Annotated in this window: 52 protein-coding genes and 1 other RNA gene; 31 read left to right on the top strand and 22 right to left on the bottom strand. The window is 33.0% G+C overall.

Annotated elements, in window-relative coordinates; all coding sequences use genetic code 11:
• Positions 1-77: 77 nt before the first annotated feature.
• The 9 genes from ACQQ6V_RS13285 to ACQQ6V_RS13245 all read left to right on the top strand — a co-directional run bounded on the left by ACQQ6V_RS13285 (position 78) and on the right by ACQQ6V_RS13245 (position 9,366).
• A complete protein-coding gene (locus ACQQ6V_RS13285; protein ID WP_448845989.1) occupies positions 78-617 on the top strand; it encodes a YceD family protein in 540 nt (179 codons plus the stop codon).
• Positions 618-663: 46 nt separating this feature from the next.
• Positions 664-867: a 50S ribosomal protein L32 gene (gene rpmF, locus ACQQ6V_RS13280; RefSeq protein ID WP_448845988.1), complete on the top strand. Its 204-nt coding sequence runs from the start codon at positions 664-666 to the stop codon at positions 865-867.
• Positions 868-974: 107 nt separating this feature from the next.
• The gene (accB, locus tag ACQQ6V_RS13275; RefSeq protein WP_448845987.1) at positions 975-1,445 is read left to right on the top strand and encodes an acetyl-CoA carboxylase biotin carboxyl carrier protein; all 471 of its coding nucleotides are present in this window, start codon (positions 975-977) and stop codon (positions 1,443-1,445) included.
• Positions 1,446-1,535: 90 nt separating this feature from the next.
• Positions 1,536-2,894 (top strand): acetyl-CoA carboxylase biotin carboxylase subunit, encoded by a 1,359-nt coding sequence (gene accC, locus ACQQ6V_RS13270; protein ID WP_448845986.1) that lies wholly within the window; start codon positions 1,536-1,538, stop codon positions 2,892-2,894.
• Positions 2,895-2,995: 101 nt separating this feature from the next.
• A complete protein-coding gene (gene rocD / locus ACQQ6V_RS13265; RefSeq protein ID WP_448845985.1) occupies positions 2,996-4,243 on the top strand; it encodes an ornithine--oxo-acid transaminase in 1,248 nt (415 codons plus the stop codon).
• 26 nt (positions 4,244-4,269) lie between these two features.
• Positions 4,270-5,055: a glycosyltransferase family 2 protein gene (locus ACQQ6V_RS13260; protein WP_448845984.1), complete on the top strand. Its 786-nt coding sequence runs from the start codon at positions 4,270-4,272 to the stop codon at positions 5,053-5,055.
• 107 nt (positions 5,056-5,162) lie between these two features.
• Positions 5,163-6,377, top strand: coding sequence for a glycosyltransferase family 61 protein (locus ACQQ6V_RS13255; RefSeq protein ID WP_448845983.1), 1,215 nt, complete (start codon positions 5,163-5,165; stop codon positions 6,375-6,377).
• A gap of 253 nt (positions 6,378-6,630) precedes the next feature.
• On the top strand, positions 6,631-7,419 hold the full coding sequence (locus tag ACQQ6V_RS13250; RefSeq protein WP_448845982.1) for a choice-of-anchor J domain-containing protein: 789 nt from the start codon (positions 6,631-6,633) through the stop codon (positions 7,417-7,419).
• A 15-nt stretch (positions 7,420-7,434) separates the two neighbouring features.
• A complete protein-coding gene (locus ACQQ6V_RS13245) occupies positions 7,435-9,366 on the top strand; it encodes a hypothetical protein (protein WP_448845981.1) in 1,932 nt (643 codons plus the stop codon).
• A 13-nt stretch (positions 9,367-9,379) separates the two neighbouring features.
• Here the strand turns inward: ACQQ6V_RS13245 and ACQQ6V_RS13240 are convergent, their stop codons facing one another.
• The 3 genes from ACQQ6V_RS13240 to ACQQ6V_RS13230 form a co-directional block, all read right to left on the bottom strand.
• Positions 9,380-11,740: a TonB-dependent receptor domain-containing protein gene (locus ACQQ6V_RS13240; protein ID WP_448845980.1), complete on the bottom strand. Its 2,361-nt coding sequence runs from the start codon at positions 11,738-11,740 to the stop codon at positions 9,380-9,382.
• Positions 11,741-11,944: 204 nt separating this feature from the next.
• Entirely contained in the window at positions 11,945-13,963 is a 2,019-nt protein-coding gene (locus ACQQ6V_RS13235) for a M3 family metallopeptidase (protein ID WP_448845979.1), read from the bottom strand.
• 146 nt (positions 13,964-14,109) lie between these two features.
• Positions 14,110-14,466 (bottom strand): DUF805 domain-containing protein, encoded by a 357-nt coding sequence (locus ACQQ6V_RS13230; protein WP_448845978.1) that lies wholly within the window; start codon positions 14,464-14,466, stop codon positions 14,110-14,112.
• A 105-nt stretch (positions 14,467-14,571) separates the two neighbouring features.
• Between ACQQ6V_RS13230 and ACQQ6V_RS13225 the strand changes: the two genes are divergently transcribed.
• The 4 genes from ACQQ6V_RS13225 to rimM all read left to right on the top strand — a co-directional run bounded on the left by ACQQ6V_RS13225 (position 14,572) and on the right by rimM (position 16,813).
• A complete protein-coding gene (locus ACQQ6V_RS13225; RefSeq protein ID WP_448845977.1) occupies positions 14,572-15,021 on the top strand; it encodes a hypothetical protein in 450 nt (149 codons plus the stop codon).
• A 43-nt stretch (positions 15,022-15,064) separates the two neighbouring features.
• Positions 15,065-15,577 (top strand): nitroreductase family protein, encoded by a 513-nt coding sequence (locus tag ACQQ6V_RS13220; RefSeq protein WP_448845976.1) that lies wholly within the window; start codon positions 15,065-15,067, stop codon positions 15,575-15,577.
• A gap of 116 nt (positions 15,578-15,693) precedes the next feature.
• The gene (locus tag ACQQ6V_RS13215) at positions 15,694-16,257 is read left to right on the top strand and encodes a 30S ribosomal protein S16 (RefSeq protein WP_448845975.1); all 564 of its coding nucleotides are present in this window, start codon (positions 15,694-15,696) and stop codon (positions 16,255-16,257) included.
• Between the two features lie 13 nt (positions 16,258-16,270).
• Positions 16,271-16,813: a ribosome maturation factor RimM gene (gene rimM, locus ACQQ6V_RS13210; RefSeq protein WP_448846210.1), complete on the top strand. Its 543-nt coding sequence runs from the start codon at positions 16,271-16,273 to the stop codon at positions 16,811-16,813.
• A 3-nt stretch (positions 16,814-16,816) separates the two neighbouring features.
• Here rimM and ACQQ6V_RS13205 read toward each other — a convergent pair whose 3' ends face one another.
• The 3 genes from ACQQ6V_RS13205 to ACQQ6V_RS13195 all read right to left on the bottom strand — a co-directional run bounded on the left by ACQQ6V_RS13205 (position 16,817) and on the right by ACQQ6V_RS13195 (position 20,352).
• Positions 16,817-18,463 carry a serine hydrolase domain-containing protein gene (locus tag ACQQ6V_RS13205; RefSeq protein ID WP_448845974.1) on the bottom strand — a complete coding sequence of 549 codons (1,647 nt, stop codon included), beginning with the start codon at positions 18,461-18,463 and terminating at the stop codon, positions 16,817-16,819.
• A gap of 157 nt (positions 18,464-18,620) precedes the next feature.
• The gene (locus ACQQ6V_RS13200) at positions 18,621-19,424 is read right to left on the bottom strand and encodes a helix-turn-helix domain-containing protein (protein WP_448845973.1); all 804 of its coding nucleotides are present in this window, start codon (positions 19,422-19,424) and stop codon (positions 18,621-18,623) included.
• Position 19,425: 1 nt separating this feature from the next.
• Positions 19,426-20,352 carry a helix-turn-helix domain-containing protein gene (locus ACQQ6V_RS13195; protein ID WP_448845972.1) on the bottom strand — a complete coding sequence of 309 codons (927 nt, stop codon included), beginning with the start codon at positions 20,350-20,352 and terminating at the stop codon, positions 19,426-19,428.
• Positions 20,353-20,454: 102 nt separating this feature from the next.
• On the opposite strand from ACQQ6V_RS13195, the gene ACQQ6V_RS13190 reads away from it, so the two are divergent.
• From ACQQ6V_RS13190 to asnS, 4 genes are read left to right on the top strand one after another with little or no spacing between them, the layout of a single operon-like run.
• Positions 20,455-21,132 carry an LA_2272 family surface repeat-containing protein gene (locus tag ACQQ6V_RS13190; protein WP_448845971.1) on the top strand — a complete coding sequence of 226 codons (678 nt, stop codon included), beginning with the start codon at positions 20,455-20,457 and terminating at the stop codon, positions 21,130-21,132.
• Between the two features lie 3 nt (positions 21,133-21,135).
• Positions 21,136-21,753: a hypothetical protein gene (locus ACQQ6V_RS13185; RefSeq protein ID WP_448845970.1), complete on the top strand. Its 618-nt coding sequence runs from the start codon at positions 21,136-21,138 to the stop codon at positions 21,751-21,753.
• Positions 21,754-21,764: 11 nt separating this feature from the next.
• A complete protein-coding gene (locus tag ACQQ6V_RS13180) occupies positions 21,765-22,367 on the top strand; it encodes a CDP-alcohol phosphatidyltransferase family protein (protein WP_448845969.1) in 603 nt (200 codons plus the stop codon).
• A gap of 52 nt (positions 22,368-22,419) precedes the next feature.
• Complete coding sequence (gene asnS / locus ACQQ6V_RS13175) at positions 22,420-23,868, top strand: asparagine--tRNA ligase (RefSeq protein ID WP_448845968.1); 1,449 nt, start codon at positions 22,420-22,422, stop codon at positions 23,866-23,868.
• Between the two features lie 57 nt (positions 23,869-23,925).
• Here the strand turns inward: asnS and ACQQ6V_RS13170 are convergent, their stop codons facing one another.
• Entirely contained in the window at positions 23,926-25,032 is a 1,107-nt protein-coding gene (locus ACQQ6V_RS13170) for a hypothetical protein (RefSeq protein WP_448845967.1), read from the bottom strand.
• 188 nt (positions 25,033-25,220) lie between these two features.
• On the opposite strand from ACQQ6V_RS13170, the gene rpoN reads away from it, so the two are divergent.
• The 3 genes from rpoN (at position 25,221) to ACQQ6V_RS13155 (ending at position 28,936) form a co-directional block, all read left to right on the top strand.
• Complete coding sequence (gene rpoN, locus ACQQ6V_RS13165) at positions 25,221-26,684, top strand: RNA polymerase factor sigma-54 (protein ID WP_448845966.1); 1,464 nt, start codon at positions 25,221-25,223, stop codon at positions 26,682-26,684.
• 109 nt (positions 26,685-26,793) lie between these two features.
• Complete coding sequence (locus tag ACQQ6V_RS13160) at positions 26,794-27,360, top strand: serine protease (protein WP_448845965.1); 567 nt, start codon at positions 26,794-26,796, stop codon at positions 27,358-27,360.
• 13 nt (positions 27,361-27,373) lie between these two features.
• Positions 27,374-28,936 (top strand): flotillin family protein, encoded by a 1,563-nt coding sequence (locus ACQQ6V_RS13155; RefSeq protein WP_448845964.1) that lies wholly within the window; start codon positions 27,374-27,376, stop codon positions 28,934-28,936.
• A 150-nt stretch (positions 28,937-29,086) separates the two neighbouring features.
• Here ACQQ6V_RS13155 and ACQQ6V_RS13150 read toward each other — a convergent pair whose 3' ends face one another.
• From ACQQ6V_RS13150 to ppk1, 3 genes are all read right to left on the bottom strand, one after another.
• Positions 29,087-30,106: an LLM class flavin-dependent oxidoreductase gene (locus ACQQ6V_RS13150; RefSeq protein WP_448845963.1), complete on the bottom strand. Its 1,020-nt coding sequence runs from the start codon at positions 30,104-30,106 to the stop codon at positions 29,087-29,089.
• A gap of 118 nt (positions 30,107-30,224) precedes the next feature.
• Positions 30,225-31,112, bottom strand: coding sequence for a Ppx/GppA phosphatase family protein (locus tag ACQQ6V_RS13145; RefSeq protein ID WP_448845962.1), 888 nt, complete (start codon positions 31,110-31,112; stop codon positions 30,225-30,227).
• A gap of 24 nt (positions 31,113-31,136) precedes the next feature.
• Positions 31,137-33,200, bottom strand: coding sequence for a polyphosphate kinase 1 (gene ppk1 / locus ACQQ6V_RS13140; protein WP_448846209.1), 2,064 nt, complete (start codon positions 33,198-33,200; stop codon positions 31,137-31,139).
• Positions 33,201-33,447: 247 nt separating this feature from the next.
• Between ppk1 and ACQQ6V_RS13135 the strand changes: the two genes are divergently transcribed.
• The 3 genes from ACQQ6V_RS13135 (at position 33,448) to ACQQ6V_RS13125 (ending at position 38,026) form a co-directional block, all read left to right on the top strand.
• Positions 33,448-34,701, top strand: a complete 1,254-nt coding sequence (locus ACQQ6V_RS13135; RefSeq protein WP_448845961.1) for a T9SS type A sorting domain-containing protein — start codon at positions 33,448-33,450, stop codon at positions 34,699-34,701.
• A gap of 189 nt (positions 34,702-34,890) precedes the next feature.
• Complete coding sequence (gene dnaK / locus ACQQ6V_RS13130; protein ID WP_448845960.1) at positions 34,891-36,777, top strand: molecular chaperone DnaK; 1,887 nt, start codon at positions 34,891-34,893, stop codon at positions 36,775-36,777.
• A 343-nt stretch (positions 36,778-37,120) separates the two neighbouring features.
• Entirely contained in the window at positions 37,121-38,026 is a 906-nt protein-coding gene (locus ACQQ6V_RS13125; protein WP_448845959.1) for a glycosyltransferase family 2 protein, read from the top strand.
• Positions 38,027-38,109: 83 nt separating this feature from the next.
• Here ACQQ6V_RS13125 and ACQQ6V_RS13120 read toward each other — a convergent pair whose 3' ends face one another.
• Positions 38,110-39,048, bottom strand: coding sequence for a glycosyl transferase family 90 (locus tag ACQQ6V_RS13120; RefSeq protein WP_448845958.1), 939 nt, complete (start codon positions 39,046-39,048; stop codon positions 38,110-38,112).
• 69 nt (positions 39,049-39,117) lie between these two features.
• Between ACQQ6V_RS13120 and gltX the strand changes: the two genes are divergently transcribed.
• On the top strand, positions 39,118-40,635 hold the full coding sequence (gene gltX / locus ACQQ6V_RS13115) for a glutamate--tRNA ligase (RefSeq protein ID WP_448845957.1): 1,518 nt from the start codon (positions 39,118-39,120) through the stop codon (positions 40,633-40,635).
• 71 nt (positions 40,636-40,706) lie between these two features.
• Complete coding sequence (locus ACQQ6V_RS13110) at positions 40,707-41,663, top strand: acetyl-CoA carboxylase carboxyltransferase subunit alpha (RefSeq protein ID WP_448845956.1); 957 nt, start codon at positions 40,707-40,709, stop codon at positions 41,661-41,663.
• Between the two features lie 53 nt (positions 41,664-41,716).
• Here ACQQ6V_RS13110 and ACQQ6V_RS13105 read toward each other — a convergent pair whose 3' ends face one another.
• Positions 41,717-42,262, bottom strand: coding sequence for a DUF6759 domain-containing protein (locus tag ACQQ6V_RS13105; protein WP_448845955.1), 546 nt, complete (start codon positions 42,260-42,262; stop codon positions 41,717-41,719).
• Between the two features lie 131 nt (positions 42,263-42,393).
• Between ACQQ6V_RS13105 and tsf the strand changes: the two genes are divergently transcribed.
• The 6 genes from tsf (at position 42,394) to ACQQ6V_RS13075 (ending at position 48,669) form a co-directional block, all read left to right on the top strand.
• Positions 42,394-43,218: a translation elongation factor Ts gene (tsf, locus tag ACQQ6V_RS13100; RefSeq protein ID WP_448845954.1), complete on the top strand. Its 825-nt coding sequence runs from the start codon at positions 42,394-42,396 to the stop codon at positions 43,216-43,218.
• 214 nt (positions 43,219-43,432) lie between these two features.
• Positions 43,433-44,269: a DUF4822 domain-containing protein gene (locus ACQQ6V_RS13095; RefSeq protein ID WP_448845953.1), complete on the top strand. Its 837-nt coding sequence runs from the start codon at positions 43,433-43,435 to the stop codon at positions 44,267-44,269.
• Positions 44,270-44,490: 221 nt separating this feature from the next.
• Positions 44,491-45,822 carry an amidohydrolase gene (locus ACQQ6V_RS13090; protein WP_448845952.1) on the top strand — a complete coding sequence of 444 codons (1,332 nt, stop codon included), beginning with the start codon at positions 44,491-44,493 and terminating at the stop codon, positions 45,820-45,822.
• 16 nt (positions 45,823-45,838) lie between these two features.
• Positions 45,839-46,504, top strand: a complete 666-nt coding sequence (locus ACQQ6V_RS13085; RefSeq protein WP_448845951.1) for an ankyrin repeat domain-containing protein — start codon at positions 45,839-45,841, stop codon at positions 46,502-46,504.
• Positions 46,505-46,576: 72 nt separating this feature from the next.
• Positions 46,577-47,422: a helix-turn-helix domain-containing protein gene (locus ACQQ6V_RS13080; RefSeq protein WP_448845950.1), complete on the top strand. Its 846-nt coding sequence runs from the start codon at positions 46,577-46,579 to the stop codon at positions 47,420-47,422.
• A gap of 149 nt (positions 47,423-47,571) precedes the next feature.
• The gene (locus ACQQ6V_RS13075) at positions 47,572-48,669 is read left to right on the top strand and encodes a serine hydrolase domain-containing protein (protein ID WP_448845949.1); all 1,098 of its coding nucleotides are present in this window, start codon (positions 47,572-47,574) and stop codon (positions 48,667-48,669) included.
• Positions 48,670-48,773: 104 nt separating this feature from the next.
• Here ACQQ6V_RS13075 and ACQQ6V_RS13070 read toward each other — a convergent pair whose 3' ends face one another.
• From ACQQ6V_RS13070 to rnpB, 10 genes are all read right to left on the bottom strand, one after another.
• Positions 48,774-49,547 (bottom strand): hypothetical protein, encoded by a 774-nt coding sequence (locus ACQQ6V_RS13070; protein WP_448845948.1) that lies wholly within the window; start codon positions 49,545-49,547, stop codon positions 48,774-48,776.
• 2 nt (positions 49,548-49,549) lie between these two features.
• Complete coding sequence (locus tag ACQQ6V_RS13065) at positions 49,550-50,422, bottom strand: hypothetical protein (RefSeq protein ID WP_448845947.1); 873 nt, start codon at positions 50,420-50,422, stop codon at positions 49,550-49,552.
• Positions 50,423-50,436: 14 nt separating this feature from the next.
• Positions 50,437-51,237, bottom strand: a complete 801-nt coding sequence (locus ACQQ6V_RS13060) for a hypothetical protein (protein ID WP_448845946.1) — start codon at positions 51,235-51,237, stop codon at positions 50,437-50,439.
• 331 nt (positions 51,238-51,568) lie between these two features.
• Positions 51,569-52,336 carry a hypothetical protein gene (locus tag ACQQ6V_RS13055; protein ID WP_448845945.1) on the bottom strand — a complete coding sequence of 256 codons (768 nt, stop codon included), beginning with the start codon at positions 52,334-52,336 and terminating at the stop codon, positions 51,569-51,571.
• A 3-nt stretch (positions 52,337-52,339) separates the two neighbouring features.
• Positions 52,340-53,215 carry a hypothetical protein gene (locus tag ACQQ6V_RS13050; protein WP_448845944.1) on the bottom strand — a complete coding sequence of 292 codons (876 nt, stop codon included), beginning with the start codon at positions 53,213-53,215 and terminating at the stop codon, positions 52,340-52,342.
• Positions 53,216-53,222: 7 nt separating this feature from the next.
• On the bottom strand, positions 53,223-54,023 hold the full coding sequence (locus ACQQ6V_RS13045) for a hypothetical protein (RefSeq protein WP_448845943.1): 801 nt from the start codon (positions 54,021-54,023) through the stop codon (positions 53,223-53,225).
• A 556-nt stretch (positions 54,024-54,579) separates the two neighbouring features.
• Positions 54,580-55,389, bottom strand: coding sequence for a hypothetical protein (locus ACQQ6V_RS13040; RefSeq protein ID WP_448845942.1), 810 nt, complete (start codon positions 55,387-55,389; stop codon positions 54,580-54,582).
• A gap of 2 nt (positions 55,390-55,391) precedes the next feature.
• Entirely contained in the window at positions 55,392-56,201 is an 810-nt protein-coding gene (locus ACQQ6V_RS13035; protein ID WP_448845941.1) for a hypothetical protein, read from the bottom strand.
• Between the two features lies 1 nt (position 56,202).
• Complete coding sequence (locus tag ACQQ6V_RS13030; protein WP_448845940.1) at positions 56,203-57,036, bottom strand: hypothetical protein; 834 nt, start codon at positions 57,034-57,036, stop codon at positions 56,203-56,205.
• A gap of 317 nt (positions 57,037-57,353) precedes the next feature.
• An RNA gene (gene rnpB, locus ACQQ6V_RS13025) (RNase P RNA component class A) lies at positions 57,354-57,665 on the bottom strand.
• Between the last annotated feature and the right edge of the window lie 6 nt (positions 57,666-57,671).

Genomic DNA, 57,671 nt, shown 5'->3' with positions numbered 1-57,671 from the left:
AATAACTTTAAATCAAACTAAAACAAAATTTATTTTGTTATTTGAAAAAATTAAATTATTTTTGCAAACCGAATTTTATGGACAAATTACAAAACTATAACGTTGCTTTTACAGGACTTAAAGTTGGCAAGCATCAGTTTAAATTTAAAATAAATCAGGCGTTCTTTGACTTATTTGGGACAGAACAAGAGTTTTTCAATCCTGAGATTAACATTGACGTTTTACTAGACAAGCATTCTACATTTTTAGAATTTTGGATAGAAATTAACGGTACAGTACAATTAATCTGTGATATCAGCAATGATGAATTTTCTCATCCTGTTGAAAACGAAATGAAAATCCTTGTAAAACAAGGCGAAGAATACGACGATAGTAATGAAGAAGTTATTACAATTCCGCATACCGATAGCGATTTCAACATCGCACAATTGGCATACGAACTAGTAACACTAAGCATTCCTATGAAAAAATTATCGCCCAATTTAGGAGATGACAATGATTATCAAAAAATCATAGATCAATACAGTCCCAAAATAAAAGAAGACAAAGAGGAAAACCAAGCCGAAGAAATAGATCCACGCTGGGAAGCCTTAAAGAAATTAAAAGATAATAATTAAGCATAACAATAATTCTTAATAGAATTTAAAAAAAACATTACGAGTAATGGCACATCCTAAGAGAAGACAATCGTCTACAAGAAGAGATAAGAGAAGAACGCATTACAAAGCTGTCGCTCCTCAATTAGCAAAAGATACTACAACAGGTGAGTTACACCTTTTCCACAGAGCGCATTGGCACGAAGGAAAACTATATTACAGAGGTAAAGTAGTATTAGAAAAAACAGTAGAAGTAACTGAAGAAAACTAAGATTTTCATTATAGAAATCTTATTCTAAACATAAAAAACCACTTGGATTTAATCAATTTGAGTGGTTTTTTATTATCTTTGACTCTCAAAAATAATTTCACATTTTTATGGATATTAAAGACATTCAAAATCTTATACGATTTGTAGCTAAAGCAGGTGTTTCTGAAGTAAAATATAAAAATAAAGATTTCGAAATCTTTATTAAAACTCCACTTGGAGGAGAACCAGTAAGCTACGTATCACAACCTGTCGCTTACCAAGCGCCTGTGGTTAACGCTGGTAGCGCACCAGTTGCAACGTCTACTAACGAATCTGCAAGCGAATCTGACGACAGCAAATATATTACAATCAAGTCTCCAATGATCGGTACTTTCTACAGAAAGCCATCTCCGGACAAAGACGTTTTTGTAAATGTTGGCGACAGCGTTACTTCTGACAAAGTAGTTTGTGTGATAGAAGCCATGAAGCTTTTTAACCAAATTGAATCAGAAGTTAGCGGTAAAATCGTTAAAATTTTAGTTGACGATGCTACTCCGGTAGAATATGACCAACCTCTATTTTTAGTAGACCCTTCATAGTAATTTTAGATTATAAATTATAGATTTTAGATGTTTATACATTTGAAATAATTTAAAATTCAAAATTTAAAATTTAAAATTTCTAAAAAGATGTTCAAAAAAATATTAATCGCCAATCGTGGAGAGATTGCCATGAGAATTTTGCGTACTGCAAAAGAAATGGGAATCAAAACTGTAGCGGTCTACTCCACTGCAGATAAAGACAGTCTTCACGTAAGATTTGCAGACGAAGCTGTATGTATTGGTCCAGCAATGAGTAAGGATTCTTATCTTAAAATCCCTAACATTATTGCTGCAGCAGAAATTACCAATGCAGATGCTATACATCCTGGTTATGGTTTCCTTTCTGAGAATGCCAATTTTTCTAGAATTTGTGCTAAAAATGGCATCAAATTTATTGGTGCTACACCAGAGCAAATAGAAAAAATGGGAGACAAAGCAACCGCCAAAGCTACCATGAAAGAAGCTGGTATACCTTGTGTACCTGGATCTGACGGATTAATAGCATCTTATGAAGATGCCGTTAAAATTGCTAAAGAAACAGGTTATCCTGTAATGATAAAAGCAACCGCTGGTGGTGGAGGTAAAGGTATGCGTGCCGTTTGGAGAGAAGAAGACCTGAAAGAACTTTGGGAATCTGCAATCCAAGAAGCTGTAGCAGCCTTCGGTAACGGTGGTATGTACATGGAAAAGCTGATAGAAGAGCCTCGTCATATCGAGATCCAGGTTGCTGGAGATCAATACGGGAAAGCTTGTCACCTATCAGAAAGAGATTGCTCTATCCAACGTCGTAACCAAAAGTTAATAGAAGAGACGCCATCTCCTTTTATGACAGATGAACTTCGTGAAAAAATGGGTAATGCTGCCGTTAAAGCTGCAGAGTATATCGGTTACGAAGGTGTTGGTACTATTGAGTTTTTGGTAGACAAACATAGAAATTTCTATTTCATGGAAATGAATACCCGTATCCAAGTAGAACATCCAATTACAGAGCAAGTTATTGATTATGACTTAATCCGTGAGCAGATTCTATTGGCTGCAGGAACACCAATCTCTGGTGCTAATCATTATCCAAAACTACACTCTATAGAATGTCGTATTAATGCAGAAGATCCTTTTGCAGACTTCCGACCTTCTCCAGGAAAGATTAAAGAGCTTAACATCCCTGGTGGTCATGGGATCCGTGTAGATACACACGTCTATTCTGGATATACTATCCCATCTAATTATGACTCTATGATTGCAAAACTAATCACTACAGCACAGACTCGTGATGAAGCTATTGCAAAAATGAGACGCGCTTTGGAAGAATTTTACATCGAAGGTGTAAAAACTACGATACCTTTCCACAGACAATTATTAGAAAATGAAGATTTCTTGGCTGGTAATTATACTACCAAGTTTATGGAAGACTTTGTCATGGACAAGAATTTCGATAATAATATCTAAAAAAATTCATAATAGCAGATATAAACGCCTAACTTTAAAAGTTAGGCGTTTTTGTTAGGTATAGCAAACTTTAATTTATTAATTTTGTTAAAAATCAAAATATGCAACAGAACCAATCTTCCCAATATTTCATCGACTTAGAAAATCAATATGGTGCGCACAATTACCATCCACTTCCTGTGGTTTTGGACAAAGGCGAAGGTGTTTTTGTTTGGGATGTTGAAGGTGAAAAATATTATGACTTTTTATCAGCATATTCTGCAGTTAACCAAGGACACTCTCACCCGAAGATTGTTGATGCTTTAGTAGAACAAGCTAAAAAACTGGCTTTAACGTCTAGAGCATTCTACAACTCTAAGTTAGGGGAATACGAAGAAAAAATCACAAAGCTTTTTGGTTTTGACAAAGTGCTCCCAATGAATTCTGGTGCAGAAGCTGTAGAAACTGCAGTTAAATTAGCAAGAAAATGGAGCTACGAAGTAAAAGGCATCGCAGAAAATGCAGCCAAAATAATTGTTTGCGAGAATAATTTCCACGGAAGAACAACTACAATTGTATCTTTTTCTAATGATCCTGACGCTAATCAAAATTATGGCCCATTCACGCCAGGATTTATCAAGATTCCTTATAATGACATCAATGCATTAGAGGAAATATTAAAAGCTGATGCTCAGAATATTGCAGCCTTTTTAGCAGAACCTATCCAAGGTGAAGCTGGTGTCTATGTTCCTAACGATGGTTATCTAAAACAAGCTTCAGAACTTTGTAAACAATATAATGTATTATTTATCGCAGACGAAGTACAGACCGGGATTGCAAGAACAGGACAATTAATTGCCTGTCATCATGAAGATGTACAACCTGATATTTTGATATTAGGAAAAGCATTATCTGGCGGTATGTATCCTGTATCTGCCGTGTTAGCTAATGATACAATCATGAATGTTATAAAGCCTGGGCAACATGGTTCTACCTTTGGAGGAAATCCAATTGCTTGTGCCGTTGCAATAGCCGCATTAGATGTTGTTGAAGAAGAAAAACTATCAGAAAGAGCACAAGAATTAGGAGAACTTTTCCGTAGTGAAATCGAAAAATTAATTCAAAAAACTGATTTAATTTCTGGTGTAAGAGGCAAAGGCTTGCTTAATGCCATCTTAATTAATGATACTCCAGAAAGTTCTACCGCTTGGGATCTTTGTATGGCATTGAAAGATAATGGTCTTCTAGCCAAACCAACTCATGGTAATATCATAAGATTAGCACCACCTTTGGTGATTACTGAAGAGCAATTATTGGATTGTGTGAAAATTATTGAGAAAACTATTTTAAACTATACTTCATCAAAATAATATAAAATTTATTAACGTACTAATAAATGAAAGTTGCCCTTTTAATATCCACATACAATTGGCCAAAGGCTCTAAATCTTGTATTAGAATCCATTCAAAAGCAAATTATAATACCTGATGATATACTAATTGCTGATGATGGATCTGGTGAAGAAACTCAAGAATTAATCAAGAAATGGCAAAAAGAATCTAAGCTAAATATTATACATCTTTGGCAAGAAGATGATGGTTTTAGAAAAACGCTTATACATAATAAAGCCGTTGCAAAGACTGATGCAGATTATATAATTCAGATTGATGGTGATATATTACTTAATAAATATTTTGTAAAAGATCATATTTCTGAGGCTCAAAAAGGCTTCTTTATAAGTGGTAGCAGAGGATTGATTAATGAAAATATCACTGAAAAATTATTAAACTCTACAGACTTCTGTGAATCTTTAGCTAAAGAAAATATTAAAAATAAATTTAACGTCGTTAGATTTCCTCTTGCAGCGCCATTAGTTTGTAAGAAAAAGCAAGCTTCCAGAAAAGTTAAAGGCTGTAATTTTTCTTTTTGGAGAGAAGATTTCATCAATGTTAATGGCTACAATAATGATTTATCAGGATGGGGACACGAGGATATTGAGCTCGCAGCTCGATTTATTAATTACGGTTTATTACAAAAAAAGGTAAAATTAAAAGCAGTCTGTTATCATCTCCATCACAAACTTAATGATCGAAAAGATGAGGAAAGCAACTTCTCTTCTTATCAAAAAGTCGTTGATGAAAAGATTGTAAAATGCAATAATGGTTACGCCCAAAGCTTATAATATTACAAGCTTAAAAAATTAACAATCGCCTTTTTATCCTTCAATAATTATAGCAATAACCTATATAAAAAGGATAATACAATTATACTTTGTAATTACAGAAGAAAATGAGTAAGCATGATATAGATAAAATACAAAATATTCTTGTATCTAAGAGAATTAAGTATAAATTGATTTCTACTTTTCTACGTCTGAAGGCTTTGGTTGTGGATTTTACGCCATTAGATGAGATTACTTCCGATTATTGCTTAGAAAAATCTGAAATAGACAATCCTAAAGAAATCTTTTCTTTTCTCCCAAAAGAGATTGGAAAATCAGCTGTATCATATCAACACACAAGACCTGCTGTATTTCTTTATAAGTTGCACAATGTATTGGTACCAGGAGATTCTTCTTTTTTTTTAACTAAAAATAAAGATCGAATTTTTTATGAAAAAGTACACGATGATGATAGACCAATTTATAAATATGACCATAAAAATATCATCTTCCATTCTGATAAGCTAGCAAAGATTAAAAATTTCCCCGTCAAAAAACATAACTACGAAGCAATTTATTTTGGCGGTACCTTTTCTTCTAATTATTATCATTTCATCATTGATATATTACCTAAAGTCAGCTACTTACAACACATCCATAGTCACAAAAAGCTGACAATAATATTAGATATCTCAGCTAAAAACAACCCGAACTTTAATGCTTTAGTACAATTTTTCTTTAAAGACTATAAGATAGAATATATTGATAATAATTTCTATCACGAGTTTGAAAAAATATGGTATATCACAAGCCAAAACTCAACAATCCCGAATATCATAGATGGCTCTTTCTACGAATCTCGCTTTACAAAACTAGATCCAGAATCTATCTCATTTTTACAAAATATTGTTGCAACTAATTATAATGAAACGCTTGTCAACGTAATGCCTATTTCCAAAGTATTTATGGCTAGAAAGTCTGAGTTAAGAAAATACAATGAAATAGAGTTACTTGATATTTCTAAAAAACATGGTTTTTCTCCAGTATATTTTGAGGATCTTAATATCCATGAACAAATTTTCATCATGAAGAATGCTGATTACATTATTGGGCCTAGCGGTGCTGCTTGGACTAATCTGTTATTTTCAAAGCCTAAAGCTAAAGGGTTATCTTGGCTCGGTACAGTCTGGGGAGATTTTTCGGTATTTTCTACGATAGCAGCAGTTGTTGATTTCGATTTGTACTACATCCGTAATAAAAGTGAAACAACTTTTTTCCACGAAGATTATATTATTGACACCAATATATTCGAAAATGAAGTTGTTAAATTATTAAATTCTTGATAAAAATTACGTTCCGAAAATTTATCTTTTAGTACTTTATTAGAAAGTTACATAATATAGAATTATTTTGTATTTTCGAAACATAATAAATATTACTAAAAGAAGAGGTTTTATCAGGAAAATTAAACAATCTTAATAGCATTTACCAATCAAAACGTCTTAATTGATGCTAATACTGTCGCAACAAAAACAACACAATTACTGAAAATTGTATCATTAACTATTCTTTATCATAAATCCCATTTCGCTTAATATGAAAGTTTTTGTGCTTCTTTTCACGTTGTTTTACACTGTTGCTCTATCTCAGTTTCATGAAGATTTTGACAATCAATTTACCAACGAAATACCTAACGGCTGGCTAGCATACAAAGGCAGCAACAAAGCTGGAAGTCAATTCATTAGTTGGAAAGTCGTAAACCTCAACAATAATGCATCTGACAAATGTGCCTTTGTCCGTTATGATAACTCTGGAAAAACCAATGAAAACTGGCTGGTAACGCCTAAGATAGATCTATCTCAGTTTAGAAATAACTATCTCAATTTTATGCAACATAATTCTTTTGTTAATCATAATACAAGATATGACATAAGAATATCCAAAACTTCTGCGACTGACCGCAAAAGCTTTGTAACTGTCGACACTTATGATGACAAAAGTTTTAATAGTCAATTCTCTCCGAAAAAAATAAATATATCTAACTACGATGGCAAAGAAATCTATATTGCTTTTGTAAAGACTGAAGATGATGGTGATAACTGGTATATTGATAATGTTAATGTAAAAGGAATTTATAACAATGATCTTTCGCCCAATGGCAAAATACACTTTTTTCCCAATCCTACTAATGGCAAATTATACAGTCAGGAAAATCATATAAAAAAGGTAGAAGTGCTCAACATGTCACAAGATTTGTTAATGACCTTTGATGATCAGAATACAATAGATATTTCCAAATTACAAGCCGGCATTTATGTTTTGAAAATACTTTTCGAAAGTGGAGAAATACAATCTCAAAAGATAATAAAAATCAATTCTAACTAATATGAGATTGATATAATGATAAAAAAAAAAGTTGCCCGTATTTTCAAACTATTATTTCTACTGATTGCTACGTTATATCAGGCACAAGCATCTAGCTTTCTGACTGGATTTGCTAGAGAAAGTATTAATCCTAATTCTAGTTTAGTATCAGTTGCCATTTCTGGTTTTGAGAATCCAAAAGCTGGTAGATTTAGTATTGATTTTGTTCATAACGGTATTGCAGAAAATATTGTAGCATTGTGTGCAGCACCAGAAAAGTTATATGCAGCAACCGGTGATAATCTACTTCTGGTAAAGTCATCTTTGGATGATGAATGGAAAACTATTGGTACAGCATACAACATAACAGCAATAACTTATTATAATGGTAAGCTCTACGCAACTGATAAAGACAATATCTTGTGGATAAGAGAGGCTGATAGCCAGAATATACCTTGGACTAATATTGGAGTTGCGGATAATATTACTGGTATGACAGCTATTAACCATAAGCTATACGCTATCAATAAAAGTAAAAAACTATTATCAAAAGACCTTAATCAAAATGACACCTGGCAAGAAATTGGATCAACCATTGCTATAAGATCACTTACTAATGATGGTACTAATCTCATCGCTTTGTCTAAGTATGACAATGATCTCTGGGTGACATCAGTTAACAGTAATAATTACAATTGGCATAAGATCGCTGCTCCCAATGACAGTAACTACAAGTATTATTTTTCTAATATCGCATTTGACAAAAAATTATTTCTAACCACAAGTGATGACAAACTGTATTACAGTCAACACAACCAAAAACCTATATATGCCAATGCCTCTTATTTTGAGAAAAACAATAAAAAAGCATTAATCATAAGTTTAGACTTATGTGGGATAGATTATTTATTTTCCAAAGAAATAAAACGATTAATAAAAAAGGAATACAATATAGAAGAAAACTTTGTTTTAATAAATTGTACACACACACATTTTGCACCCGTATCACAAACTTCATTTTCTTGTGCGCAAGAGTTTTATCAACAACCTAATCCTGCCTATCTCAATATTGTTAAAGATGCAATACTAACTGCTACAAAAAAGGCAATTATACAAAAAACTGAAAATAAATTATCCTATTATAAATCCAAAACCGATGTAGGATATAATAGAGCCAATAATAGCAAGCCTGTTGACAACAATATAACAATGGTCGTCTCAGAATCCTTTACTGAAAAAAATATCAACGGTATAATGTTAAGCGCAAGCGTACATCCAGTATGGGCTAATAATAAAAAAGATTTTTTTGGTATTTCTCCCAATTATATAGGAACCTTAACCAATCAACTTTCTGTCTTGAAAAAAGCGCAACACATAAGCTTCTTACAAGGTTGTGCTGGTGATATTAATCCTAATAATAAAAATACGCCAGATGAGACAGCCAATAAGTTGACAAAAGATTTCAATGCAATGTCTAACGGGTCTATAATACAAGGTGATATTACGGCGAAATTTGACTCTATAGATATTCCTATTAATAATTTTAAATATGATAAATTAATTAAAGTTATTAAAAACAATATCGACAAGCATACCGTAGAATCAGAAAGAAATGTAAGATGGGCTAACAAAATTATTAATCAATACAATACCAATACCCTTCCTAAAACAATGAGAGTCTATATCCAAATTATAAAAATTGGAGATTGGACCATCATTGCTTTCAGTAGAGAGGCTGTCTCACAATACGCCATAGATCTTTATAAATATTACAGTAATCAAAAACTAAGCATCCTATCCTACTCTAACGATGTCTCTAGCTATCTTCCCGTGGAGTGGCATATCAATAAAAAAAGCAAACCGAATTACGAAGGCTTCGAGAGCTTTATTATCTATGGGCAAAGCGGTATTCCTGTAACCAATATAGAGAACCTAATCATTAGTAAAGTACACAATATGATGCAATAATCTATTGCTAATCTTAATTTCCGCCAGCTCTTTTTTTCTCTTCAAAATTCACTTCTTTTGTCGCGCCTTTTACATTATTATTTCCAAATTTATAAGTGAGAGAAAGGTTCACGCTTCTTGTCTTACCTTTGTAATAATATTCAGAATAAAAGTTGGGATAATATTCCGTTCCTTTAGAACGCTCAGTATTTAGAAGATCATTTACATTAAGATTAATCAAAAGTTTTTTCTCCATTAAACTGAGTTTCAAACCAGAATAAGCAGAAAAATTACCGCTAAAATAAGTATTTCCAATCCTATTAGGAATGTCACTCCAAAAGCCAAGTAAGAGCGTAAATGTTTTTTCTTTGTTCAAAAAAATACTATTATCCAAGTTAAAATTTGCACCATAACCTGACATTTCTTGAATTGACTCTTTAATAAAAGACTTAGATTTAGAATAAAATCCATTCACAAAAATATTAGATTCTAGCCATTTATATTGAGTAAGATTGTAGCTCAAATTAACACCTAATTGGTTTTCATTATAAAAATTGAGAACGGTGCTATATTTTATACCATTGCTCATCATTTGGATTCGGTCATAATCATCACTATTATAATTGTAATACGCCGTTACATTAAAGTTATTTTTCAAGACATAAGCCAGCTCAATCTCATCCGTAATACTCGGTCTTAGGTATGGATTTCCTGTGTTGTACTCAAATTCTGACGTATAATATTTGAAAGGATTAAGATTTCCAAAAGACGGACGGCTGATTCTCTTAGAATAATTGGCAGAAAAAGTATGATCTTCTGAAGGTTTATAAGTAACATAAGCCGTGGGAAAGAACTTCCCGTAACGGTTTTGTGAGTAGTCGTTTTCGGTTTCAGAAAATCCGTTTAGTTTTGTCAATTCATAACGCACGCCAGCTTTTGCATCCCAATGTTCATTGATTTTAAAATTCGTAGAAACGTAAGCTGCATAATTTTCTTCGTTATATAAAAAAACATTGCTTTTCGATAAATTTCTAACTTGTTCTTTATCTAACAAATCAAAAAAGTTAAGTTCCGAATTATTTTGAATTTTGGTGTACTTCAATCCAGATTCTGTTTTTATTTTGAAGAAAGTTTTTTCTAAATCTGCTTGTCCAGAATAGATTTTGTAATGTACAACTGGATTAACAAATGTAGAAGCAGTAGTAGTCTGAATTGTATTGTAATAATTATTGGCGTTAGAATTATTCATCATTAGATTTCCGGAGAAACTTAATTTTCCGTCTGTAGAATCTAGTTTTAGATCATAAAAAACATTAGCATTATGGATATTTCTTCGGTTCAGATTATCGCCATTAGATGCAAATTGTCTGCTTCCATTTTCGTCTAAAATTGAAGTAGAGTTTTCTGCCTTTTCATTATTATTATTGGTAGAATAATTATAGTTAATCCCAATAGTATTTTTGTCGTTGATTTTGTATTCAGCCTTTATATTGCCGCTTTTGTTTTTAAAATTGTTGAACCATTCAGAATCTGTTTTCCAATAATTATTGCCGTCATTGTCGAGGTTATAATTTTTAGAATTTTGCATCCAAAAATTTTCGCTCATTGATAAGCCGCTTGAGACGGACAATTTTTCGCCTTGGTAATTAAAAGTGACGCCGTTTCTTGTCCCAGTAATTGGTCTGTTGTAATAGTAGTTTCCAGAGGATTGTAAAGTGGCGTTCCAACCCAGATTTTTGTTTTTCTTTAAAATAATATTAATCAGTCCACTTTTTCCTTCCGCTTCATATTTTGCAGGCGGTGTTGTGATGACTTCAATTTTAGAAATATCGTCAGAGCGAAGAGTTTTAAGATAATTAATAAGATCTTCGCCAGAGAGATTAAGGATTCTCTCGTTAACCATCACCGCAACATTGCTTTTGCCAGCAATAGAAATCGCCTTGTCTGTGGTCCTCAACATAGGTGTTTTTCCAAGCGCCTCTACAACATCTAATCCTTGAGCAGCAACAGAATTTTCTATATTAAAAACCAAACGGTCAACTTTTCTTTCAATCAATTTTTTCTTGCCGACAACGGTAACGCCTTCAACTTCGGTTTCTTTAATCGGGGAAATATTAATATTCTTTTTAAGGTTTCCAATTAAGTTGATCTTCTCAGAAAAAACACTATTTCCGTCTTGGAAAACCTGCAAAAGATATTCTCCGTTTTCTTTAGCATTGATTTTAAAATTTCCGTTAGCGTCTGAGATAGAAAAAGATTTGTCATTATCTTTGGTGAGCGATATTTCTAAATCTGAAATTGTTTTTTGTTGACCATTAACAATTTGCCCTTCAATACTTTGAGCAAAATAAATTGCAGAAATAAAAACACTGCTTAGAAACAAAATTTTCTTCATTTAATAAATCTTTATCTAAGGACAATTAGAGTTGCTGTTTTGTTACAATAAAAGTATAAAAAAAACGCTATTGGAATTAAATCCAACAACGTTTTTGTATTTTTTTAAATTAAGGAGTATAGACTTAATGTTTTTATATTAAATAATGTAACACCCCGTCAAAAATTCTTCAAATTTTCTCCACCCCTCAGAAAGATGGGAATTTTATCCAAAAGCTCTTTTCAATAAACTTTCAATTTTTGGTTCGCTACCGCGGAAATTTTCATACAATTCCATTGGATCTTTCGTTCCGCCAGAAGACAAGAGCACCTTATATTTAGCCGCAATTTCTGGATTGAAAATTCCGTTTTCTTTGAAGTAAGCAAAAGCATCAGCATCCAAAACTTCTGCCCACTTATAAGAATAATATCCCGCCGAATATCCACCTTGGAAAATATGCGAAAACGTAGGACTCATCGCAGTTTCTGGGTTGGACGGATAAAGATTAGTATCTTCAGTTTTTTCTACTTCAAAAGCTTTAATACTTTTATGAGCTAACTCGGCAACTTTTGTATGATAATTCATGTCCAAAATCCCGAATCCTAGCTGACGCATCGTCTGATAACCTTCCATAAAGTTTTTGGATTGCTCAATTTTTTCAATTTTTTCGTCTGGCAATGTTTCGCCAGTTAGATAATGTTTTGCAAAAGTTTTTAGAAACTCAGGTTCATAACAGAAATTTTCTAAAAACTGAGACGGTAATTCTACAAAGTCCCATTTAACCGACGTTCCGGATAAGTTAGAATATTGCGTGTTGGCGAGCATGCCGTGTAAAGCGTGCCCAAACTCATGGAACAACGTCGTCACTTCCTGAAACGTTAATAAACTCGGTGTGTCTTTCGCAGGTTTGCTAAAATTACAAACAATCGAAATATGTGGACGAGAATTTTCACCGTTTTTGATGTATTGATTTTTATAACTTGTCATCCATGCGCCCGCTCTTTTGCCTTTTCTTGGGAAATAATCGGTGTAAAGAATAGCTTTGAAATTGCCATTTTCTGTCACTTCGTAAGTCTGAACTTCTTCGTGGTATTTTGAGATGTTTTTAACTTCTTTAAATTCTAAACCAAACAAGCTTTTTGCCAATCCGAAAACGGCTTCTTGCACTTGATTTAATGGAAAATAAGGCTTCAACTCTTCATCATTGAAATCGTATTTTGCCTTACGTAATTTTTCTGCATAGAAAGTATGATCATAACTTTGCATTTCATCAATACCATCTGCTTTTGCGAGCGTTTTTAGTTCTGCTATTTCTTTCTCTGCATAAGGTTTTGCTTTAACTAAAAGTTCATTCAGGAAGTCTAAAACTTTGCTTGGTGACTTTGCCATTCTTTCCTCTAAAACATAATCGGCATAAGTCTTATAACCTAAGAGTTCTGCTTTTGATTGTTTTAGATTAACAATTTCTTTAATGAGATTTTGATTATCAAATTCGCCACCGTCAAAGGATTTTTTACCATTTGCCAAAGCTAATTCTTTTCTCAATTCCCGATTTTCTGCGTAAGTCATAAACGGAACAAAACTCGGGTATTGCAAGGTGATAACCCAGCCGTCGAGGTTTCTTTCTTTAGCTTCTTCCGCAAATTGATCTAAAATCGCTTCTGGAATTCCCGCCAAATCTTCTTTGTTAATAATATGTTTGAAATACGCATTGGTAGAAGCCAGCGCATTTTGTCCAAATTGAAGTGATTTTAAAGATAAATCCATATTGATTTTCTCTAATGTCTTCTTGTCATCATCGTTTAGAAGCGCACCACTTCTCACAAAACCCTTGTAAGTTTCGTTAAGAAGCATAAGTTGTTCTTCATTAAGATTGTATTTTTCTTTCTCGTCAAAAACAGTTTTAATTCTAGAAAACAAGGCTTCATTCTGAGAAATTTTAGAAGAAAATTCTGTTAATAAAGGTGATATTTCTTGGGCTAATTGTTGGATTTCGTCGCTTGTTTCTGCCGAATTTAAGTTAAAAAATATATTAGAAACCACATCTAGTTTTTCTCCTGAATAGGCTAAAGCTTCAATGGTATTTTCGAAAGTTGCTGCTTCTGAGTTATTGAGAATATCATTAATTTCTTTTTCAGATTGTTCTATTAATTCTTTAAACGCAGGAAGATAATCTTCGTTTTTAATTTGGTCAAAAGGCGCAGTATTATGTGCAGTATTAAAAGTCTGGGTTAATATATTCATTGTTCGTTTTATTATTATAAGTGTTTTGTAGAACCTCAAAGATAATGCCTAGGCAGAAAATTGTGACAAAATTGCGGTTTTAATTTATTAAACAATATGGGGGTTTGAATAAAAAAAGCATTGTAAAAAAACAATGCTTTAAATTCTTAATAATCTCTTTTGCCAATTTCTGAAAGAGGATCTTTATTTCCTTCTCCTTTAGGATTTGGTCCATATTCATTTGGTCCAAAATCGCTGTTGCCAAATAACATCCAAAGACCATAAAATGGGATCAATTGATACCAACCACTGTTTCCTCTATCATGGCATCGTTTTGCGCCTTGACAAATTAAAATATAAACAAGAGGAAGCCAGATGATTAGAAAAATTAACGATGTAGCACTGGATTGGCTTGTTCTGGTAATAAGATTAAGAGGTGCTAAAATGATTAAATAAATAAGGTATGATACCCCATATTCTGTCCTTCTGATGCGACCTTCGTATGAAAATAAATTTTTAAACATAGATTTTTTTTTGCTAAAATATTATTTTTTTTTTGAATAATTAATTTACATAACGCCATCGATTTTTATGTCAAAAAAACTTATATTAGTTTGACATTTATAATTATGGAGAAGATTGGTTACGTGAAAAGTGATATTAGAAATCATGTGAGACAGATTTTATCAGACAAAATAGCAACCTTAGAAAAGTTTATTCAATTCACGATTGAGGCAAGTCGCGATATCAAGAAAACACCAAAATATGATAGTATAAGAGAAGATTCGCAAGAAGAAATCTATCAATTACATAAACAACTTTCCGTTCTTTTTGCGCAACGTAATGATATGGCAAGAGTTGTTAACTCTGAGGCGACTGTTGTACAACGTGGTTCTTTGGTGATTACCAATAAGGCTAGATTTTACATTTCGGTTTCTATTGGTGAGTTTTTTTATCAAGGTGATCGTTTTTATGCCATTTCCGAAGAAAGCCCTATGGCGCAAAAAATGAAAGGACTGAAGGCTAATGACGAATTTGTCCTCAATAAAATTCATCAGAAAATTATAGAAGTTTTGTAATTTCTTAGCGCTTAATTTATTAAATGAATTGTATTTTTGTTAAATGGAAAACGCAAAAACTTTAAAACGTATTATAGAAGAACGCAGAAGTATCTCTCCTAAAGATTATTCTGATCTCGATATCCCAGAACATATTTTAAATGACATTTTGGAAGCAGCAGTCCTAGCGCCTAATCATAAGAGAACTAAGCCTTGGCGCTTTAAAGTTTTTCGTGGCGATGACAAACTAAAACTTGGACAAGAGCTACAATTTATATATAAATCCACAACTCCAGAGCATCAATTTTTACAAAAAAAATATGATGACATTGGTTTTAAAGTTTCTAAAACTAACATTATTATATCCATCGTCGTTGAGTATAGTGGACTAGTGCCAGATTGGGAAGAGATTGCCGCAACATCTATGGCGGTACAAAATATGTATTTGACGTGTACAGCTAACAGGATCGGATGTTATTGGAGCTCACCAAAATTAGTTAATCACCTTCAAGATTCTTTAAAAATCGAATCTAACCAACAATGTTTGGGCTTATTTTACATGGGAAGTTTAGATTAATAAAATATTTTAGATGAGATTAATTTTCTTTAATATATTATTAAATTGGAAAAATTTCTTATCTTTGCGAACTTAAAATATTCAATCGGGACGTGTTCCCAAAAAATTAAAATAATATGTCAGTAAAAATTAGATTACAAAGACACGGTAGCAAAGGGAAACCTTTCTTCCACATTGTTGTTGCAGATGCTAGAGCTAGAAGAGATGGTAAATTTATCGAGAAAATCGGTACTTACAATCCAATTACTAACCCTGCAACGATAGAACTTAACGTAGATTCTGCTGTAGCATGGTTAAACAAAGGTGCTCAGCCTACTGATACTGCAAAAGCATTATTGTCTTACAAAGGTGCTCTTTACAAAAAACACTTACAAGGTGGTGTTGCTAAAGGTGCTTTTGATCAAGCTGAAGCTGAGAAGAAATTCAACGCTTGGGTAGAAGCAAAAGATTCTAAAGTTCAAGGTAAAGTAGATGGTTTGTCAAAAGCTAAATCTGATGCTAAAAAAGCTGCTTTAGAAGCTGAACAAAAAGTTAACGAAGCTAGATTAGCTGCTGTTGCTCAAGCTGAGGCTGACGCAAAAGCTGCTGAGGCTGCTGCTAATGCACCTGCAGAAGAAGTTGTTGCTGATGCTCCAGCTGCTGAAGGAGAAGCTACTACTGAAGAAAATACTGAAGCTTAATACAAGAACTATTATGCGTAAAGAAGATTGCTATTTTTTAGGAAAAATTACGCGTAAACACGGTCTTGCGGGCAATGTTATCCTTAAGTTGGATACAGATCAGCCTGAGCTTTATAATAAATTGGAATCAATATTCGTTGAAGTCAACGGATTATTGGTTCCTTTTTTTATAGAAAAATCATCTTGGAGCAAGTCTGATGCTCTGATTATTCTGTTCAAAAATTCTACCGAAGCATTAGCCGATCAGGTTATTGGTAGAGATGTTTATTTGCCACTTTCTACATTACCAAAACTTTCTGGTAAACAATTTTATTATCACGAAATTATTGGATTCGAGATCCGAGAAGAAGATGGGAAATCTTGCGGCGTTATTGCTTCTGTTAATGACAATACCGCGCAACATTATTTCCACCTAAAATTTGCGGATAAAGACGTGGTAATCCCAATGATTAAAGATTGGATCTTAGAAGTAAATCGTGATGAGAAATATATCACGATGCAACTACCAGAAGGTCTAATGGATGTATTCTTAATTCCATCTAAAAAAGACGAGTAAAAACTACTCGCCCAATATCCAAGGTAATAGATATTCCTTAACTATTTTATCAGCTTGCGAGTGCGAATAAGGCTTGTTATAGGCTTTCGCCGTAATGACTATTACAACAGGGATTTCTTTAAAAATAATAATTTTATTGCCACCGTTTCCGCTGGATTGGTAAGACTCAAAGGTTTTTTCTCCTACTTTGTAAGCTTTTCGCCAGAATAAAAATCCGTAACCTTCTGATTCTTTGTTATCTGCAAAATAATTGGTAAATGATTTCTGAATCCAACGTTTAGCAAGAATTCTTTTCCTATTCCAAACGCCGTTGTTTTTATAAAGCTGCCCAAATTTAGCAAAATCCAAGGCGTTCATTCGTAACCCACCAGCTAAGGACGGTTTTTCTTGAGGGGTGAATTGCCATTCATAATTCGTAATCCCAAGTGGTTGAAATAGTTTTTTATCCGCATAATTCTTTAAACCAATAGGAACAGATTTGTCTAAAATATCTCCCGTTACCACAACGCCAGCAGTAAAATAATGCCAAGTTTTTCCAATTTTGTTTTCGGTCATTGGCAGATCTAATGTGAATTTCACCCAATTGCCCGTTGGATACATATTTTCCTCATTGCCAGCAGAGTCATAATCTTCATCATTTCCGTCAAAAGAAGAACTCATTGTCAGCAAGCTTTTGATTGTCACGCTGTCTTTTTTTGATGAATAATTGCTGAAGTGTTTCAGATTATAGAAACTGTTCAACGTTTGATTTTCATTTTTGATATAACCATCTTTAATCGCAATTCCCATTAAAGTTGAAGCAAAAGATTTCCCGACAGAACGCGTATCGTTTAGGCTATCTCTATTATAACCATTAAAATATTCTTCTAGTAAAAGTTTATCATTTTTAATCACAACAATTCCCGTAATTTCTCGAAATCTATTTTCAGCAATTTTTTGATTGAGAAGTCTGATTTTTTCTGGATTTATTTTTTCATCTGAAACTTTCCATCCGCTATTTGGTTTGATTTTTTGAACTGCAATTTGTTCCTCAGAAATATTATTTTTGGGAACAATTAATTGGATTTCTCCCGATGCAATTACGTTTCCAACTTTTAGGGTTGAGGTTTTTAGATATGGTTTTATTTCAACTTTCAAAGTATGATTTCCTGTTTCAAGAGCATCCATTCCGCCATTTGCAAAATAGAATCGCATCCAAAGGTATTTCCCCCAAGAGTCTTCATTTTTTTTACTAAGAAAAGGAATTCTAAAGTTGGTTTTAGTCTTTTTATCCTCGATTTTTCCAGCGCCAGAATTTAGATTTTCGGTGTAAAGCAATGTTCCATCAACATAGAAATTGAATTGATAATTTCCTTTTTTGAGCAACTCGTCAGCACTTAAAGAATTATCCAATTGATGAAGGTAATTGACTAAAGAATTATCCATAAAAACCCGAATATCGAAATCTTTATCTTCCTGAAAAGATATCGTATTAAGAAAATCAGATTCTTTTAAATCTGCCAAAGAAACAACTTTGTCTAAAAACATAATTTTGTTTAAATGATTGTTCTGGATAGGGTTTTCGATTTTTTCAGGATCGATAATATTCTTGGTTTGGCTTGATGAAAAACCAAAAACAAGTAGTAATAGAAATATAAAAATTGATTTCATTGTAAATTTTATAGGACAAAATTAAACTCTAATTGTCAATAAAAATAGAATGAAATTAACATCATGATTTTTCACACTAAAAAAGTATGTTTTAGATTCTACGCTTCACTTTGTTTCGCTCTGAATGATAAATTAGGCGGAAAATAAAAGATAATCGCTATTTTTTCAGGATGTTTCTGTACTTTAAAGGTGTCATTCCTATATTTTCTTTGAAACAGCTATTAAAATGACTTTGATCTGCAAAACCACACTCTAAAGCAACATCAGAAAGTGGGTCATTTGTATTCAGTAAAATCAATGATTTTTCCACTTTTAATTTTCTGACATATTCTCCCAAATTACAGTTGAAGTACTTTTTAAAATCTCTACTCAAGTGTATTGGATGGATGTTGAGTATTTTGGAAATATCGGTTAAATTAAGCTTCTCTGTAAAGCTTTCGTGAAGGATTTCGTCGACTTGATTAACCCAAATTGGTTTTTGATGAGAAGTATTTTTGGAATGAATTAATTGACTAAAAAGATCTAATAAAAGTTGATTAACATTTGCTTCGAAAGAAATTTTATTTAATTTTGATTCTTTAAAAATCTGATAAAACAATAATTTGAAAGCCGGATTTTTAATATTAAAACTTCCTTCGATACAATCTTTTTTTATCTGGAAGTTATCAAACCATTTTTCTGTCATTTCAATATGAAAGCCTCGCGTAAAAATATCCGGCTTTATGTTATAATGAGCATCTTGCCAATGATGATATAGTAAAGTCCCAGCGGAGCAATCATAGATTTCTTTTTTGTTACCTTCCTGCATATTCCCCTGGAGTAAAAATGTAAAATAAGGATTTTCGTGATAATGCCAATCGACGTAAGGATGTGTGTACTCTGTATCCGTTATGGTTAATCCATCGATGTTAATTTTATCATTAGTTTGCCCAAAAAACTCACCATTACGAAGTGTATTCATATTACAGTTTTTGTTTTAAACTTTCTATCTGTTTATAAATTTTATTGAAAAACAGTTTTCTGTCTCTATTACCAGATTGTTTTAAGGATTTTGAGTTTTTAATCTGATGTTCAAAATAACTTACTGCATCGCTACAAGTCGCTTTGTCACTGGTCATCATGTAACCAAACATGCTGTAAGGGATAAATAATGAGGATTGCTGGTCATTATCGAACAAAATACTATTGTTAAGAATCACCAAATCGTTAACGTAGATTTCATAATTGCTGTCATTAGCCAATCGCTCTTCTAGATTGTTAAAAACAATGACGACTTCGTCTAAAATTAATGAAGCTTCTGTGTTTTTTAGCATACCAATTTCATAATAAAAAGAAATCTGCATCAGAAGGCTCGTTATTGTGGTCTCGTTCCAGATTTCTGTTATTTTTTGGTGTTTGTAAATATCTTGTAACAATTCATTTTTTGGACTGTGATAATCTAATCTAAAATCACTGAAAGGACTCAGAAATTTATCTTGATTAAGAAGATTCATCCAGACATAAAACTTAAACCTAGAAAGTTCGGTTTGTCCAATTGTGTAGAAAAACGGAATGTCCTTGGCAGAATAATAAACTTTAGAATTTTCTGTATTTTGAAATGCACTTAAGATCTTCAACGAGTTATCAAAATAAGATTGTAAGTCATCTGCTGACTTTACTGGTTGCGTACGTTGCACCACCAATTGATTTTCTGTCCCTAGAAATTGATCTAAAGAAATCTGATAATATTTAGCCAATTCCACGGCTTCTTCGATACTGAATTTGGCTTTTAACGAGGTTCTTCGGTGAGCCGCGTCATAGCTAATATGGAGAATGTTAGCGATTTCGTCATTTAGGGATTTATCGCCAATCTTGCTCCGGATCTGTTTCAATAAAAGGTCTTGATACATCTTTTGCGATTTTCACAAATGTAGAAAAAATATTAATTCTTTTCCGCATTGAGAAATTTTGGTTTCAGAAATAATTTTGACCCAACATTAAAATCAAATATTATGAAAACGAAATTATTATTACTCTCAATTTTTTTTAGCGTGATACTATTCGGGCAAGATTCTATTCAAATTGAAAAAAATGAAACACGCTTCATTGCTTTTACGCCACTTTCAAAAAAAATAGACAAAGTAAATGGTCTAGCAATAGGATTGGGGTTAGATGAGGTTTATGAATCTATGCCTAATCAAAAAATCATAAATCCTAAAATTGTAAACGGATTTAATGTTGAAGTTAATCCATTGGGAATAATTTGGATTTGCTTTTACAAACCTGACAGGTCAGAAAACGTAGAAACTTCCATTGTAAATGGATTTAATCTATCTACAGCAGGGTTTTTGAAAAACACGAGCCATAACGGACTCAATTTATCTATTTACAATTATGGAAGAAAAATGAATGGTATATCCTTTACGTTCTTCGGAACTTATGTAGAAAACTTGAATGGTTTTTATTTTTCTTGTTTTGGAAACTCAGCAAAAAAAGGAAGAGGGGTTTCAATTTCCGCACTTAATGACATCAATGATTTCAAAGGACTTCAGTTGGGAATCGTCAATCAATCCGAAAATATGAAAGGTATCCAAATCGGATTGATTAATAAAAATACTAAAGGCAGAAACTTCCAAATTGGATTTTGGAATAAGAATGCAAAACGAACACTGCCAATTATAAATTTTTAAATCATGAGATTACTGTTTTTATTTTTTAGCATTGTCCTTGTTAATGCACAAAGTGACGTTAATAAGGATTATAAAATTATTTTCGAATTAGGTGTTGTTTCAGATCATTCGGCGAAGATATCTAAGCGCAATCCTGTATTTGCTTTTGGGTTTTGGTATCGATATCCAATGGAAACCGATGTGAGATTAGAGCTTGGAGGTAATTTAAAAGCCGGAGCAGCGATTTATAATTTCGATTATGGAAAAAGAGGAGAATATTACCAGATAGACTCTAAAGGCTATATTATGAATCTTGGAGCAAGATTAGTGAAAGAACTTGCCATAAAAAATCAAAAAATAGAATGGGTGAGCGAGTTAACACTTAATACAATGTTTTTTGATGGCACAGGAATTCCAGATGATCCAATTAGAAAACCTGAAAATCCAAATACAACTCAGATAGTTATTGACGCAGAATCTATTTCGTCTTTACAATTTGGACAAGGTTTGAGAATATGGATCGGAAATATTGGGATTGGTGCCAAAACAAGTTTTACGCCTTATCGATTGTGGTACAAAACCAAAGTGCCTAATAGCTTTAATGTTATTTCGGCAGAGGCAACAATTTCTATAAAACTTTAAATCTTATTCAAATGAAAAAACTACCTTATCTCTTGATTTTATTAAGATTTTTATCAGCAATTGCCATTCTGTATTTAGGCTATTTTGTGGGAGAAACATCAAGAATGGCGATTGTAATCTTAATGTATTTTGGATTATTAACGGATATTTTTGACGGAATTATTGCGCGCAAAGTTGGCGTTTCATCAGAACAATTAAGAAGACTCGATAGTCAGACTGATTTAGTTTTTTGGTTGTCGATTGGATTTGCAAGTTATTTTCTAAGCCCTAGCATTATTCAGAAACATTGGAAAAGTATTTCTCTAATATTTATCATGGAAGCGTTATGTTATCTCATTAGTCTTATAAAATTTGGCAAAGAAACTTGTACCCATGCTTTCTTATCAAAAATGTGGGGATTGAGTTTATTAATGGCTTTTACAGCTATTATAGGATTTCAGCACGCTGGCTTTGCATTTTATTTATGCATTATTTTGGGATTTATATCACACTTAGATGTAATACTAATTGCTTTAATTTTACCAAAATGGCAGCATGATGTGCCAAGTTGTTATCATGCATGGAGAATAAGACAAGGAAAATCCATTAAAAAGAGCATTTACTTCAATAGTTAATGATTTAAAGCCTAGATAATTTTCATAACTTTGCGAACATTAATTTTTAATAATGAAGAAGCAAACTATCAAAAATCTTTTAACAGATTACAAAAAAGTTATACATCACGATGTGACTGTCTATGGTTGGGTTAGAGCATTTCGTTCTAACAGATTTATCGCGCTTAATGACGGATCAACCATTAATAACCTTCAGGTTGTAGTTGATTTTGAAAAATTTGACGAAGACACTATTAAAAAAATTAACACCGCGTCTTCTCTTAAGATTACTGGTGAAGTTGTAGAAAGCCAAGGTGCTGGACAAAACATTGAAATTATTGCTAAAAAGATTACTATTCTTGGTGATAACTTTTTTGAGGAGTTGCAGTCTACTATTCTTCAGCCAAAAAAACACAGCTTAGAAAAGTTACGTGAGCAGGCACATTTGAGATTCAGAACCAATTTGTTTGGAGCCGTTTTCAGAGTGCGTCATGCCATAAGTTTTGCTATACATCAATATTTTAATCAAAATCAATTTTTCTACATCAACACGCCAATTGTTACTGGTGCAGATGCGGAAGGTGCTGGCGAAATGTTTGGCGTTACAAATTTTGATCTTAACAACATCCCTAGAGATGAAGCTGGCGATATAGATTACGCACAAGATTTCTTTGGAAGAAAGACCAATCTTACAGTTTCTGGACAGCTAGAAGGAGAAACTGCAGCAATGGGATTAGGTAGAATCTATACTTTTGGACCAACCTTCCGTGCTGAGAATTCTAATACGACGCGTCACTTGGCGGAGTTTTGGATGATTGAGCCAGAAGTTGCTTTCAATAACTTGGAAGACAATATTGACTTGGCGGAAGATTTCTTAAAATACGTTATTCAGTATGCATTGGATAACTGCAAAGATGATTTAGAATTTTTGGATAAACGTTTTGAAGAAGAACAAAAAACGAAACCAGAGAAAGAAAGAGCTAAAGAAGGACTTATTGAGAAATTGCAAAATGTTGTTGCAAAGCGTTTCAAGAGAGTTTCTTATACAGAAGCAATTGATATTTTATTAAACTCTAAAGAGAATAAAAAAGGAAAATTCCAATATCCGATAGAAGCTTGGGGAGCAGATCTACAATCAGAGCACGAAAGATTTTTGGTAGAAAAACACTTCGAAAGTCCAGTGGTATTATTCGATTACCCTAAAGAAATCAAGGCTTTCTATATGAGAATGAACGAAGACAATAAGACCGTTGCAGCGATGGACGTCTTGTTCCCTGGGATTGGTGAGATTATTGGAGGATCACAACGAGAAGAAAGAATCGATGTTCTTAGAAGCAAAATGGCAGATATGCACGTAGAAGAAGAAGAACTATGGTGGTATATGGACACTAGAAAATTCGGGTCTGTGCCGCATGCAGGATTCGGGTTAGGCTTAGAAAGATTAGTTCTTTTCATCTCTGGGATGACCAATATTAGAGATGTAATTCCTTTCCCAAGAACGCCAAAAAATGCAGAGTTTTAATTTGATTTAATTCAGAAAAAATATAAAGCCTTTAGAGAAAATCTAGAGGCTTTTTTATTAATATTTTTTGGGTTTGTTAAAGAGAGAATCTTTTAGATCTGGCAAAAAGATTTCTATATCATCAATATTTTGTAGTCGTGGATGTTTCTTATCAAAATAATGCAAATAACCAATCGAGATATACAAAATCATAACCGCAAAAAGGATCTTTTGGTATTGGTAAATTTGGGTTGGAAAAAGACTTAGTATAAACATAGAATTAAGAATACTCAAGAATACCCATCTATTAATATCATAGCCAGAAAGTCCCAATAGTAACGGCGCAACACAGGCGAATATAGAAATCGAGCATACTATTAATTGTGAGAATTTATCCTTTAAAATAATATTTTTAGTTTGTAATAAATAACAAACTATATAGATAGGGCTTATTAGTAAAACTTGAAAAAGATATTCCTTGGTGTACCAGATTTTATAATATGTAATCCCGAAAAGTTCGTAATAATCATATCTTATATTAAAATCTCCTTTCTGCTGTAGTTTTGCAACAAAACTTGCTACAGTTTCTGCAGGAACTACTTTAATAAATACAGAGATAATTAAGAACGTCAATAAGGAAAACAAGCCAAAGCCGATAACTTTTTTCAGGTCTTCTTTTTGGTAAATTCTATAAGCAAGGTAAAGCGGAATTATTGTCAGCAAAGCCATTTCGTGGAAAAACAAGCTTAATATAATGATGCTATTAGCGATCCATTTATTTTTCAAAGAAATAGATAAAAATAATACCAAGTACAAAACATAGTCGATATAGCCAACAATATGAAACATAAATCCTCCCGTTGGTGCCAACAAAAACAAGACAAAGAACCATCTTAAAATTTTTTGATCCTTAATACGGCGGACAATAATATAATTTAAAAATGATAATAATAATATCTGTATCGTCGCAATTGTCCAATAATGGTATTTATAATCTCCTAAAAAAGACAAAATACTTCCTGCTAATGATCGTCTAAAAATACCGTCAAAAAAGCTGGGTAGATAATAATTAATACTCCACAAAGTTGGTAACCTTGCACCATTAACAAATGCAACAACATAAGCAATTGATAAAGCTAGCCAAAAATAGAGCTCGTTATTGTAAGAGATTTTCTTATGTAACATTTATTAAAATTGTTTTCTCAAAACTAATTATTAATAATGTAAAAATAAAGCAATAATATGTAGAAAATAAAGAAAATGAATAATTATATTTTTATTTGAATACAAAAATCGTGCAAAAAGTAATACTGTCTCAAATAATTTGTTTAATTTCGTAGACAAGAGATATCAATTTCTAATGTCCATACAGAATGTTAAAACAAAATTTACAACTTAAACTCGGTCAAAAATTAGCACCTCAACAAATACAGTTGATGAAGTTAATCCAACTTCATACTTTAGAATTTGAGGAAGAGCTAGAGAGAGAATTAGAAGAAAATCCCGCGTTAGAAAAAGCGACAGATGATAATGCAGAAGACGACTACTCTAGCCTAGATGAGCCTTTTGAAGATGAAGGCACAGAGAGCATTGATACTGATTTTGATGTGGACGAGTATCTTTACGACGATGAGCCTGCTTACAAAACAGCTTCTAGCAACTACTCTGCTGACGATGAGGAGTTCGATAATCAATCTTTATTAACAGAAGGACAAAGTTTATACGACTATTTATTAGAACAAATCAGACTCGTTAACATAGAGGATGAAGATCTTGCTATTGCAGAATATATCATAGGAAACCTTGATAATGATGGCTATCTTAGACGAGAAACAAAAGCCATTGTTGATGATTTAGCTTTTTCTCAAGGGATCTATACTACCTTAGAAAAAGTACAAGATATTTTAGAAAACTATGTTCAGAAGTTAGATCCGCCAGGTGTGGGCGCGCGTGATCTTAGAGAATGCCTATTGCTTCAAATTGAGAAAAAAATTAGTGCTGACCACAGTGTATCTTTGGCTGCCAATATTTTGAGAAATCAATTTGACGCCCTTAGCAATAAGCATTACAATAAGATCATTCAGAAATATGACATTGAAGAAGAAGATCTGAAATCCGCTTTAGAAGTCATCTCTAAGCTTTCTCCTAAAGTTGGCGGAAATTTTGACACGCAGACCATTACCATTAATCAAGAGATTATTCCGGATTTTACAATTCAGATTAAGGATAACCAAGTAATCCCAATGCTTAATAGTAAGAATGCACCTAGTCTTAGAGTTTCTGATGAATACAAAGACATTCTTTCTACCTATTCTCACGATAAAAACTCATCAGAACACAAGCAAGCCGCTTTGTTTATCAAACAAAAATTAGATGCTGCCAAATGGTATATTGACGCTATTAATCAACGTCAAAACACTTTACTTCAGACTATTTCTGCCATTGTAAAGCTTCAAAAAGAATATTTTCTAACAGGTGATGATAAATATATCAAACCAATGATTCTTAAGGATGTTGCGGATATTACAGGCTTTGACATTTCTACAATTTCCAGAGTTGTAAAAAGTAAATACGCAGATACGCCTAACGGAATTGTTTACCTAAAAAGCTTATTCTCAGACAGTCTTACTAACGATGACGGTGAAGAAGTCTCCACCAAAGAGATTAAAAACTACCTACAAGAAGTTGTTAATAACGAAGACAAAAGAAAACCACTGACGGATGATGCATTAGTTAATTTGCTTAAAGAAAAGGGTTATAATATCGCCCGCAGGACGATTGCAAAATATCGCGAGCAACTTAATATTGCGGTTGCCCGATTGAGAAAAGAATTATAATATATAAAACCACATTAACTGTGGTTTTTTTTATGAATTAAAATTAATATCGGAAAAAGCTTTTTATTTTGCTAAAAAATCATTATTTTTAAGAAATTCTTATAATACTATGTTAGATTTTTTACAAGGAATGGATTCTCTGCAACAAGCCTTCTGGTGGACATCTATAGCTTCCACTTTAATCTTTGTTGTTCAGACCATTTTAACACTCATAGGAAGCGATGCTTCAGATGGTATTAATGCTGATTTTGATGGTAATCTAGATCATGCAGACGCACCCTTTCAATTATTTTCATTCCGGAATCTTATTAATTTCTTATTAGGATTTGGTTGGGCAGGTGTTGCATTTTTCCAAGCAATTTCTAATAAAACAATATTAGTTTTAGTTGCTGGCTTGGTAGGTCTTGTATTCGTACTTCTATATTTTGTTATTATTAAACAAATTCTAAAACTCTCAGAAGACAATACTTTTGACATTAACAAACTCATCGGAAGAACTGGTGAAGTTTATCTTAATATTCCCGAACTAAAATCCGGAAAAGGCAAGATTTTAATTTCTTTAAATGGTTCTAACCATGAGCTTTTGGCAATCTCCGAAACCGATTTTATCGCTTCTGGATCAGTAGTTAAAGTCATCAAAGTTGACAACCAAATATTAATCGTAGAAAAAATTTAAAATAAACTATATAATGATTGACGGAGTTAATGGAACTTTTATCCTTATTGTAGTACTCGTTTTTGTACTATTTGTAACTTTTATGGCGCTAATATCGCGCTACAAACGTTGTCCATCGGACAAGATTTTAGTAATTTATGGTAAGACAGGCGGGACTTCTGCTAAGTGTATCCACGGTGGCGGTGCTTTTGTATGGCCGGTAATCCAAGATTTTGCATACTTAGACCTTAAGCCAATTTCTATCGAAGCCAACTTAACCAATGCCCTTTCTAGACAAAATATCCGTGTGGATGTACCTTGTCGATTTACAATCGCTATTTCTACAGAACCAGATTCTATGGGAAATGCCGCTGAAAGATTATTAGGATTGGCACCAGAGCAAATCCAAGAATTGTCTAAGGATATCCTATTTGGGCAGTTACGTTTGGTAATTGCAACGATGACCATTGAAGAAATCAATTCTGACAGAGATAAGTTTCTAGATAATATTTCTAAAAATGTTGATACCGAATTAAAGAAAATTGGTCTAAAACTAATTAACGTTAACGTAACCGACATTAGAGATGAGTCTGGTTATATCGAAGCTCTAGGTAAAGAAGCTGCTGCCAAAGCAATCAACGAAGCGATTATTTCCGTAGCAGAACAAACTAAAATCGGGGAAACGGGTAAAGCCATTGCCGATAGAGAAAAAGATACTCAGATTGCAGAAACGCAAAGAGATCGTGATGTAAAAATTGCGATCACCCAAAAAGATAGAGAAGTAAGCATCGCCTCTGCTGGTAAAGATGAAGCAATTGGTAAAGCAGAAGCACAAAGAGATGCTCGTATTGCTACATCAGAAGCCAACTCACTAGCGATAAAAGGGGAAAACGAAGCTAAAATTACTATTGCTAATTCTGATGCAGAACGTAGACAACGAGAAGCAGAAGCACTTAAAGTTGCAATGGCATCAGAGAAAGTACAAGCGGCACGTGCCTTAGAAGAATCTTATCTGGCTGAACAAAAGGCAGAAGCCGCAAGAGCAGAAAGAGAACGTTCTACACAACAAGCTAACATCGTTATTCCTGCAGAAATATCTAAGCAAAAAGCAATTATCGATGCGCAGGCAGAAGCTGAGAAAATTAGATTACAGGCTAAAGGTGAAGCAGACGCTATTTTTGCTAAAATGGAAGCCGAAGCTAAAGGTCTTTACGAGATATTAACTAAGCAAGCCGAAGGTTATGATCAGATTGTGAAAGCGGCTGGTGGAGATACTAACAGTGCCTTCCAGTTATTGATGATTGAGAAATTACCAGAATTGGTTAAGACTCAGGTTGAAGCCGTTAAGAATATTAAAATTGATAAAGTTACCGTTTGGGATGGTGGCAATAATCAAGATGGTAATACATCGACAGCCAACTTTGTATCTGGCATGATGAAAACCGTTCCACCACTTAATGACTTATTTAATATGGCTGGGCTTAATCTTCCAACCTATCTTAAAGGCCAGGATGAAAAAACTAAAACCATCGAGACTAAGTCCGTAAAAGTCGTTAAAAAAGATGAGCAGTCTAAAAAAGATGACTCAGAGGGATAGTCGTTATAATGAAATCTAAATATTAATTGGTAAATATCTCTCTTAATACAAAAAGCCTGAATTAGACATTCAGGCTTTTTTGTATTTCTGTAATTAAGTTCTAAGACTTGCGGTCTCAATGATTAGATTTAATTTAAACCAAAATAAACCTTATCTAACCTGCGCTGCAACTTTACCACCAAATAACTCTATAGATTTCATCATGATATCATGAGCAGGATCTCCAATATCCATATGACCTAAAAATCTCGTTAAGCCAAAATCCTCTTTAACTCTAAGAATTTTATCTGCTACCTCATCTGCATTTCCTATAAATAATGCACCATCAGAACTTCTACCGCCGTCATATTGCATTTTGGTATATGGTGACCATCCCCTACTTGCTCCAATTCTGTCCATTTGAGATTTATAAGCCCAGAAATAATCATCTATAACTTTAGAATCTTCGCTCACAAAAGTATGAGAATGAACGGCTATTTGCATTTCGCTTTCCGGATGACCAGCTTTAAGATATTCTTCTTTGTAAAAATCTATTAATGGTTTAAACTGTTTTGGCATTCCTCCAATAATTGCAACAATCAATGGTAACCCTAGCTTAGCTGCTCTTAATACTGATTCTGGAGTTCCTCCAACAGCAATCCAAATCGGTAATTTACCATTATTAGTAGCTCTAGGATACACCGTTTGGTTTTCCATAGGACGTCTAAGAATACCGCTCCAACTTACATTTTCTTCGTTATTTATTTTGAGAAGAAGATCCAGTTTTTCTTCAAAAAGTTGACTATAATCTGCTAAATCAAAACCGTACAACGGGAAAGACTCTATAAAGCTACCACGTCCTACTACAATCTCTGCACGTCCTTTTGAAATAAGATCTATGGTTGCAAAATCTTCATATACTTTAACGGGTTCTGCAGAACTAAGCACGGTAACGCCACTTACTAATTTTATATTTTTTGTAATACTAGCTGCTGCAGCTAATAAAATTTCTGGCGAAGACACTGCATAATCTGCACGGTGATGCTCTCCCATTGCGAAAACATCTAATCCTGTTTCGTCCATTAATTTTACTTGCTCCAATATTTCATTTAATTTGGTGCTTGCATTTCTATATTTCCCTGTGTTCTGATCAAAAGCTAAATCGCCGAACATTCCTATTCCTATTTCCATATCTGTAATATTTTATACAAAAATAGGGCTATAATTAGCTTGTTGCATTGATGTAAGTTAAGTATGATGTTGGATTGATTCCATAAAAAAACTCCAATGATTGGAGTTTTAATTTGATTTAAATTTTTTCGGTTTGAAGATTTTGATAAATGCTCTTTATCAGTCCATCGGCGACAGAAATCTTAGGAACATAGACATGGTTAATATCCGCCCAGTTCATCACATTATTGAATATCTGCAAAGCCGGAACCAATACATCAGCGCGATCTTCTCTCAATTGATATTGACTCATTCTATCAGCCACAGAAAGTTGCTGCATGGTTTTATAATATTTCTTAAGCATGATTGCAGACATTGGTTTTCCGTCCTTAGTCTTGCTAAGAGAGAAAATTTTATTGATATTCCCTCCAGATCCAATGGCAACAACATTATTTTTACTAATTATATTTTTCTTGATCTCCGACTTCATGTCATACCACATATCTTCTGTCACAAGATTATTAAGCAGTCTAATTGTACCGATATTAAAAGATTTCTCATACAGCATTTTTCCGTTTTCGTAAAAAGTCAACTCTGTAGACCCTCCTCCAACATCTACATAAAGATATGAGGCTTTTTTGTCTAAGATTTCTTCTACGTGATTTTCGTAGATTAAAGTTGCTTCTTCGTCTCCAGAAATAATTTCGATATTAATATTGGCTTGTTGCCTGGCAAGATCTATCAATTCTTTGCCGTTTTTTGCATCTCTCATGGCGCTTGTAGCACAGGCTCTGTAATGATCTACTTTATAAATATCCATTAATTGAGAAAATATCTTCATGCTCCCAAGAAACATCTCTTGGCGATCTTTACCGATTGTTCCTTTTGTAAAAACATCAATACCTAATCTTAGCGGGATTCTTAACAAATTGAGTTTGGTAAATTCGGCTTTGCCATTAACAATTTCTACACTATTAATGAGAAGTCGCGCGGCATTACTGCCAATATCTATTGCTGCAAGGTTCATTTATTAATTTAATTTATTGTAAATCTAGAGATTTTTTAGGTAATTATAAATTTCTATTTGAGATCTTATAGGTGTATTACTATCGGTTTTGACATATTCATTTCTAATATTTTTATCTAGAATACGCGCTTTAACATTATCAGAAAGTTGAATCTCTAACATATCTTTCAGTTCTTTTTTAAGATTTTTCTGCGTGATAGGTACGGCTGCTTCTATACGATAATCAAGATTTCTGGTCATCCAATCGGCAGAAGAAATATAGAAGTTTTCTTGACCTTTATTGTAGAAATACATGATGCGAGAGTGCTCAAGATATTCGTCCACGATACTGATACCATGAATAGGTTTTTTAAAATATTTCTGATTAACGGCACAGAAAATACCTCGGACAATCATCTTAATTGTAACACCAGCTTCTGCCGCATCATACAATTTAGCAATCAATAACCGATCACTAAGCGAGTTAATTTTCACTATAATTTCTGCCTTTCTGCCAGCTTTAGCTTCTAGAATCTCTTTATCAATATGCCAAATAATTTTTTCGCGCATATTCTGTGGACATACTAACAAACTTTTACAGGCTTTTAGAGCAAGTGTTGGATCTACTTTGGGTTTTCTAAGAACATTGAAGATCTTGTTGATATCAGCCATTATACTTCTGTTAGAAGTCATGATGAGATTATCACCGTATATCCTAGCTGTTTTTTCGTTGAAGTTACCGGTACTTACAAAACCATATTGGATGGTTTTATTATTGACACGTTTTTTTATTACACAAAGCTTAGCATGGACTTTTTTATTAGGAAGCCCCAACAATACTTTAACACCTTCTAATTCTAACTTTTCTTTCCATTCTAGATTAGCTTCTTCATCAAAGCGCGCACGTAACTCTAGCATAATTGTCACCTCTTTGCCATTTCTCACAGCATTAATTAAGGTGTTAATAATTTTAGAATTACTTGCTAATCGATAGGCGGTAATTTGAATAGATTTTACATCAGGATCCATTGCAGACTCACGCAACAAGTCAATAACCGGCGTGTATGTATGATACGGAAAGGTTAGCAGAACATCTTTCTTAATAATAACATCCGTGATACGTTCTTTATTATTAAAAGCTTGATGGGTAAATGAAGTTCTTTCAACTGGAGTTTCGTAGCCTTTAAAGACATTGGGAAAATCCATAAAATGCCTGAAATTATGAATTTTTTGCCCTGGAATAATGCTATCTTTTTTGGTTAAATTTAATTTTTTAATCAGAAATTCTAGCAATGCTTTATCCATTTCTTTATCAAAGACAAATCTAGTAGGCTTTCCTTTTCTTCGGCTTTTGATCCCTTTTTCAATTTTATCAGCAAGCGTTGTCTTAATGTCATTATCAAGGTCAAACTCAGCATCCTTAGTTACTTTAAAACAATTAGCCTCAAAACTATCATACCCAAAATAAGAAAATATGTGTGGTAGATTATAGATAATAACATCTTCCAGAAGCATAACATCTTTCTCATCCTTATCTTCTGTAGGAAGTAAGACAAATCTCCCGTTAGTCGTCACCGGTATTTCTATAATGGCATAATTACTCTCATATTGCCACTCTTTACGACGCATTGCGATACCAATAAAAAGGCTCTTCTCTCGCATATACGGCATTGGCACATTGTCATGAAGCAATATTGGGATGACATTACTCTCTACTTCTTCATCAAAATATTTTACGACAAAATCCTTTTGTTTGTCCGTAAGGCTTTTATGATCTTTGATAAAAACATTTTGCTTAGCCATTTCTTTTTGGACATCTTTCCACGTTTTATCAAAATCTTCTTGTTGGTTAATAACGATTTTATTAATTTTTTGAAGAATCTTGGATGGTGGTTCATAAAAAGACTCTTGCAAGACTTTGGTTTTGAAATCCATAGCTCTTTTGAGTCCCGCAACTCTCACTCGGAAAAATTCGTCTAAATTATTAGAAAATATACCAAGAAAGCGGATTCTCAAATGTATAGGAACTGTAGGGTCCATGGCTTCTTGTAAAACTCTAGCATTAAAACCGAGCCATGTAACATCTCTTGGGTTAAATTCTTGTGGCATTGTTGTTTTTTTGATGATATCAAAATTAGCAAAATTCATTGGATTTTAAAATGTTTGGTAAGCTACAATTTTACTATGCTAAAGAATGTTTCTTGAGTGTCAATTCTATTTTAAATGTTATAAATTTTATATTAATGTGCTGATTTTTTAATGAAAAGTTATTGATTTTGATTTGGTTTATAGTAAAATAGATTTTATGTTGTTAGATTTGCTAACTTTACATATTGAATTTAAAAAAAAAAAATACATGAGAAAAATTTTATTACTTTTATCAGGGTTTCTTTTAACCAATGTTAATATCTATGCACAAAGAACTTGCGGCACGGATCAAAAAATGGAAGAATATTTTGCAAAGTATCCAGAGAAAAAAACACAAGCAGAAGATTTACAGAAATTTTTGAACACTAATGATTACAAGAGCAATAGTAAGATTGCTAAAGCAGTAATTACAATTCCGGTAGTTGTCCACATTGTTTATAAAAATAGCACGCAAAATATTTCTGAAGCACAAATTGACTCTCAGATTGCGATATTAAATAGGGATTTTAGAAAATTAAATTCTGACTTTTCGAGTGTTGTGCCAGATGCTTTTAAGCCATTTGCGGCAGATTTAGAGTTGCTTTTTTGTAGAGCAACAGTAAGTCCAACGGGAGAATCTACAAATGGGATTGTTAGAAAATCCGTAGCATCTAATTTTAATTTTGATACTAATTATTATAGAGCAACAGGTTCTACTGCGTGGGATCCTACCAAATATCTTAATATTTGGGTGGGTGCGTTTACAAATCAAAATTTGCTAGGATGGGCTTATGGACCAGCAAAAGCAGGACAAGCAGATGATGGATTATGTATAACATATACTGCTTTTGGCGATATAGGGACAGCTAGACCTCCATTTAATTTAGGAAGAACGGCTACCCACGAGATAGGTCATTACTTTGGACTTAATCATATCTGGGGTAAAAGTAACAATGCAACAGTATGTGGTACATCAATTAATGATGACGGTTGTGAAGATACGCCGGCAACTAAACAGCCGTATTTCGCAGGTAACAATCCCGTATTTCCAGATAATCAATTTACTTGTGCAGAAACAGAAAGTGGTGCGATGTTTATGAACTACATGGATTATGTTAATGATTCACAAATGGCATTTTTCACCAATGATCAGAAAAAAATTGCACGTAATACAATGATAGGTCCAAGAGCTAGCCTTCTTAATTCTAATGCTTGTACTACTTTAGGAGTTAATGATATCGAAAAAATTGACGTTATTAATGTTTTCCCTAATCCAACGACTCAATATATTTCTATCGCTTCGCCTTTGGTTAAAATAAATGAAGTTGAGATTTTTAATGTTGATGGAAAATTGGTGAAGAAATCTAAAATCAAAAATGAAACAGATAAGATCGATGTTAAAGAATTATCAGCAGGAATTTATTTCGTAAGAACTTATGACAATAGTAACTTCGTAAAATCTATGAAATTTATTAAAAAATAAGATATTAAAACTTTAGAATACAAAATGCTAACCGTAACAAGTTGGCATTTTTTTATTAAGAATAAATAACTAAACAAGACAAATTGTCATTATATATTTCTTCTTGTCAGAAATATTATTATGGCATAAAGATTGAGATTTAGGAATAGAATTAATTAATAAAATTTAAACTAAAAAATATAAATAAAAATGAGTAAAATAATTGGAATTGACTTAGGAACAACCAATTCTTGCGTTGCAGTAATGGAAGGTAAAGATCCTGTGGTTATCCCTAACGCTGAAGGTAAAAGAACAACACCTTCTATCGTTGCTTTTGTAGAAGATGGTGAGAGAAAAGTGGGTGATCCCGCAAAAAGACAAGCTGTTACTAACCCTACAAAAACAGTTTACTCCATAAAAAGATTCATCGGGACACACTTTAAAGATGATGCTTCCGAAGTATCTAGAGTACCATACAAGGTAGTTTCAGGACCTAATGATACTGTAAAAGTAAAAATCGACGATAGAGAATATACACCGCAAGAAGTTTCTGCAATGATTCTTCAAAAAATGAAGAAAACTGCTGAAGATTATCTTGGGCAAGAAGTAACGAGAGCAGTAATTACTGTTCCTGCTTACTTTAACGATGCACAGAGACAAGCGACTAAAGAAGCTGGAGAAATTGCTGGTCTTAAAGTAGAAAGAATCATCAACGAACCAACTGCTGCTGCACTAGCTTACGGTCTTGATAAAGCACATAAAGATCAAAAAATCGCAGTTTATGACTTAGGTGGAGGTACTTTCGATATTTCAATTCTTGATTTAGGAGATGGTGTTTTCGAAGTATTATCAACAAATGGTGATACACACTTAGGTGGTGATGATTTTGATGATGTTATTATCAATTGGTTAGCTTCAGAATTTCAATCTGAAGAAGGTGTTGACCTTAAGGCTGATCCAATCGCACTTCAACGTTTAAAAGAAGCAGCAGAAAAAGCAAAAATCGAATTATCTGCATCTTCTCAAACCGAAATTAACTTACCATATATCACTGCAACAGCATCAGGACCTAAGCACTTGGTGAAAACTTTAACTAAAGCAAAATTCGAGCAATTAGCTGCAGATTTAGTTAGACGTTCTATGGAGCCTGTTGCTAAAGCATTAAAAGATGCTGGTTTATCAATCTCTGATATCGACGAAGTAATCTTGGTTGGTGGTTCTACAAGAATCCCTGTTATCCAAGAAGAAGTAGAAAAATTCTTTGGTAAAAAACCTTCTAAAGGTGTTAACCCAGACGAAGTTGTTGCATTAGGTGCTGCAATCCAAGGTGGTGTATTAACTGGAGATGTAAAAGATGTTCTTTTACTAGATGTTACGCCATTATCTTTAGGTATAGAAACTATGGGATCTGTATTTACTAAGTTGATTGATGCTAACACAACAATCCCAACTAAAAAGTCTGAAACATTCTCTACAGCATCTGATAATCAGCCTGCAGTAAGCATCAGAGTAGGACAAGGTGAGAGACCTATGTTTAACGATAACAAAGAAATCGGAAAATTCGATTTACAAGATATTCCACCAGCGCCAAGAGGTGTTCCTCAGATTGAAGTAACTTTCGATATTGATGCTAACGGTATCTTGAGTGTTTCTGCTAAAGATAAAGGAACTGGTAAAGAGCAATCTATTAAAATCCAAGCATCTTCTGGTCTTTCTGATGCAGAAATCGAAAGAATGAAGCGTGAGGCTGAAGAAAATGCTTCTGCTGATGCTAAGAAAAAAGAAGAAGTTGAGATTTTCAATAAAGCTGATGGGTTGATTTTCCAAACTGAAAAGCAATTGAAAGAATTTGGTGACAAATTATCTGCTGACAAGAAAGCTGCTGTAGAAACTGCTGCTGCAGAATTGAAAACAGTATTTGATGCTAAAGATCTTGAAGCTACTAAAACTAAAACTGAAGCTTTAGATGCTGCATGGATGGCTGCTTCAGAAGAAATGTACGCACAAGGTCAGCAAGCAGATGCTAACGCAGGACAACAAGATCAAGCAAACGGTGCAGATGATGTACAAGATGCAGATTTCGAAGAAGTGAAGTAAGCTTTAGCGAGCTTTGCAATATAAAAATTCCCCAAGCGAAAGTTTGGGGATTTTTTTTGACCAACCACCTATAACAAGCTCTTACGTTGAAAAGTTATTATAATAAGTTATAAATCCTATGATTATACTTCCTATCTTGCCAAACTATTTTTAGCATTACATTTAATGGCTATATTTGAAAAAAAACAAACTGCATTTTTTTTTAAATATTTAACTTCTTTTTTCTGACTAATATCTTTTAAAACAGAAAAATGACTAAATAAAAAGCTGAAAATATCGTTTTTAATATAAAATATTTTTATAACAAAAAGGCTTATTGCCTTACATCATTAAATATGTCTTGATGAATACATCACCATTAGTTAGTATATTAATCATTACAATGAATCACGAAAAATTCATTGAGCAAGCCTGTAAATCTGCTATCTCGCAGACCTACCCTAATTTTGAAATTATACTTCTAGACAATAACTCTTCTGATCAAACTTACAATAAGGCAAAAGACATATTAGATAATTGCAATATTCCTAACATAATTATTAGAAATAGCGAGTCCTATAGCTCATCTAAAAACCTTAATATTTTGGTCTCAAAAGCATCTGGTGACTATGTTTCTATACTATCTGGCGATGATTGGTACACACCAAATTGTATTGAAGAAAAAATTAAATTTTTTGCGGAAAACAAAATAGATTTCGCGATATCTGATGGTTATAAATATATTGAAAACGAATCTAAATTAGTAGATGCATATACAGAGAAGGCAAAAAGCAAAATAATCAATAGCCTTGACAATTTCTTCCACATCAACGTAACTCATAATGAACCGATTAACGTTGGCGTATTTATCAAAAGAGAACTTATCGTAAAACATCCTTTTGATGAAGAAATCCTTGCTGAAGACTGGGATATGAATCTTCGCTTTACCTCATTGGGATACAAAATAGGTTTTATTAATAAAAAATTATTCTATTACAGAATCCTTCCCCTTAGCCTTTCTTCTAGATGGGATCTGATGGAAAATTCTTACCTAAAAATCACTCAAAAATATATTGATTATATCAACAGTGATAATGCTCTGAAAAAGAATTACGAAGTCAATCTCATTAAATATAAATACTTAAAATTACTTTCAAAAACAGATTCTGAATTAGAAAAAAAAGCAATTCATAAAAAATGGAAAGCAGAAAAATATAAGATTAAATACAAGCATCCTGTCCTATTTTTCAAGCTATTATTACTCCGCTAGTAATTTATAAATAGATCAACTTTCAGAATACTTTCAGAGATCCATTTACAGGCTCTCTCCTACTTTTGTGGTAATTATTAATGTTATTTAATTAGTTCAAAATACTTTTTCAAAACTAATAAAGAAATCAAATCTTCGACTATTGGATTATTAAACTGCCGACGGTACTGTTTCGCATTTCGGATAATTTCCAAAGACATCTTGGGATGATCTATATAATATTGTAATCTATCTTCAAGATTTCCAAAATCATCATCTATCAAAACATAATGTTCATCTGGCACTAATGTACCTTCCATGTACCATGTTTCCATCTTAAGTCGTGGCGTAACCGCTAAAGAATTAGAACACATAATCCACTTAAGGTTAGTCGCAACATCATTACCCTCTAGACTTAGGACAAATTTATAATCAAGATGCTCATCAATACTTAATTTAGGTTTTATCCACGCTTCATTACCCCCCGACTTATTGACCTGACCAAGATCGCAAATAGGGTTCTCAAAATATTGGCTGTAAAAATCAATACGATGTTGTTGATGCACGGCTGCCCTACCAACTAATTTATTAATTTTATTATTAAAAACCTTATCATCCGTTAAAGAAACAAAGTGACGAGCCTTATCCAGATTAAGCAGAATATTATTTTGATTATTCTCACAGATCGGGCGACTTTTGGTAATCATCGGGAAATCTAGTACAGTATTAACATCCCCAAAAGTATAATCAATATACAAGTCTTTATCAAAAAATCTTGCATATTCATAAGTATCAAAATAATAAGACTTAGGTGTTTTGGGATTCAATAGATCTTTTACCTTTGTTCCCGCATGCGATACTTTTATAGATTCTGTAATTTTATTATAGTAATCTACCCTATAATCAACATTTTTCAGCTGATCAATAGAAAGACCTTTTCTTAAGGAATTAATTTTTTTCTCTAATTCTTGATGAGGAAAAAACCTAGTCGCATAGCCGTTGATATAGAATAAAATTTTATTCTGTTTTTTAATTTTGGTCATTAGTACAAACTTACTGAAATTTAATAAAATCACGTTAATTTTCTTAAATTTGCACTCTAAATTTGGAATATGGAAAAAGTAAGAGTTCGATTTGCACCAAGTCCTACAGGCGCATTGCATTTGGGAGGTGTTAGAACCGCTTTATACGACTATCTTTTCGCTAAACATCACGGTGGCGATTTTGTCTTAAGAATAGAAGATACCGATACTGCAAGATATGTAGAAGGTGCCGAAGATTACATTATGAAATCTCTAGAATGGTGTGGTCTTACCCCTGATGAGAGCCCTATCCATGGCGGCCCTTATGGCCCTTATAGACAATCCGAACGTCGTGATATCTATGACAAATATAAAGCTCAAATCCTAGATACAGATTACGCATATATTGCTTTTGATACGCCAGAAGAATTGGATACGATTAGAAAAGAATACGAGGCTAAAGGTGATGTTTTTGCATACAATAATGTAACAAGAAATAGATTAAGAAATAGCTTAACCCTTTCTAAAGAAGAAGTAGATCAACTCATTGCTGACAATGTACCTTATGTTGTAAGGTTCAAGATGCCAGTAGATCGTACGCTTAATTTACAAGATATTATCCGTGGCAATACCAGCGTTAACACCAACACATTAGATGATAAAGTTTTGGTAAAAAATGACGGAATGCCAACTTACCATTTTGCTAATATTGTGGACGACCACGAGATGAAAATCTCTCATGTTATCCGCGGAGAAGAATGGTTACCATCACTAGGACTTCATTATTTATTATATGAAGCAATGGGTTGGGAAGCACCAGAATTTGCGCATCTTTCACTAATTCTTAAACCAGAAGGCAAAGGAAAATTAAGCAAAAGAGATGGCGCTAAATTTGGATTTCCTGTCTTCCCAATGGATTTTAAAGATCCTGAAAGTGACGAAATCTGGAAAGGTTACAAAGAATCTGGTTATTTCCCAGAAGCTTTTATCAACATGGTTGCTTTATTAGGCTGGAGTCCGGCTAACGATAGAGAAATACTAACAATGGACGAGATGATTTCTGAGTTTGACATCAATAAAGTTCATAAAGCTGGCGCGAGATTTAACCCAGAAAAAGCCGTTTGGTTCAACCACGAATATTTAAAATTAAAATCTAACGAAGACGTTTTACAAGATTTTAAAAATATTGATGAAGTTAAAGCTTCAACCTTGTCTGATGAAAAGTTATTAACGATTGTTTCTTTAATGAAAGAACGTGCTAATTTTATCAAAGACATCTATAATGACAGCAAGTTTTTCTTTAATGCTCCAACTTCTTACGATGAAAAAGCATTGAAAAAAGCTTGGAACGAAGATACAGCTTCAGTTTTGACAGACTATTCTGAAAAAATTAATGCTTTGGAAGATTTCTCATCAGAAAACTTGAAGGCGGCTATCCATGAGCTAGCAGAAGAAAAATCTCTTGGTATGGGAAAAGTTATGATGCCTCTTAGATTAACATTGGTTGGCGAACTGAAAGGGCCAGATGTACCAGATATCATGTCTATTCTCGGTAAAGAAGAAACCATAATCAGAATCAAAACAGCTATTGATAGCATAAAAATTTAATATTTAATTTTCAAAAAATTAAGATGTTATAAAAAAACATTATTTTTGAAGATTCAATCCAAAACAAAAAAATGGAATACTTAGAATTTGAACAACCCATAAAAGATCTAATGGAGCAATATGACAAATGTGCTCTTGTTGGGGAAGAAAGCGGTATAGATATTAAAGAATCCTGCAAAAAAATAGAAGATAAAATTCTTGATACCAAGAAAAAAATATACGGAAATCTTACGCCTTGGCAGCGTGTACAGCTATCTCGTCATCCGGATAGACCGTACACTTTAGACTATATAAAAGGTCTTGCAGATGAAGGAAGCTTTGTAGAGTTACATGGCGACCGTAATTTTGGTGATGATCCAGCAATGATTGGAGGTCTTATCAAGATTAATGGAGAAAGTGTAATGATCCTCGGGACTCAAAAAGGAAGAACGACCAAAGAAAGACAGCACCGCAGATTCGGGATGTCTAACCCAGAAGGTTATCGTAAAGCTTTGAGGTTGATGAAATTAGCAGAAAAATTCAATATTCCTATCGTAACTTTGGTAGATACACCTGGTGCTTATCCAGGATTAGAAGCAGAAGAGCGCGGACAAGGTGAAGCTATTGCTAGAAACATCTTAGAAATGTGTCAGATGAAAACGCCTATCATCACCATCATTATTGGTGAAGGTGCTTCTGGTGGAGCTTTGGGCATTGGAGTTGGTAATAGAGTCTACATGTTAGAAAATACTTGGTACTCTGTGATTTCTCCAGAAAACTGTTCTGCAATCTTGTGGAGAAGCTGGGAGCACAAAGAAACAGCTGCTGCAACCATGAAGTTAACAGCGCCTGATATGTTAAAGGAAAAATTAATCGATGCTATTATCCCAGAACCGTTGGGAGGTGCTCATTATGATCCTAAAACAACTTACGAGAATGTGAAAGAAGTTATTTTAAAAGATATTAAAACTCTATCTAAACAATCAGGAGAACGTCTTATGAAAGATCGTCAAGAGAAGTTTATTGATATGGGAGAATATAAAGGCTAAGCTATTTATATCATACAAAAAGCGGCAAAATTTAATTAAATTTTGCCGCTTTTTTATTTACTATTATTAAGTGTAATAACTGTATTAGCTGTTAGATTTTTAGTCTGAGAGTAACTCGCATTACAAATAGATGTAACAATCGTATAATTCCCTTTATCAACTAATATATAATTTTGATTATTAGGTAATACATTAAGATTATAAAACTTCTTACCACTTACTTTTACCACCAGATCGCAAGCAGATTTGTTAACAATTTGCAAAATAGTTTGTTTTGATGTCGCGTTGTTAGCAAAAAGGTTGGTTAATAATTCTGCTGTTTTTTTACCACTTTCGGATGTTTTAGATTTTTCTATATTTTTCTCCATTTTTTCTGGAGTTAATTTAGAAATAACAGGTTTTGCAGCATCTGGAGTTACTGTATACCTCATAGACAATAATTTTTTTTGTAGCTCAGGCGTTTTTGGATGCTTTGGATTAGCGTCTACAAAAGCTCTTACTTCTGCCGGATCTTTACTTTTCATCGCTGCAAATACGCTAATCTGTGCACTACAATACAAGGAAAAAATTAAAAGGAAAAATGTGTAGATTTTTTTCATTTCAAAAAAATTTTGTGACTATATGATATAACGCTATTTGCGTCTTTTTAGTTTATGTATTATTTATTATCTTTGCCTCGCTGAAAAAGCAATATAAATATATCAATTATTTTTTAAAAATATATAACACTATGTATACACCAGTAGCAGCTGACGTAGCTAAACTAAGAAACGTAACAGGAGCAGGAATGATGGACTGCAAAAAAGCTTTAGTAGAAGCTGAAGGAGATTTTGACAAAGCTATCGACATCCTTAGAAAAAAAGGACAAAAAGTAGCAGCTAACAGAGCTGATAGAGAAACTACTGAAGGTGCTGTTATCGCTAGAGTTAATGAAGACAACACTTTAGGAGCTATCATATCTCTTAACTGTGAGACTGACTTTGTTGCAAAAAATGAAGCTTTTATCGAATTAGCTTATGAAATCGCTGAAATCGCTGTTACTTGTGCGACTAAAGAAGAATTATTAGCATCTGCTTTCCACGGATTTACTGTAGCTGAAAAACTTATTGAGCAAACAGGTGTTATTGGTGAGAAAATCGAGATCGGTTCTTTCGAAAGAATAGAAGGACCTTTTGTAGGTACTTATATCCACGCTGGTAACAAGATTGCTGCTATTACTGCACTTTCTGCAAAAGTTGATGGTGGTCTTGACATCGCAAAATCTGTTTCTATGCAAGTTGCAGCGATGAACCCTATCGCACTTGACGAAACAAGAGTATCTCAAGAAACTATCGATAAAGAATTAGAAATCGAAAAAGAACTTCTTTTGAAAGAAGGTAAGCCAGAAAATATCATCGAAAACATCCTTAAAGGTAAGATGCAGAGATTCTACAAAGATAATACTTTGGTACACCAATCTTTTATCAAAGATAACTCTATCTCTGTTGCAGATTACGTAAAGTCTAACAATGCAGATCTTAAAGTTGTAGGATTTGTAAGAGTTGCTATAGGATAATCTATATACAATATTTATCTAATAAGACTGTCTCAAAAAGACAGTCTTATTTTTTTGCCTAATATTTAACTATAAAAATCGTCCACAACTCTATAAACTACACATCTTCAATCCAATCTATCATCTGTTATATTTTTTACAACAAAAGAGAGGTTTCATACAACATAATTAACTTCTTTTAAACCTAATTTTGCTGAAAATTAAAAATACAGTTATGAAAACATTTAAAAACTTATTTTATCTATGTGCGATGATACTTTTATCAGTATCTGCCGTATCATGTTCAGATAATGATAACGAAATTAGTAATGAGCAACTTATTCCCTCACAGCTTCTGTCTTCTACACCGTGGGAAACTACTGGAGCTAAAGATAAAAATGGAAGCACCGTTGCTCTAACAGACGCAAGCGTTGCTGGATATGTAGGTTTTGCTTACTTCAAAACTGACGGAAATTTTGCAATCTATGGACTGAATGATATCTTAAGATCAAGAGGCACTTGGTCTGTAGATCTAATAGGAAAAACAAGAAGAATCACTTCTCTTAACCCTGATGGTACAACAATCTTCTCTCGCGATGTAGAAATTCTTGTTCTTAACAGAAATGAATTTACTTACAGAATTCGTCCTAATTCTAGCGATCCTTCTATTTATTATGATATTATCCATACAAAAACTACTCATCCAGAACCAACTAACGGACAGCTTACCTTAGCCTCTACACCGTGGGAAACTACTGGAGCTAAAGATAACACTGGAAATAATGTTGCATTAACTAACTCTAGTGTAGCTGGATTTGTAGGTTATTCTTATTTTAAAGCTAATGGGACGTTCAAAATTTTTGGATTAAACGATATGTTAAGATCAGAAGGTACTTGGTCTATTTCTCCAGATGGAAAACAGAGAACTTTAACAACGCCTACTTTCACGCGAGTGGTAGACATTCTGGTTCTTAACGAAACTACATTTACATACAGAATTACGCCTAATGCGTCTGCGCCAACTGTATTTTACGATATTATTCATACTAAGGTTAATCATAAAGAACCTTAGTGGTAATTAGTTTTTTTTTATTAAATGTAGCGACCTAAAAACCAGGTCGCTATTTTTTTTGACATTTAGAATCTAAATCTTCATTTAATAAAAATACATACGAAAACTTTAATTTAAGATTATTGTAATTTTACTTTAAAATAAAATCATACAAGCAATGTGATAAATAATACAATGCTAAGACCTTAGTTCTTACTAATTTTGTTTTATAGAAATTAAATATGAAACGCTCTAATAATATTTCGCGAAAAGATTTTTTAAAAAACTCTGCTTTAGCAATGGCTGGGGTGACGTTAACGCCTACAATAATGGTTGCTAATACACTTTCTGAAAATAAACTTACAACAGTAAATGGTAAATTAATTCTTAAAAACGTTCGCCTCGAGACAGGTTTTGAATATGAAGAAGGAGAAGTAATCTCAACCAAAACAGATTTATTTTTAGTAGAAACAGAAAACGGAAAAATCACAAAAATAGCTCCGAATAATCCTAAAGCGAAAGCCGTGGATGCGAAGGGGTTTTTGATGCTTCCAGCTTTTAAAGACATGCACATTCATCTTGATAAAACTTTTTACGGTGACAAATGGCAAGCGGTAAGAAAAAGAAAAGGTGGCGTAAAGGGGATGATTGCTTTGGAAGAACAAATCATGCCAGAAATCCTGAAAAATTCTACTTACAAAGCAGAAAAAATGATTGAGCTACTTCAGTCTAAAGGAACTGCTTTTGCAAGAAGTCACGTGAATATTGAACCTACTTCTAAGCTCGATTCTTTGAAGAATCTACAGAAAGCTTTAGATCATAAAAAGAAAAGTTTCGGGGCTGAGATTGTTGCGTTTCCACAGCACGGAGTTTTCTATAAAAATTCGGTTCCTTATTTGAAAGAAGCAGCTCAGATGAATATCGATTTTATCGGTGGCGTAGATCCTTATACAATTGACGGCGCGATTGAAAAGACAATTGATTTTACGGTACAACTCGCTTTAGATCATCAAAAAGGAATTGATATTCATCTTCATGAAACGGGAGAATCAGGCTTGAAAACGGTTGAATACCTCATCGACAAAGTCAACGAAAACCCTTCTCTGAAAGGAAAAACATTTTTTAGTCATTGTTTTGTTTTAGGTAAATTAGATAAAATAAAACAGGAAGAGATTGCCGAAAAATTAGGCAATGCTCAAGTAGGAATTGCATCAACGATTCCTATCGGGAATTTGATTATGCCACTTCCTACTTTACAAAAACATAATGTCACCGTCTATACCGGAAACGACAGTATCATCGATCATTGGAATACCTACGGAACCGGAAGTGTTTTAGAAAAAGCCAATCTTTATGCACAGCTTTACGGTCAATCAACTGAATTTTTGCTTTCAAGAAGTTTAAAATTAGCAACGGCAAATATAACGCCTTTAGATGACAAAGGTGTCCAGCAATGGCCGAAGACAGGTGATGATGCCGATTTTGTTTTGCTTAATGCGAGCTGTTCTGCAGAAGCAGTATCAAGAGTTTCAAAAGTAGAATCTCTTATTTATAAAGGAAATGTGGTATTTTAATTAAAAAATTAAGGTGATGAAAATTTTATTTTTCCTGTTGTCTTTTATCTGTATAAATGCTTGCCAAGAAAGCTTATCTCAACCTGTAAAAGAAATTATGGTGAGTAGTGATAATATGATTGATCTAGTAAAAAACAATAATGAAAAAGCTTTGAAAACTACTTTGGACAACGGCGCTAACGTCAATACAACAGATTCTAAAGGAAGATCTTTGTTGCTTATTGCTGTGGTCGAAAAAAAGATTAATATTGCTAAAATTCTTGTCGAATATAAAGCAGATGTCAATCAGCAAGATCAACAATTAGACAGTCCATTTTTATATGCTGGTGCAAGCGGACAAACAGAATTGGTAAAGCTATTTCTCGCAAACGGAGCTCGTTTTGATATCTTCAACAGATACAACGGTACGGCTTTAATCCCCGCCTGCGAAAGAGGTCATGTAGAAACGGTAAAAGTTTTGGCGAACACAGAAGGTTTCCCAATCGATCATGTAAACAGATTGGGGTGGACAGCTTTAATGGAAGCCGTAATTTTAGGTAACGGAAGTCTAAAATATCAGCAGATTATTAAGATTCTTAAAGACAAAGACGCAAAAGATATTGCAGATAAAGACGGAATTACTGCTTTGGAGCACGCCAAATCTTTAGGATATAAAGAAATTATAAAAATTTTAGAATCCTAAACGACCCAAAATTCTATTCTGAAAATGATTTCCTGCATAAATTTTACTAATTTTACTACAAAATCATTCAGAGTGAGCCATCGTTCAAGTTATTTTCCGATTTTGGGCATTCAAGATTTCAAGGATGATCGTTCTTTGGAAATGCCTCTACTTTTTAATGAACTTTACGGAGAACGCTCTATCGATGATCCACACAAACATGATTTTTTCATCATTAATATTTTTGAAAAAGCAAAAGGAAATCATACCATCGATTTTGTAGATTATGAAGTAAAAAATCATCAGATTCACTTGGTTTTTCCTGATCAGGTACATCAATGGGATATAGAAGCCGGAACAGTTGGATATCAGTTGATGATAGGTAGGGATTGGTTTGAAAGCTTAATTCCTGCTTTGAGATTTTCACAATTATTATATCAAAATCACCCTGTAATAGATCTTTCAGATGCTAGTTTTAGTTTTTTAGTTTATGAATTTAAGACTATTCAAAAACTATTGAATAGCGATTCTATTTTCTGGGAAATGGTTAAAAAACGCAGCGAAATGATTGGGCTGCTCATCAGTGAAGCGGTTGAATCTATTTTTAAAAATGATGAACGATACCATTCAAATCCTATTTTCTCAAAATTTTCTAATCTTATTGATGAATATTTTAAAGAAGAACGTTCGGTTTCTTTTTATGCTGAAAAGCTTAATATTTCTCCCAATTATTTGAATATCATCTGCAAAAAAAGTATTAATTCTTCAGCTTCGTCGCTTATTCAGGATAGAATTTTACTAGAAGCAAAACGTCTTCTAAAAGTGTCAAGAAAATCGGTAAAAGATATTGTTTTCGAGTTAGGATTTTATGATCAAGCAAGCTTTTCAAAATTCTTTAAGTCACAAACGGGAATGACGCCTTCTCAATTCAAAGAGTAGATTCTTTAATCAAGAATTTTACAGAACTATATCTCTGAGGTATTCTGAATATTGATTTTGATTTTAATTAAGACCGATCAACCGTCTAATATGGCGCTAAAATTTCTTTTCTTGCTCTGGTTATTGTATTTTTAGACAAAATTCAACTCTTGAAAAAACTATTAATATACTTCTTTTGTTTTCTCCTATTTTGCATCTCTTGTAAAAAGAAAGAACCAGCCAAAATCATTGACCAACAAGCAATACAAGATAGCTTGTTTTTTGATGCTCAAAAAAAAATGTACCACAAAGCATTAGATTCGGTTTTAGAAAAAACTAATTTTAATGGTATTATTTCTATTGCTGTAAAAGGTAAAAAGGTTTTCGAAAAGGCTAAAGGTTTTTCAAATTTTAAAACTAAAAAGGAAATTGATAGCGCAACGGTTTTTGCCATCGCTTCTATTAGTAAACAGTTTACTTCTGTTATACTTCTCAAACTTCAAGAAGACAATAAGCTTAACATTAATGATAAAGTTTCGGATTATCTGGATGATTACAAAATAAGTTCTTACCAAGACATCACCATTTCTCAACTGATCCATCATACATCTGGGGTTAATTTTATTGGCGAAAAATTATTATTCGCACCTGGCAATAGTTTTCATTACTCTAATGACGGTTATAAAAGTCTTGGAGATATTATCCAAAAGGTAACTGGTAAATCTTATGATGATAATGTGACCGAGCTATTCCAAAAGGTTAAAATATCACATTCTTCAACAGGAAATCTTTATCAAGGTAATAATTTTGCAAGCGCACATTTAGGTTCTATAAAAGATCCCAAAGAAGTTGAAAATATGCCTAAGAGATTAGATAAAAATCATATCAGCATTGCGGCGGGAGGATTGCTATCTACTGCTGGAGACCTTCACCAATGGAATACATCACTCTACTCCAGTAAAATTATATCATCCGAATCTCTGGCTCAATTTTTAACCCCCGGAAAGAATTACGAGCATTATATTTTAGGTAAGGTAACTTATGCTGGCGGAATTATGATTGATACTAAATCTCCAAAGTCTTATCTACACACTGGCTATGTAAAAGGCGCTCCTTCCATTAATATCTATTACCCTGACACACAAACATCCGTTGTCATTTTATCTAATATCGCTAATGAAAAACTAGGCAAAAAAGCAATATATAAAAATCACAAAAAAGTAAAGGAGATTGTAGATAGACTGCTAATCAAGAAAGAAGAAATCTAAATTATAAAACCTCTCCTATAAAAACAAAAATAACCTCTTTGATAGAGGTTATTTTGATTATAATTAAAAAAAATAAAGCCAAATTATCAGACTTCTTATATCTTTTAATAAGTTTGTAATACAGATGTCGTAATGGTAGACTGTGCCATGTCTGCATTAAGAGTATTAGTATCTACAGGTGCCCCTATGCCTAATACTGTATTACTTCCTGTGAGTATTCTATTAAAGCAAGCAATTTTCACTTTATAGCTACCCTTTTGTAAACCATCAAAAGTTGCATTTAAATTATATATTTTAAAAGAGCCTGTCATTCCGTCAACCGCATCGGTTCTAACAGCTTTTAGCTTAAAACCTTCGTCATCTTTATTTAGAAATACCCCACAAGCAAAACTAGCTTGCGCATCAGGGCTTCTTGTTGAAATCTGTACAGTAGTTTGAAAAGATACTACCGCCTTACTTTTATTATCAGTTCTCGTTACATTAAAGCTATCTACAAGATTAGGAATATCTCTAGAATCTGCATCCGAGGCATCTAAATAATACTTTACACCTCGAGGCTTTGATTCAGTATAAGTTATCCCTGAGGTATCAGTTAGTGTATTAAGATAAAAAAGAGATAAGCTACCAGTACCATCAGCAATCTGTACTGTTTTCCAAGAATCAGAACCTACTCCTTCAATATCTTGTCGTTTAAAAAGCTGCCCAGCTGTGCCTGCATTACCTTTTTCTGAGCTTGTACCAGCGATACGCAATTCTTTTCTTGTGCCCACTGTTCCATTAATATCTAGCATTTTTTCTGGGGAATCAGTATTAATACCAACTTGGGATTTTAATGATGTTAACACTAACAATGTTAACACAACAAATATCTTTTTCATTATTATTTTATTATTGGTGAGAATTTTTCAGGAACTTCATATACATCTATTTTGAGAGAAGACTGAGACATGAAATTATCAAGATTGTCCAAATTTTTATCTGATGCAGGTGACCCAATCCCAAATGTTAGATTACTACTTTTCGCTAGCCATCCACAGGCAACCGCAACAGTATGGTTATTACCTGGAGACAGGTTATCTATACCTCCAATCTGAGTATGAGTTGTAAACCCATTGGCAACATTGTTAGTACTATAGGTATTAATTCTTATACTTTCTAACTTATCATCTACAAAAATACCACAAGCATAAGTACTGTCTGCATAAAAAGTTGAATTATTATGCTGAACTACAGTTTCAAATAAAAAATAAGTTTTACTATTACTACTACTTACTTTAAAAGTCTGGCTAAGGTCATTTATGATTTTGAATTTGTTAGTGGAATTTGTCAAAGTACTCAAGAGTGTCCCCTTCGTCAATCCTGTAGATGGTATAACTTGCGAAACCTCCGAATTGCTAAAAGTCACACCTTGTCCTGTCTGCCCTCCCCCATCATTCAAAGAACCATTTTTAAGAATAAAGTTTTTAAAAGATTCATTAAAAATAAGGTAGTATTTTTCAGCTTCATAATCTGGCACTCTAAAGGTTTTCCAAGTGGGTGCTTTACCAAGCCCTTGTGAAACTAATACTTGTCCATCCTGACCCGCCAACAAATTACCTTTACCATCGTCTAGAAAAAGTTTTCCTTTATAATTAAAATCCCCATTAATATCTAAATTTGCTTTGGGATTATCCGTCCCAACTCCTACAAGGCCTTGCTGAGCTGATATTGTAATGCTACTAAATAAACCTAATACAATAATTATCTGTTTCATGTTAATTTTCATTTTTAGTTTTCTTTTGTATACGTTACAAGTTCTGCAATATCTGTTTTGAAAAAAGATTTTAGTGCAAAAGCATTAGATCCTTTGTTAGAATCACTAATATTAACGCCAATACTTAACTTGTTTGCATTATTAGTTGTAGACGTTACCCTACAAGCTACAGTCATATTAAATTTACCTTTAGGGCTATTAGTTTCTGTATAATTAAGCGTAAAAATACCTTGAGTTAGAGCGTTATTAATACTTTTAATTTTAGAAGGTCTTATCGCAACTAATGTATTATCTTTAAAAATCCCACACATAAAACTAACTGTTTGGTTTTCATTAGCCAAAAGCTCTATGCCAGTCTGAATCTGATAAGTAATTTTATTTTTATCAACATTTACATCAATTTCTGTAGAAAGTCCATCGATTTTTTTCCAAGTTGTAGAGTTTGTAATATTCTCACCAATACTACTCGTTCTTGGGCTAGTTGCATGACCTGTTAAGCTTGATAACCCTAACTGATCATTCTTAATATAGGTATTTATAAGTCTGTACTGCGCGTTTTCCATAAATGGAACATTCACTGATTTCCAAACAGGAGCCTGTCCTTCTCCTTGCGAGACTAAAACTTGGTCAACGCTTCCTGGATCACCATTAACTGTTTCTGTCCCTCCGGTTTTTAACTCATTACGGAGAACAACATCTCCGTTTACGTCTAGCTTAGCATTCGGATTGTTGGTACCAATCCCTACCTGTGCATAATTGTTCACAAAAAATAATGGAAAGACCATTATTAATGTTTTGTTTAATAAATTTATCATTGTGTTTTAAATAATTCCAAATAATTATAACTTCCTATAAATTATAGGTAAACAAAACTAACAATAAAAAATAGTATATTTTATACAACAAATGCTCGTATAAAGTAAATTAAATTAAGCATATAGCAACAATACAATAAAAATACAAACCATAATGCTACACATAATATAATACTCAAAAACCATTATTAAACATAATAAAGTCAGAGATTAATTTATCCAAAAAGATAAAATAACAAAAACATGATGGAAATCATGTTTTTGTTATATAAGAGACTATAAATTAATTATAATAAAGATCAAAGCCAATTTATCTGGCTTCTTATATCTTTTAATAAGTTTGTAATACAGATGTCGTAAGCGTAGATTTTGACATATCTGCATTAAGAGTATTAGTATCTACAGGTCTACCTATGCCTAATGTTGTACCATTTGATAAATTTCTATAATAACAAGCAACTCTCACTTGATATACACCTATCTCCAAATTATCCAATGTAACATTCAAATTATAAGTCTTAAATGTTCCTGATACTCCTCTTACAGCATCATTACGAACAGCCTTTAATTTTTCTTCGTCAGAGTCTTTTTTTAAAAAAACGCCACATGCAAAGCTAGCAGAACCAGCACCCGAAGATCTAGCAATCTGAGCTACAGTCTGAAATGATAATATAGCCTTACTTTTATTATCAGTTTTGGTGACTGTAAAATTATCAACAAGTCCTGTTATAAAATTGGCATTGTCAGTATTTGCGTTCAATAAATAAACACCAGTATCACCACCTCTATCAGAACTTATTCCTGTTACATCTGATACGGTATTAAGGTAAAATAATGACAAACTTCCCGTACCATCTGCTATTTTAACGGTTTCCCAAGAATCATTTACTACTGTATTATTACCAATAACTTTAAAAAACTGTCCCGTTGTTCCTGGATTACCTTTTTGGGAAGAAGTACCGCCTATACGCAATTCTTTTCTTAAACTAAGCACACCATTAACATCCAAAGATTTCTCAGGCAATGTAGTATTAATACCAACTTGCGAAAAATGCATTATTGCTATCATTCCGGATAAGAATGTAAATATTTTTTTCATAATTTAAGGAATTATTATAGGTGAAAAATTTTGAGGAATCTCGTATACATCTATTTTTAAAGATGATTGAGTCATAAAATTATTAAGATTATCACTACTTGAGTGTGCTGGAGAACCAATACCCATTATAAAGTTATTAGTACTTACTAGTCTTACGCATGCTACATCTACAGTATGCTGTCCTTTACTCAAGTTTTCTACACCGCCTATCTGAGTATGTGTAACAAAACCACTACCTCCCGATGCTGCGGTGGTAACCATGCTTGCTAATCTTGCACTTTCTAATTTTCCGTCTACAAAAATACCACAAGCATAGGGTGATGAGGACAATGTACTTGCTGTATTAAGATGTTGTACTACAGTTTCGAACAAGAAATAAGTTTTACTTGTTGTACTATTGACAGAAAATTTTTGAGAAAGATCACCTATCAATTTAAAACCATTATTAAGAAGGTTTGACAATAATGCCCCTCTAACTAAATCTCTTGAAGGCACTAAAGTTCTTGAGGCTTCTGAAGATGTAAAAGTCACACCTTGTCCAGTTTTAGCCCCTCCATTATTTGAAGAACCATTTGCAGCAATAAAGTTTTTAAAAGATTCATTAAAAATAAGATAATATTTATCTGCCTCATAATCTGGCATTCTCAATGTTTTCCAGGTAGGAGACTTACCAACACCCCGAGAAACCAGAAGTTGTCCTGCTTTCCCAGTTGCCAAATCAGCTTGGTTGTTGTCTAAAAAAAGTTTTCCTTTATAATTAAAATCACCATTAGTATCTAGATCTGCTCTTGGGCTATTTGTTCCAACACCTACAAAACGCTGTTGAGCAGATATTAAAATATTACTAAATAAACCTAATAAAATAATTAAATGTTTCATTTTCAATTTAGTTTTCGTTTGTAAATATTACAAGCTCGGCAATATCAGTTTTGAAAAACGACTTTAGCGCAAAAGCATTAGACCCTGTATTAGAGTCACTCGTATTAACTCCAATACTTAATTTATTATCTATATTACTTGTAGAGGTCACCCTACAAGCTACATCCATAATAAATTTCCCCTTAGAGCTATTAGTTTCTGTATAATTAAGAGTATAAAGTCCTTGTATAGGATTTGTATTAAAAGCGGCTAAATTATCTGGTCGTATTGCAGCTAATACATTATTCTTAAAAATACCACACACAAATCCAACAGACTCGCCTGTATTAGCCACAAGCTCTACACCAGCCTGAACTTGATAGGTTATTTTATTTTTATCTGCTTTTATTTCTATTTCTGTAGATAAGCCCGGAATTTTTTTCCAGGTGGTAGAGTTTGTGATGTTTTCGCCAACGTTACTCGTTTTAGGGTTCGTTGCATTACCAGTTAAACTTTTCAACCCTATCTGATCATCTTTAATATAAGTGTTTATAAGTTTGTACTGCGTATTTTCAATAAATTTCACATTAATAGATTTCCATACTGGAGCAGAGCCTTCCCCCTGCGAGACTAAAACTTGATCAGGACCTCCTGGCTTACCATCAACAAGGTCTGTCCCACCTGTTCTTAGTTCGTTACGGAGTAAAACATCTCCATTCACATCTAGCATAGCATTTGGAGCATTAGTCTGAATCCCTACCTGTGCGTAATTGTTCACAAAAAATAATGGGAAGGCCATTATTAATGTTTTGTTTAATAAATTCATCATTGTGTTTTAAATAATTATAAATTACATAAAACAAAACTAATAATAAAAAATAGTATAATTTATGCAACAAATGTCTACATAAAGTAAATTAAATTAAGGATACTGCAATAATATAGTAAAAATACTAATCACAATTTTACACATAATATATTACACAAAAAACTTTATTAAACATAATAAAGTCAGAGATTAATTTAATCAAAAATTAAAAATAACAAAAACATGACAAATATCATGTTTTTAAAGCGATGGCTAATAATCAAATTACAAAAAAATAATCCTAAGAAAATAAAGAAGAACTATATGCCAAAATTTGTTATCTGGAAGAAGCCAACTACCTTTTTTATGTATTATTTTATTACAAATCTTTTAATATATCCAGCGTTATTAGAATTTCATCACCTCACATTACCTATAAAATCAACTAGAGCCTCTTCTTAGATTGGAAATTAAAGACAATAATCAAAAAAAAGACCTTAAATCATTCGATATGAAATCGAATAATTTAAGATCTTAAACTATGTAATTATTTAAAATACTTTTTTAGCTATATAGACTAAAAAGGCTGTAATACTGTAGTTGACAATGATGATTGTGTCATTGCAGAGTTAAGATAGGTTGCATTAACAGGTTTTCCAATGCCTAATGTTACAACAGCTGTACCAGATCCTAAATTTCTATTACTACAAGCAGCACTTACTTTATAATAACCCTGTTCTAATCCGTCTAACGTCACATTAAGATTATACACTTTATAACTTCCTGCAGCTCCTCTTAAAACATCAGAACGTACAGCTTTCAGTTGTTCTGTACCATCATCTTTCTTCACAAAAATACCACAGGCAAAGCTTGCTGAATTACCATTACCATTACCATTAAAAGGAGTAATCTGTACAGTCGTCTGAAATGATAAAACGGCTTTACTTTTTTTGGTAACATCAGTGATGGTAAAATCGTCATTATTATTTTTAATCCTCACCCAATTGGCTGTTGTTGTGCCTGTAGATGTTGTAAAAGGTGCATTTTCTGCATACGAGTTAGTGCTTCCCGATGTTGAAAATTCTATACCTTCCTTATCGATTGTAGTATTAAGATAATATAATGACAAACTACCTGTCCCATTAGCCAATTTGATACTTTTCCATTCATCAACAACGTCAGTCCCTGATTCTTTTACAGAAAGTAATTGATTAGTGGCTCCCGCCTGTCCTTTTTGAGTATCAGTCCCTTTTAGTCGTAATTCTTTTCTTATATTAAAAGTCCCATTAATGTCTAAAGTTGCTTGAGGATTATTAGTATTAATTCCTACCTGAGCAAATGCTTTATTTGTTAACAAAAGAATTAACAATAGTTTTATGTTTTTCATAATTAGTCAAAAATACTTTTAAAATTTTGAGGGATTTCGTAGACATCTACTTTTAATGAAGATTGAGTATTAAATGAATTTAAATTATTTTGAGCCCAAGTTCCAATTGTAAATAGCCTTGCTACTGTACTTGTATTATATCTTGCACAAGCTACCTGTATCCTATGGTTATTCCCAGGTAGTAAACCGCTTATAGAGCCTATCTGAGTGTGTGTTAGAAATGTACCTCCACTTGATGCATCTTGTAGCATATTGATCCTTACACTTTCTAATTTATCATTGACAAAAATACCGCATGCATATTTTATATTACCTGCACTACCTCCATCAACCTGAACAACTGTTTCAAATTGGATATAAACTTTACTTTCTGTACTATTAACAGAAAATATCTGATCAAGTCCTGCTATTTCTTTAAAGCCTTTTGTTTTCAACGTTGTTAACGTTGTTCCTTTTGCTAAATCATTCTGGAGAGTATTAGTAGAAGGAAGTGTAGAGATTTCGTTTGCTGGAAAGCTTACACCGCTGATATCTTTAAAAGAGTCATTGAAAATTAGGTAAAACTTATTGGGTTCATATTCTGGGACTCGGAGGGTCTTCCAAATCGGAGGGAGTGAAGCTCCTTGAGATACTAACACCTGATCTTTTTTACCAGGCATTAATAAAGTTCCATTTCTCAAAATAAGTTTTCCTCTTATGTTTACATCTCCATTAACGTCTAAATCTGCTTTTGGACGCTCTGTCACAATACCTACTTGGGCGCTTGTCTTTAGGTAGAGAAAAGATAGTAATAATATCGCTATATGTTTCATTTTAATTGGCTGTATAGGTTACATGTTCTGCTATATCTATTTTAAAAAAAGATTTAAGAGCAAAAGAATTAGATGTTGTGTTAGGAGTCGCTGCATTGGTACCATATCCAGATATTTTATTTCCTAAAACAAAATAATTTGTGTTATCAGAAGTCTCTATTTTTCTACAAGCGACGTCTATAGTATAACTCCCTATCTCCTCATCTTCTTGTGTATAATTTAAAGTATATATATATTGGTTGGGAGTATTAGCCGCATAGACATTTATCTTATCGGGACGCATCGCAACTAATTTATTATCTTTAAAAATACCACACATAAAACGTACATTACCAGCCGCACTTGTACTTACTATCTCAACCCCAGTCTGAAACTGATAAGTTATTTTGTTTTTTAAAGCTTTTACTTCTAATGGTGTTGATAACTGTGTGATTTTAATCCATTTTGCTGTATTAGCAGGTGGTGTAGTAATATACAGTTCGTCAGGGTTACTTAAAAAGACACCATCTCCTGCTACACCATTAGATAAAGATGTAATTCCTATCTGATCCTCAGAAACAAAAGTGTTAATCAATTTATATTGGCCACTTTCCATAAATGGTACTTTAGATGTCATCCATATTGGAGATTTTGTTTCTCCTTGAGAAACCAACACTTGATTAGTAATACCAGGATTGCCTTTTAGATCATCTGTCCCTCCAACACTTAATGTATTACGCAAGATCACATCTCCATTAATGTCAAGAGTGGCATTAGGAGACTTTGTATCAATCCCTACTTGCGAAAATACATGTAGCGAATAAATTAAAAGTCCTGTGGTAAAAAATTTCTTCATACTTTAAATAATGTGAATAAATTAAAAATAATCATTTATAACCATCTATTAATCAATTATAAACATCGCCAAAAGTAATGATAATAAATATTAAAATAAAACCCAGAAAAAACCGTATTCTAAAAAACAAAATAAAAATCAACAAATAAAAGAACGAAAAACCAATAAAATAATCAATAATAACAATCTTTAATTAACTATTGTTAAACAATAAACAACAATTACAAATAATTATTAAAAATTAAAAAAATACAAAACGTGACAAAAATCATGTAAAGAGAAATTAAAAAAAGAGAATGCTTTTATCATTTTATAGAAAAAAAAGAAGCGCTATAAGCCGGATTCTGTCATCTTTTGAGAAAAGATTGCTTGTTATTTATCTACGTCTTACATTGCTACAAGACTTTAGCTGCTTACCCCTCGTCAATGGCCGAGCCGACCTTAGATGACGATATACTTAGCATTGCATCACATAGAGTTTACCTGGTTTCACTACAGCCTAACTGTACTTGCTTTCTGTTGCACTTGTCCTACGCTCTCACGTGACGGATGTTATCCGCTATGTTGCCCTACGATGTCCGGACTTTCCTACCCGACATTACTGCCAGATCAACAAGCCGCGCTTCTTAAGAATG

The organism is Chryseobacterium electrogenes, assembly GCF_053553015.1.
This window is presented reverse-complemented; position numbering and strand designations above follow the sequence as displayed.

Bases quoted from the DNA above. Each gene is read 5' to 3' on its own strand.
- ACQQ6V_RS13285 (WP_448845989.1), top strand. From the start codon at position 78: ATGGACAAATTACAAAACTATAACGTTGCTTTTACAGGACTTAAAGTT.
- rpmF (WP_448845988.1), top strand. From the start codon at position 664: ATGGCACATCCTAAGAGAAGACAATCGTCTACAAGAAGAGATAAGAGA.
- accB (WP_448845987.1), top strand. From the start codon at position 975: ATGGATATTAAAGACATTCAAAATCTTATACGATTTGTAGCTAAAGCA.
- accC (WP_448845986.1), top strand. From the start codon at position 1,536: ATGTTCAAAAAAATATTAATCGCCAATCGTGGAGAGATTGCCATGAGA.
- rocD (WP_448845985.1), top strand. From the start codon at position 2,996: ATGCAACAGAACCAATCTTCCCAATATTTCATCGACTTAGAAAATCAA.
- ACQQ6V_RS13260 (WP_448845984.1), top strand. From the start codon at position 4,270: ATGAAAGTTGCCCTTTTAATATCCACATACAATTGGCCAAAGGCTCTA.
- ACQQ6V_RS13255 (WP_448845983.1), top strand. From the start codon at position 5,163: ATGAGTAAGCATGATATAGATAAAATACAAAATATTCTTGTATCTAAG.
- ACQQ6V_RS13250 (WP_448845982.1), top strand. From the start codon at position 6,631: ATGAAAGTTTTTGTGCTTCTTTTCACGTTGTTTTACACTGTTGCTCTA.
- ACQQ6V_RS13245 (WP_448845981.1), top strand. From the start codon at position 7,435: ATGATAAAAAAAAAAGTTGCCCGTATTTTCAAACTATTATTTCTACTG.
- ACQQ6V_RS13240 (WP_448845980.1), bottom strand. From the start codon at position 11,740: ATGAAGAAAATTTTGTTTCTAAGCAGTGTTTTTATTTCTGCAATTTAT.
- ACQQ6V_RS13235 (WP_448845979.1), bottom strand. From the start codon at position 13,963: ATGAATATATTAACCCAGACTTTTAATACTGCACATAATACTGCGCCT.
- ACQQ6V_RS13230 (WP_448845978.1), bottom strand. From the start codon at position 14,466: ATGTTTAAAAATTTATTTTCATACGAAGGTCGCATCAGAAGGACAGAA.
- ACQQ6V_RS13225 (WP_448845977.1), top strand. From the start codon at position 14,572: ATGGAGAAGATTGGTTACGTGAAAAGTGATATTAGAAATCATGTGAGA.
- ACQQ6V_RS13220 (WP_448845976.1), top strand. From the start codon at position 15,065: ATGGAAAACGCAAAAACTTTAAAACGTATTATAGAAGAACGCAGAAGT.
- ACQQ6V_RS13215 (WP_448845975.1), top strand. From the start codon at position 15,694: ATGTCAGTAAAAATTAGATTACAAAGACACGGTAGCAAAGGGAAACCT.
- rimM (WP_448846210.1), top strand. From the start codon at position 16,271: ATGCGTAAAGAAGATTGCTATTTTTTAGGAAAAATTACGCGTAAACAC.
- ACQQ6V_RS13205 (WP_448845974.1), bottom strand. From the start codon at position 18,463: ATGAAATCAATTTTTATATTTCTATTACTACTTGTTTTTGGTTTTTCA.
- ACQQ6V_RS13200 (WP_448845973.1), bottom strand. From the start codon at position 19,424: ATGAATACACTTCGTAATGGTGAGTTTTTTGGGCAAACTAATGATAAA.
- ACQQ6V_RS13195 (WP_448845972.1), bottom strand. From the start codon at position 20,352: ATGTATCAAGACCTTTTATTGAAACAGATCCGGAGCAAGATTGGCGAT.
- ACQQ6V_RS13190 (WP_448845971.1), top strand. From the start codon at position 20,455: ATGAAAACGAAATTATTATTACTCTCAATTTTTTTTAGCGTGATACTA.
- ACQQ6V_RS13185 (WP_448845970.1), top strand. From the start codon at position 21,136: ATGAGATTACTGTTTTTATTTTTTAGCATTGTCCTTGTTAATGCACAA.
- ACQQ6V_RS13180 (WP_448845969.1), top strand. From the start codon at position 21,765: ATGAAAAAACTACCTTATCTCTTGATTTTATTAAGATTTTTATCAGCA.
- asnS (WP_448845968.1), top strand. From the start codon at position 22,420: ATGAAGAAGCAAACTATCAAAAATCTTTTAACAGATTACAAAAAAGTT.
- ACQQ6V_RS13170 (WP_448845967.1), bottom strand. From the start codon at position 25,032: ATGTTACATAAGAAAATCTCTTACAATAACGAGCTCTATTTTTGGCTA.
- rpoN (WP_448845966.1), top strand. From the start codon at position 25,221: ATGTTAAAACAAAATTTACAACTTAAACTCGGTCAAAAATTAGCACCT.
- ACQQ6V_RS13160 (WP_448845965.1), top strand. From the start codon at position 26,794: ATGTTAGATTTTTTACAAGGAATGGATTCTCTGCAACAAGCCTTCTGG.
- ACQQ6V_RS13155 (WP_448845964.1), top strand. From the start codon at position 27,374: ATGATTGACGGAGTTAATGGAACTTTTATCCTTATTGTAGTACTCGTT.
- ACQQ6V_RS13150 (WP_448845963.1), bottom strand. From the start codon at position 30,106: ATGGAAATAGGAATAGGAATGTTCGGCGATTTAGCTTTTGATCAGAAC.
- ACQQ6V_RS13145 (WP_448845962.1), bottom strand. From the start codon at position 31,112: ATGAACCTTGCAGCAATAGATATTGGCAGTAATGCCGCGCGACTTCTC.
- ppk1 (WP_448846209.1), bottom strand. From the start codon at position 33,200: ATGCCACAAGAATTTAACCCAAGAGATGTTACATGGCTCGGTTTTAAT.
- ACQQ6V_RS13135 (WP_448845961.1), top strand. From the start codon at position 33,448: ATGAGAAAAATTTTATTACTTTTATCAGGGTTTCTTTTAACCAATGTT.
- dnaK (WP_448845960.1), top strand. From the start codon at position 34,891: ATGAGTAAAATAATTGGAATTGACTTAGGAACAACCAATTCTTGCGTT.
- ACQQ6V_RS13125 (WP_448845959.1), top strand. From the start codon at position 37,121: ATGAATACATCACCATTAGTTAGTATATTAATCATTACAATGAATCAC.
- ACQQ6V_RS13120 (WP_448845958.1), bottom strand. From the start codon at position 39,048: ATGACCAAAATTAAAAAACAGAATAAAATTTTATTCTATATCAACGGC.
- gltX (WP_448845957.1), top strand. From the start codon at position 39,118: ATGGAAAAAGTAAGAGTTCGATTTGCACCAAGTCCTACAGGCGCATTG.
- ACQQ6V_RS13110 (WP_448845956.1), top strand. From the start codon at position 40,707: ATGGAATACTTAGAATTTGAACAACCCATAAAAGATCTAATGGAGCAA.
- ACQQ6V_RS13105 (WP_448845955.1), bottom strand. From the start codon at position 42,262: ATGAAAAAAATCTACACATTTTTCCTTTTAATTTTTTCCTTGTATTGT.
- tsf (WP_448845954.1), top strand. From the start codon at position 42,394: ATGTATACACCAGTAGCAGCTGACGTAGCTAAACTAAGAAACGTAACA.
- ACQQ6V_RS13095 (WP_448845953.1), top strand. From the start codon at position 43,433: ATGAAAACATTTAAAAACTTATTTTATCTATGTGCGATGATACTTTTA.
- ACQQ6V_RS13090 (WP_448845952.1), top strand. From the start codon at position 44,491: ATGAAACGCTCTAATAATATTTCGCGAAAAGATTTTTTAAAAAACTCT.
- ACQQ6V_RS13085 (WP_448845951.1), top strand. From the start codon at position 45,839: ATGAAAATTTTATTTTTCCTGTTGTCTTTTATCTGTATAAATGCTTGC.
- ACQQ6V_RS13070 (WP_448845948.1), bottom strand. From the start codon at position 49,547: ATGAAAAAGATATTTGTTGTGTTAACATTGTTAGTGTTAACATCATTA.
- ACQQ6V_RS13065 (WP_448845947.1), bottom strand. From the start codon at position 50,422: ATGAAACAGATAATTATTGTATTAGGTTTATTTAGTAGCATTACAATA.
- ACQQ6V_RS13060 (WP_448845946.1), bottom strand. From the start codon at position 51,237: ATGATAAATTTATTAAACAAAACATTAATAATGGTCTTTCCATTATTT.
- ACQQ6V_RS13055 (WP_448845945.1), bottom strand. From the start codon at position 52,336: ATGAAAAAAATATTTACATTCTTATCCGGAATGATAGCAATAATGCAT.
- ACQQ6V_RS13050 (WP_448845944.1), bottom strand. From the start codon at position 53,215: ATGAAACATTTAATTATTTTATTAGGTTTATTTAGTAATATTTTAATA.
- ACQQ6V_RS13045 (WP_448845943.1), bottom strand. From the start codon at position 54,023: ATGATGAATTTATTAAACAAAACATTAATAATGGCCTTCCCATTATTT.
- ACQQ6V_RS13040 (WP_448845942.1), bottom strand. From the start codon at position 55,389: ATGAAAAACATAAAACTATTGTTAATTCTTTTGTTAACAAATAAAGCA.
- ACQQ6V_RS13035 (WP_448845941.1), bottom strand. From the start codon at position 56,201: ATGAAACATATAGCGATATTATTACTATCTTTTCTCTACCTAAAGACA.
- ACQQ6V_RS13030 (WP_448845940.1), bottom strand. From the start codon at position 57,036: ATGAAGAAATTTTTTACCACAGGACTTTTAATTTATTCGCTACATGTA.